Source organism: Pseudomonas sp. CNPSo 3701, from assembly GCF_028674975.1.
GTDB classification, from domain to species: domain Bacteria; phylum Pseudomonadota; class Gammaproteobacteria; order Pseudomonadales; family Pseudomonadaceae; genus Aquipseudomonas; species Aquipseudomonas straminea.
The window spans coordinates 115,344-172,683 of record NZ_JAQZSI010000008.1; the positions used below are offsets into that span (position 1 = coordinate 115,344).

General features: G+C 63.8%; 48 protein-coding genes, 2 tRNA genes and 3 pseudogenes (2 of these 53 only partly in view). 23 read left to right on the forward strand and 30 right to left on the reverse strand.

Features of this window, described 5'->3' with window-relative positions:
• The 7 genes from PVA39_RS20580 to PVA39_RS20610 form a co-directional block, all read left to right on the forward strand.
• On the forward strand, positions 1-509 hold the 3' portion of the coding sequence (locus PVA39_RS20580) for a GntR family transcriptional regulator (protein ID WP_274125625.1). The gene continues 214 nt to the left of window position 1, outside the view; 509 of the gene's 723 nt are visible here — the last part of the coding sequence; its start codon lies beyond the left edge, outside the window; it ends in the stop codon at positions 507-509.
• Between the two features lie 61 nt (positions 510-570).
• Positions 571-1,836, forward strand: coding sequence for an urea ABC transporter substrate-binding protein (gene urtA / locus PVA39_RS20585; RefSeq protein WP_075932413.1), 1,266 nt, complete (start codon positions 571-573; stop codon positions 1,834-1,836).
• 68 nt (positions 1,837-1,904) lie between these two features.
• Positions 1,905-3,476 carry an urea ABC transporter permease subunit UrtB gene (gene urtB / locus PVA39_RS20590; RefSeq protein ID WP_274125626.1) on the forward strand — a complete coding sequence of 524 codons (1,572 nt, stop codon included), beginning with the start codon at positions 1,905-1,907 and terminating at the stop codon, positions 3,474-3,476.
• 175 nt (positions 3,477-3,651) lie between these two features.
• Complete coding sequence (gene urtC / locus PVA39_RS20595; protein ID WP_443200997.1) at positions 3,652-4,677, forward strand: urea ABC transporter permease subunit UrtC; 1,026 nt, start codon at positions 3,652-3,654, stop codon at positions 4,675-4,677.
• Entirely contained in the window at positions 4,674-5,525 is an 852-nt protein-coding gene (gene urtD / locus PVA39_RS20600; RefSeq protein WP_274125630.1) for an urea ABC transporter ATP-binding protein UrtD, read from the forward strand. Before urtC ends, urtD begins: the two co-directional genes overlap by 4 nt.
• A gap of 87 nt (positions 5,526-5,612) precedes the next feature.
• On the forward strand, positions 5,613-6,311 hold the full coding sequence (gene urtE / locus PVA39_RS20605; RefSeq protein ID WP_274125631.1) for an urea ABC transporter ATP-binding subunit UrtE: 699 nt from the start codon (positions 5,613-5,615) through the stop codon (positions 6,309-6,311).
• Positions 6,312-6,740: 429 nt separating this feature from the next.
• Positions 6,741-7,502 (forward strand): SDR family NAD(P)-dependent oxidoreductase, encoded by a 762-nt coding sequence (locus tag PVA39_RS20610; protein WP_013793157.1) that lies wholly within the window; start codon positions 6,741-6,743, stop codon positions 7,500-7,502.
• A 24-nt stretch (positions 7,503-7,526) separates the two neighbouring features.
• Here the strand turns inward: PVA39_RS20610 and PVA39_RS23590 are convergent, their stop codons facing one another.
• Together PVA39_RS23590 and PVA39_RS23595 are read right to left on the reverse strand one after the other, a co-directional pair.
• Entirely contained in the window at positions 7,527-8,366 is an 840-nt protein-coding gene (locus PVA39_RS23590) for a methyl-accepting chemotaxis protein (protein ID WP_443200998.1), read from the reverse strand.
• Between the two features lie 273 nt (positions 8,367-8,639).
• Positions 8,640-9,521, reverse strand: a pseudogene (locus tag PVA39_RS23595) (PDC sensor domain-containing protein); the annotation flags it as partial.
• Between the two features lie 194 nt (positions 9,522-9,715).
• Between PVA39_RS23595 and PVA39_RS20620 the strand changes: the two are divergent.
• On the forward strand, positions 9,716-10,234 hold the full coding sequence (locus tag PVA39_RS20620) for a GNAT family N-acetyltransferase (protein WP_274125633.1): 519 nt from the start codon (positions 9,716-9,718) through the stop codon (positions 10,232-10,234).
• Positions 10,231-10,761, forward strand: coding sequence for a GNAT family N-acetyltransferase (locus PVA39_RS20625; protein WP_274125634.1), 531 nt, complete (start codon positions 10,231-10,233; stop codon positions 10,759-10,761). Before PVA39_RS20620 ends, PVA39_RS20625 begins: the two co-directional genes overlap by 4 nt.
• Here the strand turns inward: PVA39_RS20625 and PVA39_RS20630 are convergent, their stop codons facing one another.
• The 3 genes from PVA39_RS20630 to PVA39_RS20640 all read right to left on the reverse strand — a co-directional run bounded on the left by PVA39_RS20630 (position 10,762) and on the right by PVA39_RS20640 (position 13,053).
• Positions 10,762-11,028 carry a DksA/TraR family C4-type zinc finger protein gene (locus PVA39_RS20630; protein ID WP_274125635.1) on the reverse strand — a complete coding sequence of 89 codons (267 nt, stop codon included), beginning with the start codon at positions 11,026-11,028 and terminating at the stop codon, positions 10,762-10,764.
• A gap of 256 nt (positions 11,029-11,284) precedes the next feature.
• Complete coding sequence (locus PVA39_RS20635) at positions 11,285-12,148, reverse strand: isocitrate lyase/PEP mutase family protein (RefSeq protein WP_093506505.1); 864 nt, start codon at positions 12,146-12,148, stop codon at positions 11,285-11,287.
• Positions 12,149-12,297: 149 nt separating this feature from the next.
• Entirely contained in the window at positions 12,298-13,053 is a 756-nt protein-coding gene (locus PVA39_RS20640) for a substrate-binding periplasmic protein (protein ID WP_274125636.1), read from the reverse strand.
• 273 nt (positions 13,054-13,326) lie between these two features.
• Between PVA39_RS20640 and PVA39_RS20645 the strand changes: the two genes are divergently transcribed.
• From PVA39_RS20645 to PVA39_RS20660, 4 genes are all read left to right on the forward strand, one after another.
• A complete protein-coding gene (locus PVA39_RS20645) occupies positions 13,327-14,049 on the forward strand; it encodes a VC0807 family protein (RefSeq protein WP_274125812.1) in 723 nt (240 codons plus the stop codon).
• A gap of 18 nt (positions 14,050-14,067) precedes the next feature.
• Positions 14,068-14,508: a YqaA family protein gene (locus PVA39_RS20650; protein WP_093506466.1), complete on the forward strand. Its 441-nt coding sequence runs from the start codon at positions 14,068-14,070 to the stop codon at positions 14,506-14,508.
• 210 nt (positions 14,509-14,718) lie between these two features.
• Positions 14,719-15,672, forward strand: a complete 954-nt coding sequence (locus PVA39_RS20655; protein WP_027903231.1) for a lysylphosphatidylglycerol synthase transmembrane domain-containing protein — start codon at positions 14,719-14,721, stop codon at positions 15,670-15,672.
• A 67-nt stretch (positions 15,673-15,739) separates the two neighbouring features.
• A complete protein-coding gene (locus PVA39_RS20660) occupies positions 15,740-17,005 on the forward strand; it encodes an Hsp70 family protein (RefSeq protein WP_274125637.1) in 1,266 nt (421 codons plus the stop codon).
• Positions 17,006-17,113: 108 nt separating this feature from the next.
• Here the strand turns inward: PVA39_RS20660 and PVA39_RS20665 are convergent, their stop codons facing one another.
• Complete coding sequence (locus PVA39_RS20665) at positions 17,114-19,417, reverse strand: YgiQ family radical SAM protein (RefSeq protein WP_274125638.1); 2,304 nt, start codon at positions 19,415-19,417, stop codon at positions 17,114-17,116.
• Between the two features lie 196 nt (positions 19,418-19,613).
• Between PVA39_RS20665 and PVA39_RS20670 the strand changes: the two genes are divergently transcribed.
• Positions 19,614-21,464, forward strand: a complete 1,851-nt coding sequence (locus PVA39_RS20670) for a diguanylate cyclase (RefSeq protein WP_274125639.1) — start codon at positions 19,614-19,616, stop codon at positions 21,462-21,464.
• 4 nt (positions 21,465-21,468) lie between these two features.
• On the opposite strand, the gene dnaB is transcribed toward PVA39_RS20670, so the two are convergent.
• From dnaB to rnr, 7 genes are all read right to left on the reverse strand, one after another.
• A complete protein-coding gene (gene dnaB / locus PVA39_RS20675; protein WP_093506458.1) occupies positions 21,469-22,863 on the reverse strand; it encodes a replicative DNA helicase in 1,395 nt (464 codons plus the stop codon).
• Between the two features lie 121 nt (positions 22,864-22,984).
• Positions 22,985-23,431 carry a 50S ribosomal protein L9 gene (gene rplI, locus PVA39_RS20680; RefSeq protein ID WP_013793171.1) on the reverse strand — a complete coding sequence of 149 codons (447 nt, stop codon included), beginning with the start codon at positions 23,429-23,431 and terminating at the stop codon, positions 22,985-22,987.
• A 21-nt stretch (positions 23,432-23,452) separates the two neighbouring features.
• Positions 23,453-24,346 carry a hypothetical protein gene (locus tag PVA39_RS20685; RefSeq protein ID WP_274125640.1) on the reverse strand — a complete coding sequence of 298 codons (894 nt, stop codon included), beginning with the start codon at positions 24,344-24,346 and terminating at the stop codon, positions 23,453-23,455.
• Between the two features lie 36 nt (positions 24,347-24,382).
• Positions 24,383-24,613: a 30S ribosomal protein S18 gene (gene rpsR / locus PVA39_RS20690; RefSeq protein WP_013793173.1), complete on the reverse strand. Its 231-nt coding sequence runs from the start codon at positions 24,611-24,613 to the stop codon at positions 24,383-24,385.
• A gap of 28 nt (positions 24,614-24,641) precedes the next feature.
• Positions 24,642-25,064 carry a 30S ribosomal protein S6 gene (gene rpsF, locus PVA39_RS20695; RefSeq protein ID WP_013793174.1) on the reverse strand — a complete coding sequence of 141 codons (423 nt, stop codon included), beginning with the start codon at positions 25,062-25,064 and terminating at the stop codon, positions 24,642-24,644.
• Between the two features lie 203 nt (positions 25,065-25,267).
• Positions 25,268-26,017, reverse strand: a complete 750-nt coding sequence (gene rlmB, locus PVA39_RS20700; protein WP_274125641.1) for a 23S rRNA (guanosine(2251)-2'-O)-methyltransferase RlmB — start codon at positions 26,015-26,017, stop codon at positions 25,268-25,270.
• Complete coding sequence (gene rnr, locus PVA39_RS20705) at positions 26,014-28,509, reverse strand: ribonuclease R (RefSeq protein WP_274125642.1); 2,496 nt, start codon at positions 28,507-28,509, stop codon at positions 26,014-26,016. Before rnr ends, rlmB begins: the two co-directional genes overlap by 4 nt.
• 202 nt (positions 28,510-28,711) lie before the next feature.
• Here rnr and PVA39_RS20710 point away from each other — a divergent pair.
• Positions 28,712-28,798, forward strand: a tRNA-Leu gene (locus PVA39_RS20710).
• Between the two features lie 83 nt (positions 28,799-28,881).
• Positions 28,882-28,968, forward strand: a tRNA-Leu gene (locus tag PVA39_RS20715).
• 94 nt (positions 28,969-29,062) lie between these two features.
• Here PVA39_RS20715 and PVA39_RS23600 read toward each other — a convergent pair.
• The 13 genes and pseudogenes from PVA39_RS23600 to PVA39_RS20775 form a co-directional block, all read right to left on the reverse strand.
• Positions 29,063-29,947, reverse strand: coding sequence for a methyl-accepting chemotaxis protein (locus PVA39_RS23600; RefSeq protein ID WP_372239579.1), 885 nt, complete (start codon positions 29,945-29,947; stop codon positions 29,063-29,065).
• Positions 29,921-30,625 (reverse strand): annotated as a pseudogene (locus tag PVA39_RS23605) (HAMP domain-containing protein); the annotation flags it as partial. The pseudogene PVA39_RS23605 and the gene PVA39_RS23600, both read right to left, overlap by 27 nt.
• Before the next feature lie 561 nt (positions 30,626-31,186).
• Entirely contained in the window at positions 31,187-32,479 is a 1,293-nt protein-coding gene (locus tag PVA39_RS20725) for an adenylosuccinate synthase (protein ID WP_274125643.1), read from the reverse strand.
• 79 nt (positions 32,480-32,558) lie between these two features.
• Positions 32,559-33,743: an ATP phosphoribosyltransferase regulatory subunit gene (locus PVA39_RS20730; RefSeq protein ID WP_274125644.1), complete on the reverse strand. Its 1,185-nt coding sequence runs from the start codon at positions 33,741-33,743 to the stop codon at positions 32,559-32,561.
• A 346-nt stretch (positions 33,744-34,089) separates the two neighbouring features.
• Positions 34,090-34,959 (reverse strand): protease modulator HflC, encoded by an 870-nt coding sequence (hflC, locus tag PVA39_RS20735; RefSeq protein WP_013793180.1) that lies wholly within the window; start codon positions 34,957-34,959, stop codon positions 34,090-34,092.
• Positions 34,959-36,149: an FtsH protease activity modulator HflK gene (hflK, locus tag PVA39_RS20740; RefSeq protein WP_274125645.1), complete on the reverse strand. Its 1,191-nt coding sequence runs from the start codon at positions 36,147-36,149 to the stop codon at positions 34,959-34,961. Before hflK ends, hflC begins: the two co-directional genes overlap by 1 nt.
• A gap of 98 nt (positions 36,150-36,247) precedes the next feature.
• Entirely contained in the window at positions 36,248-37,549 is a 1,302-nt protein-coding gene (gene hflX / locus PVA39_RS20745) for a ribosome rescue GTPase HflX (protein ID WP_274125646.1), read from the reverse strand.
• Positions 37,550-37,563: 14 nt separating this feature from the next.
• The gene (gene hfq, locus PVA39_RS20750) at positions 37,564-37,824 is read right to left on the reverse strand and encodes an RNA chaperone Hfq (protein WP_013793183.1); all 261 of its coding nucleotides are present in this window, start codon (positions 37,822-37,824) and stop codon (positions 37,564-37,566) included.
• A 111-nt stretch (positions 37,825-37,935) separates the two neighbouring features.
• A complete protein-coding gene (gene miaA, locus PVA39_RS20755) occupies positions 37,936-38,892 on the reverse strand; it encodes a tRNA (adenosine(37)-N6)-dimethylallyltransferase MiaA (RefSeq protein ID WP_274125647.1) in 957 nt (318 codons plus the stop codon).
• 69 nt (positions 38,893-38,961) lie between these two features.
• On the reverse strand, positions 38,962-40,836 hold the full coding sequence (gene mutL / locus PVA39_RS20760) for a DNA mismatch repair endonuclease MutL (RefSeq protein ID WP_274125648.1): 1,875 nt from the start codon (positions 40,834-40,836) through the stop codon (positions 38,962-38,964).
• Complete coding sequence (locus tag PVA39_RS20765; RefSeq protein ID WP_274125813.1) at positions 40,833-42,263, reverse strand: N-acetylmuramoyl-L-alanine amidase; 1,431 nt, start codon at positions 42,261-42,263, stop codon at positions 40,833-40,835. Before PVA39_RS20765 ends, mutL begins: the two co-directional genes overlap by 4 nt.
• A gap of 8 nt (positions 42,264-42,271) precedes the next feature.
• Positions 42,272-42,739, reverse strand: coding sequence for a tRNA (adenosine(37)-N6)-threonylcarbamoyltransferase complex ATPase subunit type 1 TsaE (gene tsaE / locus PVA39_RS20770; RefSeq protein ID WP_274125649.1), 468 nt, complete (start codon positions 42,737-42,739; stop codon positions 42,272-42,274).
• On the reverse strand, positions 42,727-44,226 hold the full coding sequence (locus PVA39_RS20775) for an NAD(P)H-hydrate dehydratase (protein WP_274125650.1): 1,500 nt from the start codon (positions 44,224-44,226) through the stop codon (positions 42,727-42,729). Before PVA39_RS20775 ends, tsaE begins: the two co-directional genes overlap by 13 nt.
• 58 nt (positions 44,227-44,284) lie before the next feature.
• Here PVA39_RS20775 and queG point away from each other — a divergent pair, with 58 nt between their 5' ends.
• Complete coding sequence (gene queG, locus PVA39_RS20780; RefSeq protein ID WP_274125651.1) at positions 44,285-45,355, forward strand: tRNA epoxyqueuosine(34) reductase QueG; 1,071 nt, start codon at positions 44,285-44,287, stop codon at positions 45,353-45,355.
• Positions 45,356-45,448: 93 nt separating this feature from the next.
• On the opposite strand, the gene orn is transcribed toward queG, so the two are convergent.
• Positions 45,449-45,991 (reverse strand): oligoribonuclease, encoded by a 543-nt coding sequence (gene orn / locus PVA39_RS20785; protein WP_147177308.1) that lies wholly within the window; start codon positions 45,989-45,991, stop codon positions 45,449-45,451.
• Positions 45,992-46,018: 27 nt separating this feature from the next.
• A complete protein-coding gene (locus PVA39_RS20790; RefSeq protein ID WP_274125652.1) occupies positions 46,019-46,810 on the reverse strand; it encodes a class I SAM-dependent methyltransferase in 792 nt (263 codons plus the stop codon).
• 118 nt (positions 46,811-46,928) lie between these two features.
• Here PVA39_RS20790 and rsgA point away from each other — a divergent pair, with 118 nt between their 5' ends.
• Positions 46,929-47,960 (forward strand): small ribosomal subunit biogenesis GTPase RsgA, encoded by a 1,032-nt coding sequence (rsgA, locus tag PVA39_RS20795; RefSeq protein ID WP_274125653.1) that lies wholly within the window; start codon positions 46,929-46,931, stop codon positions 47,958-47,960.
• 31 nt (positions 47,961-47,991) lie between these two features.
• Here rsgA and motB read toward each other — a convergent pair whose 3' ends face one another.
• Together motB and motA are read right to left on the reverse strand one after the other, a co-directional pair.
• The gene (motB, locus tag PVA39_RS20800; RefSeq protein ID WP_274125654.1) at positions 47,992-49,026 is read right to left on the reverse strand and encodes a flagellar motor protein MotB; all 1,035 of its coding nucleotides are present in this window, start codon (positions 49,024-49,026) and stop codon (positions 47,992-47,994) included.
• Between the two features lie 5 nt (positions 49,027-49,031).
• Positions 49,032-49,885: pseudogene (gene motA / locus PVA39_RS20805) on the reverse strand (flagellar motor stator protein MotA).
• A 121-nt stretch (positions 49,886-50,006) separates the two neighbouring features.
• Between motA and PVA39_RS20810 the strand changes: the two are divergent.
• From PVA39_RS20810 to PVA39_RS20830, 5 genes are all read left to right on the forward strand, one after another.
• Positions 50,007-51,527, forward strand: a complete 1,521-nt coding sequence (locus PVA39_RS20810) for an HDOD domain-containing protein (RefSeq protein WP_274125655.1) — start codon at positions 50,007-50,009, stop codon at positions 51,525-51,527.
• A 66-nt stretch (positions 51,528-51,593) separates the two neighbouring features.
• Positions 51,594-52,409 carry a rhodanese-like domain-containing protein gene (locus tag PVA39_RS20815; protein ID WP_274125656.1) on the forward strand — a complete coding sequence of 272 codons (816 nt, stop codon included), beginning with the start codon at positions 51,594-51,596 and terminating at the stop codon, positions 52,407-52,409.
• Between the two features lie 56 nt (positions 52,410-52,465).
• Positions 52,466-53,323 carry an archaetidylserine decarboxylase gene (gene asd / locus PVA39_RS20820; protein ID WP_167363176.1) on the forward strand — a complete coding sequence of 286 codons (858 nt, stop codon included), beginning with the start codon at positions 52,466-52,468 and terminating at the stop codon, positions 53,321-53,323.
• Positions 53,324-53,451: 128 nt separating this feature from the next.
• Positions 53,452-55,248 (forward strand): molecular chaperone, encoded by a 1,797-nt coding sequence (locus tag PVA39_RS20825; protein WP_093506418.1) that lies wholly within the window; start codon positions 53,452-53,454, stop codon positions 55,246-55,248.
• 64 nt (positions 55,249-55,312) lie between these two features.
• A protein-coding gene (locus PVA39_RS20830; protein ID WP_274125657.1) for an EAL domain-containing protein crosses the window boundary here: on the forward strand, positions 55,313-57,340 show its 5' portion. Its footprint extends 36 nt past the window's final position; only the first 2,028 of its 2,064 coding nucleotides appear in the window; its start codon is at positions 55,313-55,315; its stop codon lies beyond the right edge, outside the window.

Here is a 57,340-nt window from a genome sequence, read left to right on the forward strand (position 1 = left end):
ATTTCCGCAGCGGCTGGCAGGTCAAGCCGTTCGACTTCGCCCACTTCGAGGAGCTTTACGACGTGCGCATCGTCCTCGAACAGGCGGCGGTCAAGCGCCTGTGCGACCGCGAGACGGAGGAAACACCCGCCCTGCTGAGCGAGCTGAAACGCATCTGGATGGTGGCGCCCGAACAGCGCCTGGAAGACGGCCGCGACGTGTCACGCCTCGACGAGCGCTTCCACTGCCAACTGGTGGAGGCCACCGGCAACCGCGAGATGGCTCGCCTGCACGGCGAGGTCAGCGAAAAGATCCGCATCATCCGGCGCCTGGATTTCACCCAGACGCCGCGGGTGGAAGCCACCTACGACGAACACGCACGGATTCTCGGCGCGATCCTGTCGCGCCGCTGCGAAGAGGCACAGCTGTTGCTCAAGGCCCACATAGAGGTCAGCAAGGCGGAAGTGCGCAAGATCACCCTGCACATGCTGCACAGCGCTCGCGAGCGCGCCGTGCAGGCGCAGGGTTGACGTGATGTCCCTTGATCCACTGCCAACAACACATAACTCGTTTGTGAATGGAGATCGAACTATGCAACGTCGCAGCCTGATCAAGGCCTTCACCCTTTCCGCGTCCATCGCCGCCATGGGCCTGACCTGGACCGTACAGGCCGCCGAGACCATCAAGGTCGGCATCCTGCACTCGCTGTCCGGCACCATGGCCATTTCGGAAACGTCGCTGAAAGACATGGCGCTGATGACCATCGACGAGATCAACGCCAAGGGCGGCGTGCTCGGCAAGAAGCTCGAGCCGGTAGTGGTCGACCCGGCGTCCAACTGGCCGCTGTTCGCCGAACGTGGACGCCAGTTGCTGACCCAGGACAAGGTCGCGGTGACCTTCGGCTGCTGGACCAGCGTGTCGCGTAAATCGGTGCTTCCGGTCTACGAGGAACTCAACGGCCTGCTGTTCTACCCGGTGCAGTACGAAGGCGAGGAAATGTCGCCGAACGTGTTCTACACCGGCGCCGCGCCGAACCAGCAGGCGATCCCGGCAGTGGAATACCTGCTCAGCGAAGACGGCGGCGGCGCCAAGCGCTTCTTCCTGCTCGGCACCGACTACGTCTACCCGCGCACCACCAACAAGATCCTGCGCGCCTTCCTGCACAGCAAGGGCGTACAGGACAAGGACATCGAAGAGGTCTACACGCCGTTCGGCCATAGCGACTATCAAACCATCGTCGCCAACATCAAGAAGTTCTCCGCCGGCGGCAAGACCGCGGTGGTGTCCACCGTCAACGGCGACTCCAACGTGCCGTTCTACAAGGAACTGGCCAACCAGGGCATCGAAGCCACCGACGTGCCGGTGGTGGCGTTCTCGGTCGGCGAGGAAGAACTGCGCGGCATCGACACCAAGCCGCTGGTCGGCCACCTGGCGGCCTGGAACTACTTCCAGTCCGTGGAGAACCCGGTCAACGAAAAATTCGTCGCCGACTGGAAGGCCTACGCCAAGGCCAAGAAGCTGCCGAACGCCGACACCGTGGTGACCAACGACCCGATGGAAGCCACCTACGTGGGCATCCACATGTGGGCCCAGGCCGTCGAGAAGGCCGGCACCACCGACGTCGACAAGGTGCGCGTGGCCATGGCCGGCCAGGAGTTCGCGGCGCCGAGCGGCTTCACCCTGAAGATGGACGAGAAGAACCATCACCTGCACAAGCCGGTGATGATCGGCGAGGTCCAGGAAGACGGCCAGTTCTCGGTGGTCTGGGAAACCGAAGGGCCGATCCGCGCCCAGCCGTGGAGCCCGTACATCGAGGGTAACGACAAGAAAGGCGACACCCCGGTGAAGTCGAACTGATCCGCACCGTGGCACAGGCGCCGAGTCGTTCTCCGGCGCCTGTGCCACGGGACACCAAGGACACGCCCATGCCTTATGCCTTTGCCCGAATTCTCTTCAGCCTGCTGCTCCTGCTGCCATTGGCCGCACACGCCGGCGAAGCCGACGATTTCGTCGCCGCCAGCGCCACGCAGCAGGCCAAATTGCTGGAAAGCTGGGCTGCTATGCCCGACCCGATGCGCCAGCCGCTGCTCGATGCGCTGCAACAGGGCCGTGTGGCCACTGACGGCGACAAGCGCGCCTTCATCGAAACCGACGCTGGCTACCGCGCCGCCGAAGGCGATGCCGAGCCGCAAGGCACCCCGCGCAAACTGCGCCTGAACAATCGCCTGCGCGGGCTGATCGCCAACGCCCAGGCCAGCCATCAGTTGCTCGCCAGTGAGGCAAGCGTGCGCCTGAGCGCCGCCCAGCAATTGCAGAAGAGCGCCCAGCCGGCGCAACTGCCGCTGCTCGCCCAGGCGCAAGCCAAGGAAGACGACGACGCCGTGCGCGATGCCCTCACCCTCGCCCTGGCCAACCTGCAACTGGTCGACGCCAACCCGGCGGTGCGCCTGGCTGCCGTGCGCCTGCTCGGCGAAACCGGCGAGCCACTGGCCCGTACCCGCCTTGAAAACCTGCTGGAGCCCGGCGTGGAAAGCGACGCTGGCGTGCGCACCGCCGCAGAAACCAGCCTCGCCCAGGTCAAGCGCAAGCTGCTGATCGGCGAACTGCTCGGCCAGGCATTCAGCGGCATGAGCCTGGGCTCGATCCTGCTGCTCGCCGCCCTCGGCCTGGCCATCACCTTCGGCCTGCTCGGGGTGATCAACATGGCCCACGGCGAAATGCTGATGCTCGGCGCCTATTCCACCTACATGGTGCAGATTCTCTTCCAGCGCTTCGCACCCGAGGCCTTGGCGCTGTATCCGCTGGTCGCCCTGCCGGTGGCCTTCGGCGTGACCGCGGTGATCGGCATGGTCCTGGAGCGCACGGTGATTCGTCATCTCTACGGCCGCCCGCTGGAAACCCTGCTGGCCACCTGGGGCATCAGCCTGATCCTGATCCAGCTGGTGCGTGTACTGTTCGGCGCGCAGAACGTCGAAGTGGCCAACCCCTACTGGCTGTCCGGCGGCATTCAGGTGCTGCCCAACCTGGTGCTGCCGTACAACCGCATCGTGATCATCGGCTTCGCCCTGGCGGTGGTGGTGCTGACCTGGCTGCTGCTCAACAAGACTCGCCTGGGCCTCAACGTGCGCGCCGTCACCCAGAACCGCAATATGGCCGCCTGCTGCGGTGTGCCCACCGGCCACGTGGACATGCTGGCCTTCGGCCTTGGCTCGGGCATTGCCGGCCTCGGCGGCGTGGCGCTGAGCCAGATCGGCAACGTCGGCCCCGACCTCGGCCAGAGCTACATCATCGACTCGTTCCTGGTGGTGGTACTCGGCGGCGTAGGCCAACTGGCCGGCAGCGTGATGGCGGCCTTCGGCCTAGGGATCGCCAACAAGATCCTCGAGCCGCAGATCGGCGCCGTACTCGGCAAGATCCTCATCCTCGCGCTGATCATTCTGTTCATCCAGAAACGTCCGCAGGGCCTGTTCGCCTTGAAAGGGAGGGTGATCGATTGAACCGCACGCTTAACCTCGACGCTGTGCGAGCTGGCCATGCCAGCGATTGCATCACCACGGCCTGTCGCGCGCATGGCGCGCTCCCACAGGTCACCATACGGGGGAACAATCGATGAACGCCGCCAACCAAACCCTGCTGGCCCGCGCCAGCCACAGGCTCGGCCCACAGGTGTCGATGGCCATCGGCCTGCTGGTGCTCGCCGTGCTGGTCGCCATGCCCGTTCTGCACCTGCTGCCGGCCGAGCATGCGCTGCACGTTTCCGCCTACAGCCTGACCCTGGTCGGCAAGATCCTCTGCTACTGCATCGTCGCCCTGGCGCTGGATCTGGTCTGGGGCTATGCCGGCCTGTTGTCCCTCGGCCACGGCCTGTTCTTCGCCCTCGGCGGCTATGCCATGGGCATGTACCTGATGCGTGAAGCCGCCGGCGACGGCCTGCCGGCGTTCATGGGCTTTCTCGCCTGGACCGAACTGCCCTGGTACTGGTACGGCACCGACAACTTCCTCTGGGCCCTGTGCCTGGTGGTGCTGGCGCCCGGTTTGCTGGCGCTGGTGTTCGGTTTCTTCGCCTTCCGCTCGCGGATCAAGGGCGTGTACTTCTCGATCATGACCCAGGCGCTGACCTTCGCCGGCATGCTGCTGTTCTTTCGCAACGAGACCGGTTTCGGCGGCAACAACGGCTTCACCAACTTTCGCAGCATCCTCGGCTTCGAGATCACCGCCGCCGGCACCCGCGCCACGCTGTTCGCGCTCACCGTGCTGCTCTTGGTCGGCAGCCTATATCTAGGCTGGCGCCTGGCGCGCAGCAAGTTCGGCCGGGTGCTGACCGCCCTGCGCGACGCCGAGAACCGCCTGATGTTCTGCGGCTACGACCCACGCGGCTACAAGCTGTTCATCTGGGTACTTTCCGCCGTGCTGTGCGGCCTGGCCGGAGCGCTGTACGTGCCCCAGGTGGGCATCATCAACCCCAGCGAAATGGCCCCGACGCAATCCATCGAAGCCGCCGTGTGGGTGGCCCTCGGCGGGCGCGGCACGCTGATCGGCCCGCTGCTCGGCGCCGGCCTGGTCAATGGCATGAAGAGCTGGTTCACCGTGGCCTTTCCCGAGTACTGGCTGTTCGCCCTCGGCGCGCTGTTCATCGTGGTCACCCTGTTCCTGCCCAAGGGCGTCATCGGCCTGCTCAAACGAGGGGACAAGTCATGAGAAGCGCACCGATTCCCGAAATGCTCATCGAACCGATTCCAGATGCAGCGGGCAGCGCCCGTGACGCCATCGGCCTGGGCCAGAGTGCCGGGCGCGGCCTCAACGTGCGCCACGGCACCATTCTCACCCTGGAAGACATCAACGTCGCCTTCGACGGCTTCAAGGCGCTGACCGACCTGACGCTGTACATCGGCGTCGGCGAGCTGCGCTGCATCATCGGCCCCAACGGCGCCGGCAAGACCACCCTGATGGACGTGATCACCGGCAAGACGCGCCCCAACAGCGGCGTCGCCTTCTTCGGTGAAACCTTCGACCTGACGCAGATGAGCGAGGTCGAGATCGCCCAGGCAGGCATCGGCCGCAAGTTCCAGAAACCGACCGTGTTCGAGGCGCTGAGCGTGCTCGAGAACCTCGAACTGGCGCAGAAGACCGACAAGTCGGTGTGGGCCAGCCTGCGCGCCAGGCTCAGCGGTGAGCAGCGCGACCGCATCGATGAGGTGCTGGCCACCATTCGCCTGGACGGCTCGCGCCAGCGCCCGGCCGGCCTGCTGTCCCACGGCCAGAAGCAGTTCCTGGAAATTGGCATGCTGTTGGTGCAGGACCCGCAATTGTTGTTGCTCGACGAGCCGGTGGCGGGCATGACCGACGCGGAAACCGAATTCACCGCCGAGCTGTTCAAGTCCCTGGCACGCAAGCACTCGCTGATGGTGGTCGAGCACGACATGGGCTTCGTCGGCACCATCGCCGACCATGTCACCGTGCTGCACCAGGGCCGCGTGCTGGCCGAAGGCTCACTCGACGCCGTGCAGGCCAACGAGAAGGTGATCGAGGTTTATCTGGGGCGCTGACGCGCCCAGCCACAGGCTTCAGGCCGCAAGCCACAGGCTCAGAGCGCTGTTGCCTGAAGCCTGCAGCCCAAAAACAGGAATTGAATCATGCTCCAGGTCGAAAAACTGCATCAGTACTACGGCGGCAGCCACATCCTGCGGGGCCTGTCGTTTGACGTGAAGGTCGGCGAAGTCACCTGCCTGCTCGGCCGCAACGGCGTGGGCAAGACCACCCTGCTCAAATGCCTGATGGGCCTGCTGCCCGCCAAGGAGGGCAGCGTGCAATGGGAAGGCAAGGCCATCACCGGCTACAAACCGCACCAGCGGGTGCACGCCGGCATCGCCTACGTGCCTCAGGGCCGCGAGATATTCGGACGCCTGACGGTGGAGGAAAACCTGCTGATGGGCCTGTCGCGCTTTCCCGGCAGCCAGGCCAAGGAGGTGCCGGCGTTCATCTACGAGCTGTTCCCGGTGCTGCTGGAAATGAAGCACCGCCGCGGCGGCGACCTGTCCGGCGGCCAGCAGCAACAGCTGGCCATCGGCCGCGCGCTGGCCAGCCAGCCACGCCTGCTGATCCTCGACGAACCCACCGAAGGCATCCAGCCCTCGGTGATCAAGGAAATCGGCGCAGTGATCAAAAAACTCGCCGCCCGCGGCGACATGGCCATCCTGCTGGTCGAGCAGTTCTACGACTTCGCCGCCGAACTGGCCGACCAGTACCTGGTGATGAGCCGCGGCGAGATCGTCCAGCAGGGCCGCGGCGAAACCATGGAAGCGGACGGCGTGCGCGGGTTGGTGGCGATCTGAGCACCTGTTCATAATCTCTCAGCCCAGGTTCGCCGATTTTGGCAGCTAATTAGCGAGAACGGCCGACCGCGAACTCGTGGGAGGGGCTTTAGCCCCGAGCTCTTGGCACCCTAAAAGCTCTAGGCTAAAGCCCCTCCTACAAAAGCGGCGCCGCCCGATGTCCGCTTCTACATTGTAGGCTCCGCTTCAGACGCATAAAAATCGTGAACAGGCTCTGAGCGGTAAAAGGCCGCCACTGTACCTACGCGGTAGCTGCCCAAGCCGGTTATTCTTGCCGTCCGCCCATCCCACTTTCACCTGCCGGCCAACCTGCAGGCGCCAGGGGTGGCGACGATCCGCGTCGACGAGCCCACTCCGGCAGTCGATCAGCACGAATCGCCCAGGCCACTGGCCGGGCGGTGTTCACTGACGACAGACAAGAGGCAGAACATGACCCAGGTAGTTTTCATCACCGGTGCCACTTCCGGCTTTGGCCGCGCCACCGCTCGCCGCTTCGCCGAGGCCGGCTGGGCGCTGGTGCTTTCGGGCCGCCGCCAGGAGCGCCTGGAGGAACTCAAGGCCGAGCTGCAAGGCAAGGTGCCGGTGCATATCGCCACCCTCGACGTGCGCGATGCCACGGCCGTGCAGGCCCTGGTCGACTCTCTCGCCGCGCCATTCGACAAGATCCACGCACTGATCAACAACGCCGGCCTGGCCCTGGCGCCGGAAGCCGCGCAGAAGGTGGCCTTGCAGGATTGGCACACCATGATCGACACCAACATCACCGGTCTGGTCAACGTCACCCACGCGGTACTGCCCAAGCTGCTGGAAACCGGCAAGGGCGCCAGCATCATCAACATCGGTTCGGTCGCCGGCGAATGGCCGTACCCGGGCGGCCACGTGTACGGCGCCAGCAAGGCGTTCGTCAAACAGTTCAGCTTCAACCTGCGCTGCGACCTGGTGTCCACTGGTGTGCGCGTCACCGACATCGCCCCGGGCATGGCGGAAACCGAATTCACCCTGGTGCGTACCAAAGGCAACCAGGCGGCCTCCGATGCGCTGTACAGCACCACCACGCCACTGAGCGCGGAAGATATCGCCGAGCAGATCTTCTACGTCGCCACCCTGCCTGCCCATATCAACATCAACCGCCTGGAAATCATGCCCAGCCGCCAGGCCTGGGGCCCGTTCGCGGTCGACCGCGACAAGTAAGCGATTGACGGGCTCGCCTGCCCGTCATTTGGCCCCCTGACTCATCCGCGCGAGCCGCTGGGACAGCTCCTCGATGGCTCGACCCAGCTCGCGCAAGGTTCCGGAATCCCGGGCGCCTTCTTCGCTGGCGCCGTGAATACGCACGGCCAGCTCGCTGATTTCCTGGGTCACGTGGCTCTGCTCCTGGGCCGCGACGGCGATCTGTTGGGCGCGCTGCACGATATCCTCGAAGCCATTGACCGTGCCCTCCAGGGTGACCGCGACGCCATTGGCCTGCTCGACCGCTTCGTGGGTACGTCGCACGCCAGCCTGCATGGTGGCGACGGTCTGGCCCGACGCATCGCGCAGTTGGCCGATCATCACCTGAATCTCGTTGGCGGACGCCTGGGTACGGCCGGCAAGGGTACGCACCTCATCCGCCACCACGGCGAAACCGCGGCCCTGCTCCCCGGCGCGCGCCGCCTCGATTGCGGCGTTGAGCGCCAGCAGGTTGGTCTGCTGGGAAATCGAGGTGATCACCTCGAGCACGCTGCCGACCCGCTCGATATCGCTACCCAGGCGACCGATTGCCGCCTCGGCCTGACCGATCTCCTCGGCCAGCGCCTGGATCGATGCGCTGTTGCTACGCACGTTCACCTGGCCTGCGCGCGCCGATAGCAACGAACGCTCCGCGGTATCCGAACAATCGGTGGTATTGCCGGCCACTTCCTGGGCACTGGCCGACATCTCGGTGATGGCGGCGGCCAACAAGGCATTGTCTTCACGCTGGGTTTCGGCCCGCTCGGCGATGGCCTGCGACAGGCTTGCCAGCTCGGCAGCCTGGCGCTCAAGCACGCGCGATTGTCCCGATATATCGAGCAGCATGTTGCGCAGCGAGCCGGCATAGCGATTCACCGCCGAGCGCAACGCACCAATTTCGTCACTTCGACCGACGGGCAACTCGCTTCCACCACCCTCACCGAGCTGCTCGATCTGCGCGGTGGTTTCTTCGATCTGCGCCAGCAAACGACGCCCGGCGAACCAAGCCAGGCCGAGCAACACGGCCAGCAAGGGCAGCAGGAAGAGCAGGAGTTCTCCGGTCAGGCGATGACTCAGCCCGGCGACCTGGCCCTCGGGCGTGACGAGCCCGAGCTGCCAACCGGTATCCCCCAGGGGCGCGAAGCTGACATAGGCGCGGCCCTGCAGGCGCACGTCGTAATCAAGCATGCTGGTCGGTGTGCCGGCGCGCGCGGCCTGCAAGGCAGCCTGCAACGGTGCGACCGCAGGATCACGCTCCACCAGCCCGGCCAGGGTCGGCAGCCCACCGGTGGCCTTGGCATCCGGGAAGAACAGCAGGTTACCGGCCCGATCGACCACGAAGGCATAACCGCCGGTGACGTTGCCGCGCTCGCTCAGGAACGTGGCCAGGCCGTCGAGGCGCAGATCCAACGTCGCCACGCCGGCAAACTTCCCGCTCAGTTGATAGGGCACGCTGCAGGTGGTCATTGCCACGCTGGTCACCGGGTCGAGATAACCGTCGGACCACACGCAACGACCGGGTGCAGACGAGCGCGCCGCGCTGTACCAGGATTCCTGCTGATAGGGCGGCGCGGAGGCGGCGTTGTAATCGTCACGGTACTCGAGGCCGCCGCTCGCACTGCGCGCCCAGAAGAAGCTGCGCAGCGCCACGCCGCTCTCGAAAGCACCCGGCTCGGGCCACAGGCCGCCACCGGCGATGGCGGCATTACCCTGGCTGTCGATCACCCCCGGCAGCACGTTGCGCACCAACTCGGCGTCCCGCGGTAAGGCCTCGGCCAAGTGCGCCAGGCCCGCCGTGGTGCCCTGGATTTCGCTGAGTTGCAGGGCCAGCTGGCGCGCCAGCGCAGCGGCAGCCTGCTCGGCAGATGTCACCCCGACCGCCATCAGTTGTGGTTTGCCACGCAGCGCCATGACCGAATAGACCGCCAGGGCAGTCAGGCTTAGCAACAGCAGTACGCCTACGGTCATCCGCTTGACCACAGTCACCGGAAACAATGCCATGTCGTTTCTCCGCTGTTATCAGGGCTTCTCAACCGAACTGCACGACTATTGATACTAGGGCTATCTGCCATTACAGCAAGCGTTTCTCAGCGATAAACCGCTCAAGCTCGGGCAATCCACGATTGCCTCCGACGAGCGCACAGCCCGATACTGACCGCCGCGACTTATACCTCCATCTGCACCCGAGTTTGCCCATGTCCATTGCCATACGTAACGCCGCTGCAGACGACCTGCCCGCCCTGCTCGCCATCTACAACGATGCCGTGCTCAACACCACGGCCATCTGGAACGAGAACCCCGTGGACCTCGCCAACCGCAAGGCCTGGTTCGAGGCGCGCGGCGCCCAGGGCTATCCGATCCTGGTGGCGGTCGATGAGGCGCAACAGGTGCTCGGCTATGCCTCGTTCGGCGACTGGCGGCCCTTCGAAGGCTTTTGCAATACCGTCGAGCATTCCGTGTACGTGCGCCACGACACCCGCGGCCGGGGTCTTGGCCCGCTGCTGATGCAGACGCTGATCGAGCGGGCGCGAGAGGTCGGCAAGCACGTGATGGTCGCCGCCATCGAAAGTGGCAACGTCGCCTCGGTGCGCCTGCACGAGCGGCTGGGTTTCAGCGTCACCGGGCAGATGCCACAGGTCGGCTGCAAGTTCGGCCGCTGGCTGGACCTGACCTTCATGCAGCTGATCCTCACGCCGCAGCGCAGCACGCCATGATCCTGCAGATCCGCCAGCTCGACGAAGCCGGTTTCGACGCCTGGCGGCAAGGGCTGATCGCCTTGTTGATCGATGCGGTGGCCAACGGTGCCTCCGTCGGTTTCCTGGCCGATATCGACACCCGGCAGGCGGACGCCTACTTCGACGATGTGCGCCGTGCGCTTTGCAGCGGCGCGCTGGCGATCTGGATCGCTGAAGAGGATGAAAAAGTGCTGGGTTCGGTGCAGCTCAACCTGTGCCAGAAACCCAATGGGTTGAATCGCGGCGAAGTGCAGAAATTGCTGGTGCTGAGCAACGCGCGTCGCCGTGGTATAGCCCGCTTGCTGATGCAGCAGCTCGAAGCCCATGCCGGGCAGTTGCAGCGCGGCCTGCTGTACCTGGATACCGAGGCCGGCAGCGGCGCGGAAGACCTCTATCGCGCCCTGGGCTACACCCACATCGGCGGCCTGCCCGATTACGCCTGCGGGCCGGACGGCCAGTACCGAGCCAACGCCATCTACTACAAGAGTCTCTTTCGGCCCAGCTGACTACCGCAGCTGGCTGTCCTTGCTGCCGCGACGGTTGAAACCTCCGGCCTTTGCCTGTTCCTGATCAGCCAGGGCCTGGCAGTTCACGCACAGGCGCACGCCGGGAACGGCCTGGCGTCGCGCTTCGGGAATCGGCGCATCGCATTCTTCGCAATGGGTCAGGCTCTCGCCTTTGGGCAGTTGACTGCGCGCGCGCTGCACGGCGTCTTCGATGGTGCTGTCAATCTGCTCCTGCACGGCGCCGTCTTGCGCCCAACCGGTGGCCATAGCGTTCTCCCAATGAGCGGGCTGATGAAATCCCAGGCAATGCCGCGAAAACAGACGAAGCGCCTGGTTCACGTGGTGCAAGGGCCTATAGCTTGGACTCGTGTACGAGCCGTTCAACGCAGCAGTATTTCAACAAGCTGTTGGTGGTGCTAGCTCGAAGATAGGAGCGTGAGGCAGGGCTTGGCAAGGGCGGCCGACGGCGGACGAATCGGCTCGCGTTGCGCGGCCGCTGTCCGGCGTGGCAGGTGAAGCGGGGTTATTCCTTGACGTTCATGAACTCGTCGGCCCAGGCCACGTAGTCCTCTGGCTGGGTGTACTTGTGCGCGAGCTCCGAGGCGCTCAGGTCACTGGCGACGGCGTTGCGCTGCTCGCGCAGGCAGTCGTAAGTGGCCTTGATGGCCGCGAAGTAAGCCGCATGGCCGTTGACCACGATGCGCACGCCCAGCTTGGCGAGACGCTCGTTATCGCGCAGCTTGGGGTTGCCATAGGTCACCAGCATCAGCGGCACGCTGAGGTGCTCGGCGATCTTTTCCAGATGCTCGAAATCCTCGACACCGACCATGCAGATGGCATCGGCACCGGCCTTTTGATAGGCCACGGTACGTTTGACCACTTCATCGACGCTGAGCACGCCGGCGTTGGTACGGGCGATGATCGCCAGGTCCGGGTCTACACGCGCTTCAAGGGCCGCACGCACTTTGCCGACGCCTTCGGCGACGCTGATCAGATCGGTCGACTTGCGGTTGAATTGGGCGGGCAGCAGGGTGTCTTCGATGGTCAGCGCGGAGATGCCAGCGCGTTCCAGCTCGACCACGGTGCGCATCACGTTCAGGGCGTTGCCGTAGCCGTGGTCGGCATCGGCGATCACCGGCAGGCGGGAAACCCGGTGGATGCGGGTGGCCTGCTCGACGAACTCGCTCAGGGTGATCAGCGCGAAATCCGGCGCGGCGAGTACCTGCAGGGAGGCCACCGAGCCACCGAGAATGCCGACTTCGAAACCGAGGTCGCCGGCGATGCGCGCGGACATCGGGTCGAAAACCGAGGCGGTGTGGTAACAGGCGCCCGAAGCCAGCAGGGTGCGGAAGGCGCGCCGCAGTTCATGATGGGAAGCACGTTGCATATTGGTCATAGGCATTGTCCAAACGTCGAATGAATCGGGTGCCCGACGGCCTTGTCCCCTGCCGTCTGAAGCGAATTCTTGTGCTGTGCCGCGAGCGATGGCCGGCTGTTGTCAGCTGCTGCTCGCCTCGCAGCAATTTTCCCGCCAACTCAGCGCAGTGCGGCGGGAAGCTCTACATGGGGGAGCCACTGGCGGAAAATCGCCGAGAATTCCCCATCACGGCGCATTTCCGCCAATTTTGCCTGCCAGTCAGCAACCACTGCCGGATCGGTGTCCAGCGAGAAGGCGATGTAATACGAAGACTCCATGAACACCATCTGCGGCTGCACATCCGCCGGTTCAAGGCCTGCCGGGGCGAGCATGTCGCGTAGCAGGAGGTCTTCCAGCAGGATCAGGTTGCCGCGGCCATGTGCGAATAGCGTGACCATGGTCTGTGGCGTCGGCACGCCATACAGATTCGGCAGCCCCTTGGCCTGCAGCGCCTCGTAGCTGTACCACTGTTTGGGTACCGCCAACGGCCCGCTGGCCGCCACATCATCGAGGCTGTTCACCTGCATGCCCCGCGACTTCAGCGAATAGAAGCGCACCTTGCCATGCAATATAGGCCCCACCCATTGAAAACGCTTTTCACGCTCAGGCGTACGCACCATGGCGAACAGCGCAATATCCGGCTCACGCTGGGCAATGGTGTAGGCGCGGGTCCAGGGCATCATCTCGATCTGCGCGTGGGCGCCGGTTCGCTCGATCAGCTCACGCACCACATCGACGCCAAAACCGCGTAGCTGCCCATCCTGCATGAACGCCGTGGGTGGCCCCGGCTCAGTGAGAATGCGCAGCTCGGCGTGGGCGCGAGTGCACAGCAGCAACGCGACGATCAACACACCGTAGCAACGCAGCGGGCCCATCAGGCCGTACCCCCTGAACGCGAAAACGCAGTCGGCTGCCAGGCGGCGAATTGCACTGTCGATGCACGCCTTGCAGCTAAAGCCGGCAATTTTACCCCAGTAACCGGCCAATTTCAGCAAGCAGGCGAACGCAGGCGCTAGAGGCCGACAGCTTATCCGATTGCGCCCAATACAAATGGCCGAAGGACTTTGTGGCCATTGCAACGACAATCGGGCTGGCGCCAGCGCTTCAGGCAGGCGATCATCGGCGCTCGCCCATCAACGCGCACCGACATGACCGACACCACGCAAACGCCCGCCCCGTCGCACAAACCCCGCCCGTTCATCGACCTGCTGATCAGCATCGTGATCCCCTCGCTGATTCTCATGAAGCTCAGCGGCGAAGCCCGCCTGGGCCCGGATGGCGCACTGGTGCTGGCTCTGGCATTCCCGCTCGGTTGGGGCGCGTTCGAGCTGATCAAGTACCGTAAATTCAACTTCGTCGCCCTGCTCGGCCTGGTCAGCGTGATTCTCACCGGCGGCATCGGCCTGCTGCACCTGGACAACCAGTGGCTGGCGATCAAGGAAGCGGCGATTCCCGGGCTGATCGGCATTGCCGTGCTGGTCTCCACGCGCACTCGCTATCCGCTGATTCGCACGCTGCTGTTCAACAAGACGGTGCTCAACGTCGACAAGATCCATGAGCGTCTGGAACAGGGCGGCCACACGCCGCGCTTCGAAACCCGACTGATGCGCGCCACCTACCTGCTCAGCGGCACTTTCTTCTTCTCCTCGGTAATGAACTACGTGCTGGCCAAGTGGATCGTTACCAGCCCGGCTGGTAGCGAGGCGTTCAACGACGAACTGGGCCGCATGACCCTGCTCAGCTACCCGATGATCGCCATCCCGTCGATGATCATGCTGATGGCCATCTTCTATTACCTGTGGCGCACCATCCATGACCTCACCGGCCTCAAGCTGGAAGAGATCATGGCCAATAGCGAAACTGACAAGTAGCCCTGACAGCTCAGCGCTTTGCCGGATTTCTACGCCTATTTCGGGCTGTTCGCCGCCGCATTCGGCGCAGCGACGCTGCTGCCCCTGCAATCCGAGGCGCTGCTCGTCGGCCTGCTGCTCGGCAGCGCGCAGCCGGCCTGGGCTCTGGTACTGTTCGCCAGCGTAGGCAACGTGCTGGGCTCGCTGGTCAACTGGTGGCTGGGGCTTTATCTGGAGCGTTTCCGCGACCGCCGCTGGTTCCCGGTCAACGAACGGCGCCTGCAACAAGCGCAGCATTGGTACGGCCGTTATGGTCGTTGGTCGCTGCTGCTGAGCTGGCTGCCAGTGATCGGCGATCCGCTGACCCTGGTCGCCGGCATCATGCGTGAGCCGCTATGGCGTTTCACGCTGATCGTCGCCTTCGCGAAAACCCTGCGTTATGCCGTGCTGGCCGCAGCCACACTGGGTTTGAGCCTGTAAAAAGACACACTCGGTAACGGCCTGCAAACCGGTGCCAGTTGAGCAAGCGGCCCGCCTCCGGGATACTGCGCACCCTGTACACCCACATCCCGCCGGGACATACCCCGGGAAAGGGCCTGAACGATGGGTACGACAGCCCATCGAATGCAGAGTCGACTGTCCGCAAAGACGTGAAACAGGGGATCGCCGTTGCAAGGTACCAAGCCCACGATGAAACGCAGTGACCTGATCTGGACGCTGATCGGGTTGTGCGCCGTGGTCGCGTCCTGCTTCCTGCTCTACCGCGAAGTGCGCAATATCTCCCTCGACGAGATCGCCGGCAGCCTCAAGGCCATCCCGCACCTGAACTGGATTCTCGCCGCCATCGCCACCCTCGGCGCCTACTCGGCACTGGCCTGGTACGACCGCATCGCTGTCGCCCACCTGGGCAAGAAGATTTCCTGGCGCTTCATCACCCTGTGCTCCTTCACCACCTACGCCCTGGCCCACAATATCGGCGCTTCGGTGTTCTCTGGCGCCGTGGTGCGCTATCGCGCCTACCGCACCAAGGGCCTGACGCCCCATGAAATCGGCATCCTGATCGTCTTTTGCTCCTTCACCTTCGCCCTCGGCACGCTGCTGGCCAGCGGCTGCGTACTGGTGCTGCAGCCGGATCTGATCCACCGCGTACTGAACGTCACCCCATTGGTTTCGGTGGCCATAGGCGGCCTGCTGTTGCTGCTGGTCGCCCTCTACGTGCTGGGTTCCTGGCTGCAGTTCAAACCCTGGAAGTTCGGCAAACTGCATGTCGAATACCCACGCCTGCGCATCGTCGGTCGCCAATTGCTGGCCGGCCCATTGGAGCTGGCCTGCGCCGCGGCGATCATCTACTTCGCTCTGCCCGAAGCCTACAACCCGGGCTACATGGTGGTGCTCGGCGTATTCCTGGCGTCCTTCTCCCTGGCCCTGCTGTCCCATGCTCCGGGCGGCCTGGGCGTGCTGGAAGTGAGCTTCCTGGCGGCCCTGCCGGAGATTCCGGCGCCGGACGTACTGGCCGCACTCATCGTATTCCGTGGCTTCTACCTGCTGCTGCCGTTCGCCCTCTCGCTGCTCGTGGTGCTCGGCTTCGAGTGGGGCCAATGGCGCGAACGCCGCGGCGAAGTGCAAAATCCTCCACTGCCCTGACGAAGCGGCAGCACTGCCCGATCATTTCGCCTAGAATGCGCGGCCGTTTTTTCAGGAGCCGCGCGACATGCCTCTTTCCACCCCTGCCCGCGCCTGCGGTATCGACTTCGGCACCTCCAACTCCACCGTCGGCTGGTTGCGCCCGGGCGGCGAAACGCTGATCCCGCTGGAAGACGGCAAAATCACCCTGCCCTCCGTGGTGTTCTTCAATCTCGAGGAGCGCAGGCCGGTCTATGGTCGCCTGGCCCTGCACGAGTACCTGGAAGGCTACGAAGGCCGTCTGATGCGCTCGCTCAAGAGCCTGCTGGGTAGCAAGCTGCTAAAAAGCGAAACCGCGGTGATGGGCAGCGCCCTGCCGTTCAAGGACCTGCTGGGCTTCTTTATCGGCGAGCTGAAGAAACGCGCCGAAGCGGTGGCCGAACGCCCCTTCGAAGCCGTGGTGCTGGGCCGCCCGGTGTTCTTCGTGGATGACGATCCGGCCGCCGATCAGGAAGCCGAAAACACCCTGATCGCCGTGGCGCAGAAGCTCGGTTTCAAGGACGTGTCCTTCCAGTACGAACCAATCGCCGCGGCCTTCGACTACGAGTCCAGCATTGAGCGCGAAGAGCTGGTGCTGATCGTCGATATCGGCGGCGGCACTTCGGACTTCTCCCTGGTGCGCCTGGCACCGGAGCGCCGCCAGCTGGCCGAACGCCAGGACGATATCCTGGCCACGGGCGGCGTGCATATCGGCGGTACCGACTTCGACAAGCAACTGTCGCTGGCCGGCGTGATGCCGCTGTTCGGCTATGGCAGCCGGATGAAGAGCGACGCGCTGATGCCCACCAGCTTTCACCTCAACCTGGCGACCTGGCACACCATCAACATGGTCTACTCGGCCGCCTCGCAGCGGGCGTTGCAGAACATGCGCTACGACATCGTCGACCCGACCGGCATCGACCGCCTGTTCAAGCTGATCGAGCAGCGCGCCGGCCACTGGCTGGCGATGCAGATCGAAGACAGCAAGATCGCCCTGACCGAGCACCAGCAGCACCCCATCGACCTGCAACGCATCGAAGACGGCCTGCGCGCCGAGCTGACCCGCGGGCTGTTCGAGGACAGCATCGCGGCGCTGCTCGAACGCATCCGCAGCAGCGTGGCCACGCTGCTCAGCGATGCTGGCGTGGGCCTGGAGCAAGTCGATACGGTGTTCTTCACCGGCGGCTCCAGCGGCGTGCCGGCCCTGCGCCAGAGCGTGGCGGCGCTGCTGCCCAACGCCCGGCATGTAGAAGGCAACACCTTCGGCAGCATCGGCAGCGGCCTGGCCATCGAAGCGAAGAAGCGTTACGGCTGACAGCTGGGAAGGGGCGGCGATAAGTTTGTGGGAGCGCGCCATGCGCGCGACTCGCGGGCATGGGCTAGACGCCTCCGCCCGCTCCCACCGGATAGCTGACTACCTGCCTTAACGCGGCGCTACCGGACGCGGCTTCTTCTTGCCGCCAGCCCCTTTCCCGCCGCCCTTGCGCTGCTCCTGCAGCCGAGCTTCTGCGGCGGCCTTGGCCTGCTCGCGCTTGTCCCAGGGCTTGCTGCCGTCGCTGCCGCGCGGCGGCAGGCCGGTGTGCTGGGTGAGGATACGCCCGCCAGCAGGCTTGGCTGCCTGACCGACCTTCTTGCTACCTGCCGGCGTCGAGTTCTTGCGGCGCGCGCTCTGATACTCGTCGGTCTTGGGCTGGTAGGTCGGAATCAGCTGGTGCTTGCCGTTGCCGATCAGGTCGGCGCGGCCCATACGCTCCAGCGCCTCACGCAGCAGCGGCCAGCCCTTCGGGTCGTGGTAGCGCAGGAAGGCCTTGTGCAGACGGCGCTGCTGCTCGCTCTTGACGATCTCGACGCCATCGCTCTTGTAGGTGACCTTGCGCAGCGGATTCTTGCCCGAGTGGTACATGGCCGTGGCGGTAGCCATCGGCGACGGGTAGAAGGCCTGTACCTGGTCGGCACGGAAACCGTTGCGTTTGAGCCACAGCGCGAGGTTCATCATGTCCTCGTCGGTGGTACCGGGGTGCGCGGCGATGAAGTACGGGATCAGGTACTGTTCCTTGCCTGCTTCCTTCGAGAACTTCTCGAACATGCGCTTGAAGGTGTCGTAGCTGCCGATGCCCGGCTTCATCATCTTGTCCAGCGGGCCGCGCTCGGTGTGCTCCGGGGCGATCTTCAGGTAACCACCAACGTGGTGGGTGACCAGCTCCTTGACGTACTCCGGCGACTCGACGGCCAGGTCATAACGCAGCCCCGAGGCGATCAGGATCTTCTTCACGCCCGGCAGCGCGCGGGCCTTGCGGTACAGCTCGATCAGCGACGAATGGTCGGTATTGAGGTTCTCGCAAATACCGGGGAACACGCACGACGGCTTGCGGCAGTGCTTTTCGATCTCCGGGTCTTTGCAGGCGATGCGGTACATGTTGGCGGTCGGCCCGCCGAGGTCGGAGACCACGCCGGTGAAGCCCGGCACCTTGTCACGCATCTCCTCGATCTCGCGGATGATCGACTCGTGGGAGCGGTTCTGGATGATGCGGCCTTCGTGCTCGGTGATCGAGCAGAAGGTGCAGCCGCCGAAGCAGCCACGCATGATGTTCACCGAGAAACGGATCATGTCGTAGGCCGGAATCTTCTCCTTGCCATACGCCGGATGTGGCACGCGCGCATAGGGCATGCCGAACACGTAGTCCATTTCCTCGGTGGTCATGGGAATGGGTGGCGGGTTGAACCACACGTCCACTTCGCCATGCTTCTGCACCAGCGCGCGGGCGTTGCCCGGGTTGGTTTCCAGGTGCAGCACGCGGTTGGCGTGGGCGTAAAGCACCGGGTCGTTGCGCACCTTCTCGAAGGACGGCAGGCGGATCACCGTCTTTTCACGCTCCAGGCGCGGGTGCGAAAGCAGCTGCACCACCTTGGCTTCGTTGGGATCCTCGACTGGGCCTTTTTCCTGCTCGATCGCGCAGGCTTCGGTGTCCTGGGTGTTCACGTAGGGGTTGATGATCTTGTCGACGCGACCCGGACGGTCGATACGCGTCGAATCCAGCTCGAACCAGCCCGCGGGCGTATCACGGCGGATAAAGGCGGTGCCGCGAATGTCGGTGATGGTATCGATGGACTCGCCACGGGACAGGCGCTGGGCCACTTCGACCACCGCACGCTCGGCGTTGCCATAAAGCAGGATGTCGGCAGTGGCATCCATCAGGATGGAGCGGCGCACCTTGTCCTGCCAGTAGTCGTAGTGAGCGATGCGGCGCAATGAAGCCTCGATGCCGCCGAGCACCACCGGTACATGGCTGTAGGCTTCCTTGCAGCGTTGGCTGTACACCAGGCTGGCGCGATCCGGGCGCTTGCCTGCCAGGCCGCCGGGCGTGTAGGCGTCGTCGGAGCGGATCTTCTTGTCTGCGGTGTAGCGGTTGATCATCGAGTCCATGTTGCCGGCCGCCACACCGAAGAACAGGTTCGGCTCGCCGAGCTTCATGAAGTCGTCTTTGGACTGCCAGTTCGGCTGGGCGATGATGCCCACGCGAAAGCCCTGGGCCTCCAGCAGACGGCCAATGATCGCCATGCCGAACGACGGATGATCGACGTAGGCGTCACCGGTAACGATGATGATGTCGCACGAATCCCAGCCGAGCTGATCCATCTCCTCCCTGCTCATTGGCAGGAACGGCGCCGGGCCGAAACACTCGGCCCAGTATTTGGGATAGTCGAACAGCGGCTTGGCGGCTTGCATGGCGGTAACCGTTTTTGATCAGGAATTTCACGGGGCGCGGAATATAGCACAAATTTTAACCAAACCCGACTGCTGCGCTAGGTTGTACCGGACATCCGATAGCAGGCAGTCCGCTTCGCTCTGGTCATCAAAAACCCCAGCTTTGGGTGTAGGCTTAGGCTTACAAAACAATGCCTGCCTGCCCCAGGAGCACCGCGTGCAGCGCCTAGCCAAATTCCTGACGCAGATTTTGTTGCTGACTTCCTTGAGCCTAGTCGCCTACGCCAACAGCATCACGCTGACGCCGGCCAGCAGCGGGCAAAGCCTTAACGAGCAGGTCGAGCTGCTCGAAGATAAGGGCGCAAAGCTGAGCATCGCGGATATGAGCGCTCCCGCTGTGCAGCAGCGTTTCATGCCGGCCCATGGCAAGGCCAGCGTCGGCCAGAGCCCTAATCCCTGGTGGATCAAGATCACCCTGAGCGCCACAGCGGATGCGCCAAAGCAATGGTGGCTGGAAATCGCCTCGGTGACCCTCCTCGATCTGCAGCTCTATCTGCCCGATGACCAGGGTGACTGGCAAATCCGTCAATCCGGCGAACGGGTGAGTTTCGCCGAAGGCCGCGATTATCCACACCGGCGCATGCTGCTGCGCCTGCCGGAACTGGGCGAACAGCCGCTCACCTTCTACCTGCGAAGCTATGACCCGGCCGGCAACTCCTTCCCGCTGAAAGTGTGGCAACTGGGCGATCTGAAGAGCCAGGTGAGCGGAGAAAACCTGCTACTGGGCCTTATTTACGGTGTGATCATCGCCCTTCTGCTCTACAACCTGTTTATCTTTCTGGCACTGCGTGACAGCGCCTACTTCTGGTATGTAGTGACCACCACCGGCGCTCTGCTGATGATCCTGAGCATGACCGGCCACGGTTTTCAGTACCTGTGGCCAGGCTCGGCGGTGCCCTTCTGGCTGGACCGCATCAGCATTCCAGCGCTCTGGGGCTTTGGTGCCTGTCGTTTCACTCAGAAGTTGCTGCAGACGCGTCGCTACGTACCCTGGGCTCACCACCTGTTAAACGTCAGCTTAGGCCTCTATCTGGTAGCAGTGACGGCTGATGCCTTCGGCTTGCGCGCCGTTGGCGCCTGGATATTCGTACTACTGGCGATCGCCACGATTCCCACCGCCCTTTGGGCTTCGTTAAAGCGCTGGAGGCAAGGCTACTTCCCGGCGTGCCTGTACTTCTGTGGCTATGGCACGATCCTGGCCAGCGTCAACCTGCTATTGCTGCGTGCCATGGGCATCATCCAGCCTGCTCCGTGGAGCAGCTACGTGTTTCCGGTCGCCGTTGCGCTGGAGTCCATCCTGTTCTCGTTCGCTCTCGCCTACCGCATTCAGCTGCTGAAGAACGAGCGAGCCGAAGCATTGCTGCGGGCTGATGAGGAGAAAGGTGCGCGCCTAGCGCAGGTGCAGGCCAGCGCCGATGAGCTGCAAGTGGCCGTCGACCGGCGCACCGCCGAACTGAAAAGCGCCAACCTGCAGCTCTCCCAGCAGGAACTGGAATTGCGACATGCCGCCTTCCACGATGCCCTGACTGACTTGCCCAACCGCCGCTACCTGATCGAGCAGTGCGAGAGCGCCATGCGTGGCGCACGGCAGAGCGATGAAAACCTGGCCTTGCTGCTGATCGATCTGGACCACTTCAAACCGATCAATGACCGCCATGGCCACGATGCCGGCGACCTACTGCTGCAGCACATCGGCCGAAGGCTGCGTGAGCAGGTACGCGGCAGCGATACGGTGGCGCGTCTGGGCGGGGATGAGTTCGCGGTATTGATCGGCGGTGCCGATGCCCAGCATTACGCCGAGGATGTCGCTGAACGCCTGCTCGCCGAACTGGCCCGGCCGGTGGAATATGCCGGCCACACCCTGAACGTCAGCATCAGCATTGGCGCGGCGTTCTATCCCCTGCACGCCGAGCAGTTCGCCGGCCTCTACAAGGCAGCCGACCAGGCGCTCTATCAGGCCAAGGCAGCCGGCCGCTCAGGTTACGCGGTGTTCCAGCCGGCCGACTGAGGCATCACTCGTCGTCGAACTGGTAGCTACCGGGCGCCAAATTCTCGAAGCGCGAGTATTTGCCGAGAAACGCCAGGCGCGCAGTACCCAGGGGGCCGTTACGCTGCTTGCCGATGATGATTTCGGCGACGCCCTTGTACTCGGTTTCCGGGTGGTAGACCTCGTCGCGGTAGACGAAAAGGATGATGTCGGCGTCCTGCTCGATCGCCCCGGATTCACGCAAGTCGGAGTTGATCGGGCGCTTGTTGGGCCGCTGCTCCAGACCCCGGTTGAGCTGCGAGAGGGCAATGACCGGGCAGTTGAATTCCTTGGCCAGCGCCTTGAGCGAGCGCGAGATCTCGGAAATCTCGTTGACCCGGCTATCACCGCTGGAGCCGGGAATCTGCATCAGCTGCAGGTAGTCGACCATGATCAGGCCGATCTCGCCGTGCTCGCGGGCCAGGCGCCGGGTGCGTGCGCGCATCTCGCTGGGCGAGATACCGGCGGTGTCATCGATGAACAATTTGCGGTCATTGAGTAGGTTGACCGCCGAAGTCAGACGCGGCCAGTCGTCATCGTCCAGGCGGCCGGCACGCACTTTGGTCTGGTCGATGCGGCCGAGGGAGGCCAGCATACGAATCACGATGGATTCGGAAGGCATCTCCAGGGAATACACCAGGATCGACTTGTCGCTGCGCATCAGCGCGTTTTCCACCAGGTTCATGGCGAAGGTGGTCTTACCCATCGATGGACGACCGGCGACGATGATCATGTCGGCCGGCTGCAGGCCGCTGGTCAGGTTGTCCAGATCGGTAAAGCCGGTGGACAGGCCGGTGATCGCGTCACCGTTGTTGAACAGCTCATCGATGCGGTCGATGGCCTTTACCAGGATGTCGTTGATGCCGACCGGACCACCGGTCTTCGGCCGCGCCTCGGCGATCTGGAAGATCAGCCGCTCGGCTTCGTCGAGAATCTCCTCGCCGGTACGGCCTTCGGGCGCGTAGGCACTGTCGGCGATCTCGTTGCTGATGCCGATCAGTTTGCGCAGGGTGGCGCGCTCGCGAATGATTCCGGCGTAAGCCTTGATGTTGGCCACCGACGGGGTGTTCTTGGCCAACTCGCCCAGATACGCCAGGCCGCCGACCTGCGACAGCTGCCCTTCCTTGTCGAGCTGCTCGGACAGGGTGACCACGTCGAACGGCTGGTTACGTTCGGCGAGCTTGAAGATGGCGCGAAAGACCAGGCGATGGTCATGGCGATAGAAGTCGCCATCGGACACCTGATCCAGTACGCGCTCCCAGGCGTTGTTGTCGAGCATCAAACCACCGAGCACCGCCTGCTCGGCCTCGATTGAGTGCGGAGGCACTTTCAGGGCAGCGGTCTGCAGGTCGTACTGTTCGGTGATGCTGATGTCGTTCATGGGCGCCTGGAAAGAATGCTTGCGGTGAAAAACAAAGGGCACGGTACCGCTTTCGCAATACCGTGCCCGATGTTAGCGGGAAGGCACCTGAGTGCAAGCCCGCTAAGCAGTTCGCTGAGACTTAGGCAGCGACTACGACAACCTTGACGGTTGCTTCGACATCGCTGTGCAGGTGCACGGCCACGTCGTACTCGCCAACCTGGCGAATGGTGCCGTTCGGCAGACGAACTTCGGCTTTGGCCACTTCAACGCCGGAGGCGGTCAGGGCGTCAGCGATGTCGTGGGTGCCGATGGAACCGAACAGCTTGCCTTCATCGCCAGCGGTGGCGGTGATGGTGACTTCCAGCTCAGCCAGCTGAGCGGCGCGAGCTTCGGCGGAAGCTTTCTTCTCGGCAGCGGCTTTTTCCAGCTCGGCGCGACGTGCTTCGAAAGCAGCGACGTTGGCTTCGGTGGCAGCGGTAGCTTTGCCTTGCGGCAGCAGGAAGTTACGGCCGTAACCGGCTTTAACGTTCACTTTATCGCCCAGGTTGCCCAGGTTGGCGATTTTTTCCAGCAGGATGACTTCCATTTGGGTGTTACCTCTTAACTTTTAACCTTCACCGTTGGCGGGACCAGAACCGGGCTTGTCCGCCAGACGACCACGAAAATCAAACAGACTGTCGACGATGGCTAACACCACCAGCAAGGGATAGATCAGCTGCATGAACAGCAGCAGCGTGATGTACAGCCCGACCAGCCAGAACTTCGACAGTCGGCCCTTGGCCACCATCCCGTGCAACAGAGCGATGGCAGCAAACACCAGCGGAACACTGCACAACGGCGTGAGCATGGCCATCTCGACACCCAGATTGGGCCCGAGCAGCATGCCGACCAGCAGCAACATCGCCAGCATCGGCGGAAATCTCAGCTCACGAAACTCGGAGCCGAAACCTCCAGGGTTGTACAACGCCGCCTGCCAGAAACGCCCAAGCATCAGGCTCAGCAAGCTGACCACCTGCAGCAACGCTGCCAGCAATCCGGTCAGGATGGGTGCAATAAGACTCTGGAGACGCGCCTGATCATCCACCGACATCTGTTGGTGAACCCCATCGAGCATCTGCGGCAACAGCTTGGTCAGCTCCTGCGCCATGGCTTCGATGGGCTCGCGGAACGTCGCCCCCAATACCAGTCCATACACCAGGCCCAGCGCGATGCTGAACAACAGCACCCGCCTCCAGGACGGATTGGCGCGCAATACACACGCCAGCCCCAGCGCGCCCAGCAGCACCAGCAAGGTGCGCGGTTCGCCGAAGTACCACCAGCCAATGGCCGGCAGTAACGCCCAGGCGAGGATGCCGACGGCATCACTCAGGCCGCGCCGCAGAAGCACCAGGCTTCCCGCGGCAGCACTCAACCAGAACAGCAGCGGCAAAGCTGCAGATCCGACCACCACGAGGGTGGCCTGCATACGGCCGCGCATGATGAATTCTGCCAAGGCGCGCATGCGATAAATCCCTTACTACTTGTCGAACGTCAGATCTTAACGGCCGTGGCTGTCGGTGTAGGGCAGCAGGGCCAGGAAGCGGGCGCGCTTGATAGCGGTAGCCAGCTGACGCTGATAACGAGCCTTGGTACCGGTGATACGGCTAGGAACGATTTTGCCGGTTTCCGAGATGTAGGCTTTCAGGGTGTTGAGATCCTTGAAATCGATCTCTTTCACGCCTTCAGCGGTGAAACGGCAGAATTTACGACGACGGAAGAAACGTGCCATGGGATTGGCTCCTCAATAGATCCGGTGATTACTCGTCAGCGTTGTCGCTGTCGTTGTTGTCGCTGTCATCGCCGTCGTTGGACTCGGCGTTTTCAGGACGTTCACGACGCTCACGGCGCTCACTGCGGTTTTCTTCGGCCTTGAGCATCTCGGACTGACCGGTAACGGCTTCGTCGCGACGGATGACCAAGTTACGGATCACGGCATCGTTGTAGCGGAAGTTGTCTTCCAGCTCAGCCAGGGCCTTGCCGCTGCACTCAACGTTCAGCATCACGTAGTGAGCCTTGTGAACGTTATTGATGGCGTAGGCCAGTTGACGACGGCCCCAATCTTCCAGACGGTGGATCTTGCCGCCGTCTTCTTCGATCAGCTTGGTGTAACGCTCGACCATGCCGCCGACTTGCTCGCTCTGGTCCGGGTGAACCAGAAAGATGATTTCGTAATGACGCATGAATGCTCCTTACGGGTTGTAGCCTGCCGCGAAATGCGGTCAGGCAAGGAGTGAATGACACTGTTGACTTGCTGAAACGGAGAGGCGCGCAAACGCCTGCCATGACGGCAAGGGGCGACATTCTAGAGAAGCCCCCTGGCGCACGCAAGGCGATTTGGCGATTTTTTGAACAGCCAATCGCCGGCGTTGCGCCGGCGATTGTTTCAGGCTTTGAGCGCGCGACGCTGACGCAGCGCCTCGAACAGGCAGATGCCGGTGGCGACCGACACGTTGAGACTGCTGACGCTGCCAGCCATGGGCAGCTTGACCAGGTAATCGCAGTGCTCGCGGGTCAGGCGGCGCATGCCTTTGCCTTCAGCGCCCATGATCAGCACTGTCGGGCCAGTCAGGTCCTGCTGGAACAACTCCTGCTCGGCTTCACCAGCCGTACCGACGACCCACAAGCCGCGCTGCTGGAGCTTTTCCAGGCTGCGCGCTAGGTTGGTCACGGCGACCAGCGGGATCACCTCGGCAGCCCCACAGGCGACCTTGCGCACCACCGGCGTGAGCGTGGCCGATTTGTCCTTCGGCACGATCACCGCCAGCGCACCCGCCGCATCGGCGGTGCGCAGGCAGGCGCCGAGGTTGTGCGGATCGGTCACCCCGTCGAGTACCAGCAGCAGCGGTGGGCCTTCACAACGGTCGAGCAACTCCTCGAGCATCGCCTCGCCCCATACCTGACTTGGGCTGACTTCGGCGACCACACCCTGGTGCACGCCTTCGACCCAGGCGTCCATCTCACGGCGCTCGCACTGGCCGACAGCTACACGCGCCTTACCGGCCAATTCGAGCAGCGGCTGCACGCGCGGATCACTGCGACCATCAGCCAGCCAGATCTGCTTCACACGCTTGGGATGATGACGCAGCAGCGCCTCGACGGCATGCACGCCGTAGATCTTTTCCAGCTGACTCATGACTTGGCCTTGCCTTTCGACGGGCCCTTGCGATGGCGACTCGGCTTGCCGCCCTTGTCCGTCGGCTTGCCACCTTTCTTGCCGGAAGTCTTGGACTCGGCGAGCAGCGCCTTCTTCACGTCTCGGCTTTTCTGCACGTCGGTATTACCAGCAGGCGTGTTGCGCGCGCCGCGGCCACCGCGGCTATCGCTGCCAGACTCACGACGCTTGCCGCGCGCCGCCGACGCCTGCTCTGTACCTTCGGCCATCTCGAAATCGATCTTGCGCTCATCCAGATCGACACGCATGACCTTCACTGACACGCTATCGCCAAGGCGGAAGCTGCGGCCACTGCGCTCACCCGCCAGACGGTGATGCACGGGATCGAAGTGGTAGTAATCGCCAGGCAACGCGGTGACGTGCACCAGGCCTTCGACGTAGATGTCTTTGAGCTCGACGAACAGGCCGAAACCGGTCACGGCAGTGATCACGCCCGGGAAGGTTTCACCGACGCGATCCTTCATGAACTCGCACTTGAGCCAGTTGACCACGTCACGAGTGGCTTCATCGGCACGTCGCTCGGACATCGAGCACTGCTCACCGAGCTGCTCGAGCATTGGTTCGTCGTACGGATAGATGCGCGCCTTGGGCATGCTAACGGCACCGGCACGCTCGACGTGCGGGGTGTCCTGCCTGGAGCGGATCACGCTGCGGATCGCGCGATGGATCAGCAGATCCGGGTAGCGGCGAATCGGCGAGGTGAAGTGCGCGTAGGCGTCGTAATTGAGGCCGAAGTGCCCCTGATTGTCAGCGCTGTATACCGCCTGGCTGAGCGAGCGCAGCATCACCGTCTGGATCAGGTGGTAATCCTCGCGACCGCGGATGCTTTCCAGCAGTGCCTGGTAGTCCTTGGGCGACGGACCGTCCTTGGACTTGCCACGGTGCAGGGAAAGCCCCAGCTCGCCGAGAAACGCCTTGAGCTTTTCCAGGCGCTCCGGTGGCGGACCATCGTGCACGCGGTACAGCGCCGGAATGCCGTGCTTCTGCATGAACGCGGCGGTGGCCACGTTGGCGGCCAGCATGCATTCCTCGATCAGCTTGTGGGCATCGTTGCGCTGGGTCGGGCGGATCTCCGCGATCTTGCGGCCCGAGCCGAAGATGATGCGGGTCTCCTGGGTTTCGAAGTCGATGGCGCCGCGCTCGTGGCGAGCGGTGAGCAGCACCTGATAGAGCGAATACAGTTGCTTGAGGTGCGGCAGCACGTCCTTGTACTCGCTGCGCAGGGCCTTGCCTTCGCTGCTCTTGGGCTGCTCGAGCATTGCACTGACCTTGTTGTAGGTCAGGCGCGCATGGGAGTGGATCACCGCCTCATAGAACTTGTAGTCGGTCATCTTGCCGGTCTTGGAGATCGAGATCTCGCAGACCATGGCCAGGCGATCGACCTTGGGGTTCAGCGAGCACAGGCCGTTGGACAGCTCTTCCGGCAGCATCGGAATGACCCGCTCCGGGAAGTATACCGAGTTGCCGCGTACCTGGGCCTCGGCGTCCAGCGCCGAGCCGACCTTCACGTAATGGGAAACGTCGGCGATGGCCACGTAAAGCTTCCAGCCGCCGGAGAACAGGCGCCAGTTGCTGCCGCTCTTCTCGCAGTACACCGCATCGTCGAAATCGCGGGCATCCTCGCCGTCGATGGTGACGAACGGGATATGCCGCATGTCGACGCGGTTTTCCTTGTCCTTCTCCTCGACCTCGGGCTTGAGCTTGCGGGCTTCCTTGAGCACCGCCTCTGGCCAGACATGAGGAATGTCGTAGCTGCGCAGGGCCACGTCGATTTCCATGCCCGGTGCCATGTAGTTACCGACCACTTCGGTCACGTCGCCCTGGGGCTGGAAGCGCGGGGTCGGCCAGTGGGTGATCGTCACTTCGACGAACTGGCCCTGCTTGGCGCCGCCGTTACGGCCGGCAGTGACCAGCACTTCCTGCTGGATCTTCGGATTGTCGGGAATCACGAAGCCGATACCGCTCTCTTCGTAATAACGACCGACAATGGTCTGATGACCACGGGAAATCACTTCGACGATGGCACCTTCGCGGCGACCGCGACGGTCGAGGCCCGAAACCCGCGCCAGTGCGCGGTCGCCATCGAATACCAGACGCATCTGCGCGGGGCTCAGGAACAGGTCATCGCTGCCGTCATCGGGCACCAGAAAGCCGAAACCGTCGCGGTGGCCACTGACTCGACCAAGGATCAGGTCCAGCTTGTCCACCGGCGCGTAGGTGCCGCGGCGGGTGTAGATCAGTTGACCGTCGCGCTCCATGGCGCGCAGTCGGCGGCGCAGGGCTTCTATCTGCTCGTCGGTGGTCAGCCCGAACTCTTCGAGCAGCTCCTCACGACTGGCGGGCGAGCCGCGATCAGCCAGTTGCTGAAGAATCAGCTCGCGGCTGGGAATGGGGTTGTCATACTTTTCCGCTTCTCGGGCGGCCTCGGGATCGAGGGATTGCCAATCGGCCATTAGAAACTGTTCACCTTATCTATAGAGTCGTTTTTTGCCATGTATCTATTGAAGCGCGAAAGCGCCCTCCGGGTCAGCTCTCAGCACAAATAATTTTTCGACGTCAGGGGTTTACAAGGTAAAAGCGCGACCGTATAGTTCGCGCCCACAGCGTCGAGCAGACGTTGTAACACGAAGCAGATGAGCAATCATCAGTTTCAGTGCCCAGGTGGCGGAATTGGTAGACGCGCTGGTTTCAGGTATCAGTGATCGCAAGATCGTGGAAGTTCGAGTCTTCTCCTGGGCACCAAATTTCGTGAAGCAGCTTGATAACCTGCTTTGCAAATAACGGATGTAATGATCCGTACCGGCAACGGTGAACATTACTGCAGTGCCCAGGTGGCGGAATTGGTAGACGCGCTGGTTTCAGGTATCAGTGATCGCAAGATCGTGGAAGTTCGAGTCTTCTCCTGGGCACCAAAATTCAAAAAACCGAGCCAATGGCTCGGTTTTTTATTGCCTGAGCAAAAGTGACCCGCAAGGCCTGGCAATCACCAGGCCCGCGCTGCCCTCCTCACACCTTGAACTGACCCAGGCTGTCCTTGAGCTGCCCCGCCAGGCCATCGAGTACACGACCGCTATTGGCCGTCGCCGCCACCGCCTCGGCCGCACGCTGGGCCTCGGCGTGGATTACCTCGACCCGACCGCGCACCGCATCGGCCCCTTCGGCCTGATGCGCCGCAGCCTGAGTGGCGGCATTGATGGCGCCGTGTACGTCCTCAACCGAGCGCTGTACCGCCTGCTGGATACGCGCGCTTTCACGAAGCGCCGCCAAGCCTTGGTCCGCCTGCTGCCCAGCCTGACCGATTGCCCCGACCGCTTCACGGGCGCCCTGCTGCAGGGCGACGATATGCGACTGGATATCGCCGGTCGATTGCTGGGTCTTGCTGGCCAGCGCACGCACCTCATCGGCCACCACGGCAAAGCCACGGCCGCTCTCGCCGGCCCGCGCCGCCTCGATGGCCGCGTTGAGGGCCAGCAGGTTGGTCTGCTCGGCGATCGAGCGAATCACCGTGAGCACCACTTCGATCTGCTCACTCTGCTTGGCCAGACGCTCGATGACCGCCGAACCGGCGTCGACCCGCTGCACCAGCTCTTCGATGGAGCCGCCGACCCGGTTGGCGATGGCGGTGTTTTCCTGGGTCGACTGGCGAATCGCCTCGACCCGCTGCAAAGCCTCCTGCATGGCCCGACTTTCGGCCTGAGCCTCGTCAGCCATTACTGCCAGCGCCTGCAGGCTGGCTGCCACTTCGTCACGCTGGCGTTCGGCAGCCTGCTCCGCGGCAACGCTGCGAGCGCTCAGCGCGGTAATTTCCTGTCCGGTGCGCACCGCCACGTCACCGGCCTCACGCACGATGGGCTGCAGTTTGGCGACGAAACGGTTAACGGCAGAGGCCATTTCACCCACCTCGTCACGACTGTCGATTTCGATTCGCCGGGTCAGATCGCCCTCGCCAGCGGCCAAGTCGTCGAGCGCCGCGATCAAGGTGCGCAGGCGCACCACCACGCGACGCCCCAGCACGATCGCCAGCGCCAGCAATACGCCGAAGCCAACCACCGCCAGGCCCATGCCGATGCGCCAGCGCAGGTTGGAGGCGGCCGCGTCGACCGCTGCACCGGTATTGGTCGCCATGCCCTGGGCCGCCTGCTGCGCCGAGGCCAGCCGCTCCGAAAGCGCCTTGGCGCTATCCGTGGAGGCGCCGGCCAGACTATCGGCCACCAGCTGACCGCCGCTGGCCAGCAAGGCCTCGAAACGCTTGTCGACCGCCTGCAGCTCGGCCTCGATGGCGGACGTGGAAACTCCCATCAGCACCTTGCCGATTTCCACATCATTGGGGCTGATGCTGGCTTCGACGAAATACACGCCCGGGTCGGTCTTGGCCGCATTGATTACCTTGTCCAGCGCACGCTCACCCGCTCCGGTATCGAGCATGTGCTGAATCTGCTCGTTCTGACGGTTGAGGTAACGGGTCAGATGGTTACCCTCGGCATCGTCGTAGATTACGAACAGCACGTTGGGGTTACGCTGCGCACGGCGGGCGAATTCCGACAGCGCAGGAATATCGGAATCCCACATGGCACGCGGCGCCACGGCAGCGAGCAGCTGCGCCAGATCATTGGCGGAATCGCGCAGACTGCGCTCGAGACTGGCACGAATCTGCACACGCTCATCACTGAGGCGACTCGACAGCCCGGCCGACAGACTCTCACGGGTACGCACCGAAAGCCCGCCCAGGCTAGCCGACACGTCCTTGTTGGCCTGCTCCAACTCGGTCGCCAGACGCTGGGAATCGCTGCCCAGCTGACGCTCAAGATCGGTCACCAGACCATCCACGGTGCTGCGCGTCAGTGCCAGCACCAGCACCACCTGAACGAACAGCGCCACGCCCAGCGCGATGAACACGGGCAGCAACAGGCGACTACGCAGCAGCGAAAAGACAGCGATCACGGGCAAATCCTCCGACCGCCAGAGGAGCGGCAACTTCAGGGTAGGAGCAAGTCAAAGCAAGGCGCGTGCCGAATAGCGGCACATCGCCAGATTGCACCCAGGCCTCGCGCCTCGTCAAACGAAAACGGGCCGCCCAAGGGCGACCCGTTTCGTTTACCGATCTGCGGCCGCCGCAGCAGCCGTTACCACTCAGGCGAAAGGATGGCGCAGCACGATGGTCTCGTTGCGATCCGGGCCGGTGGAGATGATGTCGATCGGCGCACCGACCAGCTCTTCCAGGCGCGAGATGTAGGCACGGGCGTTGGCCGGCAGTTCTTCCAGGGTCTTGGCACCCAGGGTCGACTCGCTCCAGCCCGGCATTTCCTCGTACACCGGCTCCAGGCCAATGTAGCTGTCGGCATCGGTCGGCGCGTCGATGACGGCGCCGTTCTCGTTCTTGTAGCCCACGCAGATACGGATGGTTTCCAGACCGTCGAGCACATCCAGCTTGGTCAGGCACAGGCCCGAAATGCTGTTGACGTCGATGGCGCGACGCAGGATCACCGCGTCGAACCAGCCGCAACGGCGGGCACGGCCGGTGGTGGCGCCGAACTCGTGGCCGCGCTTGGCCAGGAAGGCGCCGACGTCATCGAACAGCTCGGTGGGGAACGGGCCGGAACCGACGCGCGTGGTGTAGGCCTTGGTAATGCCGAGGATGTAGTCGATGTACATCGGACCAACGCCGGAACCGGTGGCGATACCGCCCGCGGTGGTGTTGGAGCTGGTGACGTACGGGTAGGTGCCGTGGTCGATGTCCAGCAGCGAGCCCTGGGCGCCTTCGAACATGATGTCCTTGCCGGCGCGACGCAGGTTGTGCAGCTCGGCAGTGACGTCGAGCATCATCGGCTTGAGCTGCTCGGCGTATTCCATGCACTGATCCAAGGTTTCCTGGAAGTCGATGGCCGGCTCTTTGTAGTAATTCACCAACTGGAAGTTGTGGTAATCCAGCAGCTCGCCGAGCTTGGCGGCGAAACGCTCGCGGTGGAACAGGTCACCGATGCGCAGGCCGCGACGGGCGACCTTGTCTTCGTAGGCCGGGCCGATACCGCGACCGGTGGTACCGATCTTCAGCTCGCCACGGGCCTTCTCGCGCGCCTGGTCCAGGGCCACGTGGTAGGACAGAATCAGCGGACAGGATGGGCTGATGCGCAGGCGTTCACGCACCGGTACGCCCTTCTCTTCCAGCTTATTGATCTCGCGCAGCAGGGCGTCGGGAGCGACCACCACGCCATTGCCGATCAGGCACTGCACGCCTTCACGCAGCACGCCCGACGGAATCAGGTGCAGTACGGTTTTCTCACCGTCGATCACCAGCGTGTGGCCGGCATTGTGACCGCCCTGGTAACGCACGACGGCGGCGGCGTGTTCGGTCAGCAGATCGACGATCTTGCCCTTGCCCTCATCACCCCACTGGGTGCCCAGGACGACGACATTCTTACCCATGATACTTGTCCTCTTCGCGCAAGCTTGAGCCGGTCGCGGCCGGCGAAAATAAATCAGAATAGACGAGCCTGCAGGCCGCTCAGTCCAGCGCCAGCACCTGCCAGCGACCCTCATGCAATACCAGCTGGCGATCGCAGTGCGCCTGCACCGCCTCGCTCAATTCCTGCCCCGGCAGCGCCTGCACCACGCGCTCACCCTCGGCGCGCAAGCGGCGGACCGCCTGCCACAGATAGACGTCATGACTGTCCGGCGCCCAGATGCCTGCCGGCTCTTCGCCCAGCGGCATACGGCCGAGCGTCACCAGCGTCTTCAGGTCGGTGGAGAAGCCGGTAGCCGGACGGGCACGACCGAAGTCGGCACCAATGTCGTCGTAACGACCGCCCTGGGCGATGGCCTGCCCCACGGACGGTACGAACGCGGCGAACACCACGCCAGTGTGGTAGTGATAACCACGCAGCTCACCGAGATCGAAATACAACGGCAGCTCCGGATAGCGCAGCTCCAGCGCATCGGCGATGGCTACCAGCTCGTCGAGAGCGGCATGCACGTCATCCGGCGCATCGACCAGACAGGCCTGTGCAAGATCCAGCACGTCCCGACTTCCGCACAGCTCGGCCAGTGCCCGCAGCATGCGGCGCAGCGAGTCCGGCAGCGCCTCGGTAAGCGCATCGATCTCGTCCATGGCCTTGCGCTGCAGGGCATCGAACAGCTGCTGCTCGGCCTCACCAGAGAGTTCGGCAGCACGCACCAGGCCGCGGTAGATACCGACGTGCCCCAGGTCCATGTGCACGTCCGGCACTTCGGCCAGCTCCAGGGTGTCGACCAGCAGGCTGATCACCTCGACATCGCTGGCCGGACTGGCGTCGCCGTAAAGTTCGGCGCCCAGCTGAATCGGGCTGCGCGAGGTGGTCAGCGCCCGCGGCTGCGCATGCAGTACGCTGCCGGCGTAGCACAGGCGGCTCGGCCCTTCACGGCGCAGGGTATGCGCATCGATGCGCGCGACCTGCGGGGTGATGTCGGCACGAAAACCCATCTGCCGGCCGGACAGCGGATCGGTCACCTTGAAGGTGCGCAGATCCAGATCCTGGCCCGCGCCGGTGAGCAGCGACTCCAGGTACTCGATGTGGGGAGTGACCACGAACTCATAGCCCCAGCGCTGGAACAGATCCAGCACCTGGCGACGCGCGATTTCGATGCGCGCCGCTTCCGGGGGCAATACTTCTTCGATCCCATCTGGCAGCAGCCAGCGGTCTACCGTTGCCATTTCGCCATTTCCCTCTTGATTCGGGCGGCACAAGCCTTCAGTGAAGCGGATGGGAAGCCGAGCACGGCAACAGGCCGGCCGACTCCAGGAACGGGCATCGAGACGATCAGAGATTTGATTGCACGAAGCCCCCACGCCAGCGGCGCGGAAAGGGACAAGGTCAGGGACCTTGAAAGACAGAACGTAACGCTCAGTTCGTGCCGCATGATTCCCACAGGCGTAAAAAAGCCGGGATTTTCCCGGCTGCCGCATCATACCACGTCGAAAGCCTCAAGCCGCAAGCTTCACACGACAAGCGAGCACGGGGCTTCGGCTTGCGGTGTTTGGCTTGCGGCTCGGAGCCTCGTTACGGCTTGGACTTTTCCAGGTAACGGAAGAAGTCGCTGCTCGGATCCAGTACCAGCACGTCACGCTTGTCGGAGAAGCTCTCGCGATAGGCGTTCAGACTGCGATAGAAGGCATAGAACTCCTGATCCTGGCCATAGGCCTTGGAGTAGATGGCCGCGGCCTGGGCATCACCCTCACCACGCAGTTCCTCGGCCTGGCGATAAGCCTCGGCGAGAATCACGCGCTGCTGACGATCGGCGTCGGCACGAATACCTTCTGCCAACTCCTTACCCTTGGCGCGGTGCTCACGCGCCTCGCGCTCACGCTCCGAACTCATGCGATCGAAGACGCTGCGGTTGACTTCCTTGGGCAGGTCGATGGCCTTGACGCGAACGTCCACCACCTCGATACCCAGCTCACGCTGCGCCGCGCGGTTGAGCGAGGCGGTGACGTCAGCCATCAGTGCATCACGCTCGCCGGATACCGACTCGTGCAGGGTGCGCTTACCGAACTGGTCACGCAGCGAGGCTTCGAGACGACGCGACAGACGCTCGTCGGCGATCTGCTTCACACCCGAAGTCGCGGTGTAGTAACGCTCGGCATCCTGCACGCGCCATTTGGCGTAGGCATCGACCATCAACGCTTTCTTCTCGAGGGTCAGGAAGCGCGAATTGACGGTATCCAAAGTCAGCAGACGGGCATCGAACTTGCGCACCTGGTTGACGTACGGAATCTTCATGTGAAGACCCGGCTGCACGTCCGCCTCGACGATACGACCGAACTGCAGCAGTACCGCCCGCTCGGTCTGCGCCACGATGTAGAAGCTGCTCCAGGCCACCAGGGCCAGCACTACGCCCGCGATCAGGGTCACCAGTGATTTATTGCTCATCAGCGGCTCTCCCTTGTGCGCACGTCTGGCTGCCCAACGTTGTTACCCACACGCGAGCCGAGATCGGCAGCGCCGGCACCGACTGCGCCGGACGACGGATTGCTGCTGCCGCCACGGCTGTCGATCATCTTGTCCAGCGGCAGATAGAGCAGATTGTTCTGCCCCTTGTCGCCGGTCACCAGCACCTTGCTGGTGTTGGTCATCATCTGCTGCATGGTGTCCAGATACAGACGCTGACGGGTGATTTCCGGTGCCTTGCGGTACTCGGCGACCAGCGCGGTGAAACGATCCGCCTCACCCTGGGCGCGGGAGATCACTTCGTCGCGGTAACCGCTGGCATCCTCGATCAGACGCTGGGCCTGACCACGGGCTTCCGGGACCACACCATTGGCGTAGGTTTCCGCCAAGTTCTTCTCACGCTGCTCGTCTTCACGGGCACGAATCACGTCATCGAAGGCTTCCTGAACCTCACGCGGCGCTGCGGCGCTCTGCAGGTTCACCTGGGTCACGGTGATACCGGTGCGGTAGGTGTCGAGGAAACGCTGCAGACGCTCGCGAACATCGCCAGCCATCTGCTCACGGCCTTCGGTCAGCACCTGATCCATCTCGGTGGAACCCACCACGTGGCGCACGGCGCTGTCGGTGGCGTGCTGCAGGCTGGTTTCCGGCATGTCGACGTTGAGCACGTAATCCTTGAGGCTGCTGATCTTGTATTGAACGGTCAGCGGCACTTCGATGATGTTCTCGTCTTCGGTCAGCATCTGCCCCTGCTTGCTGTAAGCACGCTCGCGGGTGACGTTTTCCTGAAACTTGCGGTCAATCGGTGGGAAATAGATGTTCAGACCCGGGCCGACCGTCTCGTAGTACTTGCCGAAGCGCAGCACCACGGCCTGCTCCTGCTCGTCGACCACGTAGATGGCGTTATACAGCCAGAAGGCGCCGACCACGGCCAGCGCAACGAACAGCAGGCCGAAACCGCCGCCCTTGCCGCTATCGGAGCCGCTACCATCACTGCCGCGTTTCTTGCGACCACCGAACAACCCATTGAGGTTGTCCTGCAGCTTGCGGAAGGCTTCGTCAAGATCCGGTGGTCCCTTGCGATCGCCGCCACCGCCGCCTTTACCGCCACGGCCGCCGCCACCCCAGGGATCCTGATTATTCGAGTTGCCACCCGGCTCATTCCAAGCCATAGCGCTCTCCATACTGATAAAGCAAAGACGCGCCCAACGGCGCGCCCACCAATGCTACAGAATGCCTGCTTCCAGCGGCAAAATCACCGCTGCGGGCTTTATTGCAAAGTGTGTTGCTCAATGAACTCCAGCGGCTGCAGGCCCTCGCGACTGACCAGACGATTGAGCTCGACCCGCGGGATGCGCACCTGTAAGAGGCTGCTGCCGTCTTCGGCATAGGACTCCTGCAGCACCGCGCCCAGCTCAAAGAACTGCGCCCGCAGGCGCGCCAGGCGCTGCGGCAGCTGCAGGGTGGCGACGAACAGATCGTCACCGAGCAGCTCGGCCACCGCCTGCTTGAGCAGCGGCAAACCGCGACCATCACGCGCCGACAACCACACCCGCTCGGGGCGCCCGTCGGCATTGCGCTGGATCTGCGGCTCAACACCCTCGAGCAGGTCGAGCTTGTTGTAGACCTCAAGTACCGGCAGATCCTGGGCGCCGATTTCGCCCAGCACCTCGAGCACCTGCTCGATCTGCGCATCGCGCTCCGGCTCGTGCGAATCGATCACGTGCAGCAGCAGATCGGAGTTGCTCGACTCCTCAAGCGTTGCGCGAAACGCCTCGACCAGCTTGTGCGGCAGGTGACGAATAAAGCCCACGGTATCGGCCAGCACCACGGGGCCCAGGTCGTCGAGCTGGAGACGACGCAGGGTCGGGTCAAGGGTGGCGAACAGTTGATCAGCCGCGTAGACCTCGGATTCGGTCAGGGCGTTGAACAATGTGGACTTGCCGGCGTTGGTGTAGCCGACTAGCGACACGGAAGGAATATCGGCCCGCTTGCGGCCGCGGCGCGCCTGCTCCCGCTGACTGCGCACCTTCTCCAGCTTCTGCTTGATCTGGCGGATACGCACGCGCAGCAGGCGGCGGTCGGTTTCCAGCTGGGTTTCACCCGGGCCGCGCAGACCGATCCCGCCTTTCTGTCGTTCGAGGTGAGTCCAGCCGCGCACCAAGCGCGTGCTCATGTGATCGAGCTGAGCCAGCTCGACCTGCAACTTGCCTTCGTGGGTACGTGCGCGCTGGGCGAAGATATCGAGAATCAGCCCGGTGCGATCAAGCACGCGACACTCGAACATGCGCTCGAGGTTACGTTCCTGACTGGGCGTGAGGACATGATTGAAAATGACCAGGTCGGCCTCGTGGGCCTTGACCTGGTCACGCAGCTCTTCCACCTTGCCGCTACCGATAAGGAACTTCGCGGTGGGCCGGCTATTGGGCACACTGAAGAACGCTACGGTATCGGCACCGGCAGACAGCGCCAATTCCTGAAACTCCTGGGGATCCTCGCTCGCCTCGGTGTTCTGACTATCCAGATGAACCAGGATGGCCCGTTCACCCCCTTCATGGCGCTCGAAGAACAATGCGACCCCCTGGCTTAGACGTTACCTGGCTCGGACTCGGCCTGATCGGACTCCGACGCGCTTGGCAGACGAACCGGACGGCTCGGTACCACGGTGGAGATCGCGTGCTTGTAGACCATCTGGCTGACGGTGTTCTTCAGCAGAATGACGAACTGGTCAAAGGATTCAATCTGGCCTTGCAGCTTGATGCCGTTGACCAGGTAGATGGAAACCGGAACGCGCTCCTTCCGCAGGGTATTGAGGTAAGGGTCTTGTAGCGAATGCCCTTTTGACATGTGCCGCACTCCTAAATGAATCGATAAATGAATAGTGTTTGAACGGGTTGCTTGGCCTACAAACGGCTTTGGCACGTCTTCCCCCAAGGATAGACGGCCCGCGGCAAGGTCTCAGCTCAATATGGAGACCGTTGCCATGTATTTCAAGGCACGTGGCAGATTGTCGCAATCGAGACTGTCCAGCCAGTGCACATTTTGCCAACTGCGTAACCAGGTGAATTGCCGTTTGGCCAGCTGGCGGGTGGCGATGATGCCGCGCTCGCGCATCTGCGCTGCACTGAGTCGCCCTTCCAGATGATCCCACACTTGCCGGTATCCCACCGCTCTAATAGAGGGCATTTCACCGTGCAAGTCACCTCGCCGATGCAGGCGTTCGACCTCGGCGACGAAGCCCTGTTCCAGCATCAGATCAAATCGTTTGGCGATTCGTTCGTGGAGAATCTGCCGCTGCGCAGGCGCTATCGCCAACTGCGCGACAGTATAGGGCAAGCCGCCGCCCTCAGTCGCTGCTTCGCTCTGCTGCTCACGCAGTTGCGTCATGGTCATGCCGCTGACCCGGAACACCTCCAGGGCGCGGACCAGACGCTGCGGATCGTTCGGATGAATGCGCGCCGCCGATTGCGGATCCACTGCCTGCAGCTCGGCATGCAGCGCCGCCAGGCCGTCGCGCTCGGCCTGCGCTTCGAGCTCGGCACGTACCTCGGCATCGGCGCCCGGCATGTCGGCCAGGCCCTCGAGCAGCGCCTTGTAGTAGAGCATGGTGCCGCCAACCAGTAGCGGAATACGCCCGCGCTCGGTGATGTCAGCCATAGAGGCCAGGGCATCACGTCGGAAATCGGCCGCCGAATAGGCTTCGGACGGATCACGAATATCCACCAGATGATGGGGAAAGGCCTCGAGAGTGGCGCGATCCGGCTTGGCGGTGCCGATGTCCATGCCGCGATAAACCAACGCCGAGTCCACACTGATCAGCTCGCAAGGCAACACGCGCGCCAGGGCCAGGGCCAGATCGGTCTTTCCGGACGCGGTCGGGCCCATCAGAAAGATGGCGGGAGGCAAAGAGGACATCAACACGACTCGAATGAACGGCGGCCCATTTTCCGGGCCTGAGCCGCCGACCGCAAGCGCGGCGCTGGACTACTGACCGCGCAGGAACAACTTATCCAACTGGTCGAGACTCATCTGCGTCCAGGTCGGCCGGCCATGGTTGCACTGGCCGCTACGCTCGGTCTGTTCCATGTCACGGAGCAGGCCGTTCATCTCCGGCAGGGTCAGGCGGCGATTGGCGCGCACCGCGCCATGACAGGCCATGGTCGCCAGCAGCTCGTTGAGATGCGCCTGAATGCGGTCACTGGTGCCGTACTCGAGCAGGTCGGACAAGACGTCGCCCACCAGGCGCGTCGCCTCGGCCTGCTTGAGCAGCGCGGGAATCTGCCGAATCGCCAGGGTTTCCGGCCCCAGGCGCTGCAACTCGAAGCCGAGTTTCTGGAACCACTGGCCATGCTCTTCGGCGCAGTCCGCTTCACGCTGGCTGACGGCGATGGACTCGGGCACCAGCAGCGGCTGGCCGCGCAGGCCTTCACTGGCCATTGCCACCTTGAGACGCTCGTAAGTGATGCGCTCATGGGCCGCGTGCATGTCCACGACCACCAGGCCGTGGGCATTTTCGGCCAGGATATAGACGCCTTTGAGCTGAGCGATGGCGTAACCCAGCGGCGGGATATCACCCTGAACCTCCGGCAAGGCAGCCGGCGCGCTGCTGGTGGCCAGCGGCGCGTAGAACTCGCGATAGACGCCCTGCGCCTCGGCGGCCGGCAGCGTGGCTTCGCTGCGCTGGCCCTGATAACCGGCGCCGGGGGAACGCCAGACCGAATCGGTCGGGCGCTCGAGCACGCTGGCGGAAAGCCCCATCTCACCTTGCGGGCCGAACTCACCGGCAGCCAGGCCGCTAGGTCGCAGGACCGTTTCGGCGGCTGCCGGGGTGGCCAAATGATCCTCCGGACGCACCTCGCCGAGCGCGCGGTGCAAGGTACCGAACAGGAAGTCATGCACCATGCGCCCTTCACGGAAGCGCACTTCGTGCTTGGTGGGGTGCACGTTGACGTCGACGGCGGTCGGGTCGATTTCCAGAAATAGCACGAAGGTCGGATGGCGGCCGTTGAACAGCACGTCGCGGTACGCCTGGCGCACCGCGTGGGCGACCAATTTGTCACGCACCATGCGGCCGTTCACGTAGAAATACTGCAGATCCGCCTGGCTACGCGAGAAGGTCGGCAACCCGACCCAGCCCCACAGGTGCAGGCCATTGCGTTCGATATCGATGGGCAGCGCCTGCTCCAGAAAGCCTGCGCTACACACCGAGGCGACACGCCGGGCACGGCTCACGTCGTCATTGGCTTCATGCAGCGACAACACGCTCTTGCCGTTATGACGCAGATGGAAGGCCACATCGAAACGCGCCAGCGCCAGTCGCTTGATGACTTCCTGCAGGTGATCGAACTCGGTCTTCTCGGCCTTGAGGAATTTGCGCCGCGCCGGGGTATTGAAGAACAGGTCGCGCACTTCCACCGAGGTTCCTACCGGATGGGCCGCCGGCTGCACGTGCGGTTGCATCTCGCGGCCTTCGGTCTCCACCTGCCAGGCCTGTTCGGCGTCAGCGGTACGGGAAGTGAGCGTCAGCCTGGCGACCGAGCTGATGGACGCCAGGGCTTCACCACGAAAGCCCATGCTCAAGACCTGTTCGAGGTCTTCAAGCTCGCGAATCTTGCTGGTGGCATGGCGCGCAAGCGCCAGCGGCAGGTCATCGGCGGCGATGCCGCGACCATCGTCGCGCACGCGCAGCAGTTTGACACCGCCCTGTTCGACATCCACTTCGATGCGTTTGGCCCCGGAATCCAGGCTGTTTTCCAGCAGTTCCTTGGCCACCGACGCCGGGCGTTCGACCACCTCGCCGGCGGCGATCTGGTTCGCCAGCCGCGGGCTGAGCAGCTGGATGCGCGCCACGTCACTCATGGCTGGACAGCCAGGGCGGTCGCGGGAATCTGCAGCGTCTGGCCGACTTTGATCACATCGGACTTCAGCGAGTTGGCACTGCGCAGGCTCGCCAGGCTGACCTGATAGCGCTGGGCGATCAGCGCCAGGCTTTCCCCGGAGGAGACCCGGTGCTCACGCGGCCCCTGGGCAACTTTGCCATTGTCGCGCAGCCAGGCGATGTAGGTGCCGGGCGGTGGGTTCTGTTCGAAGAACTGCTTCACACCGGTGACGATGGACCGCGCCAGGCTCTGCTGGTGACCAGCCGAGTGCAGCTTGCGCGCCTCGCTGGGGTTGGAGATGAAGCCGGTTTCGACCAAGATCGACGGAATGTCCGGCGACTTCAATACCATGAAGCCGGCCTGCTCGACGCGGCGCTTGTGCAACGGCGTGACCTGGCCCATCTGGCCGAGCACCTTCTGCCCGACATTTAGGCTGGAGGACAGCGACGCGGTCATCGACAGATCGAGCAGCACGCCGGCAAGCATGCGGTCCTTGTCCTCGAGACTGACGTTGCCGGCACCGCCGATCAGGTCGGACTGGTTCTCGGCGTCCGCCAGCCAGCGCGCGGTTTCCGAAGTGGCGCCGCGGTCGGACAGCGCATAAACCGAAGCGCCGAAAGCGGCCGCACGGGGCGCCGCATCGGCGTGAATGGACACGAACAGATCGGCGCCCTTCTTGCGGGCGATCTCGGTACGCTTGCGCAACGGAATGAAATAGTCGCCGGTACGCACCAACTCGCCGCGGAAACCCTTCTGAGCATTGACCTGGCGCTGCAGCTCCTTGGCGATGGCCAGGGTCACGTTCTTCTCGAACTGGCCCTTGGTCGGGCCCAGTGCACCAGGGTCTTCACCACCGTGGCCGGCATCGATGGCGATCACGATATCGCGTTTGCCACCCGGCACGGGGGCCACCTTGGGCGGTGCCTGGGTCGGCGTGACGGGAACCGGGGGCTCACTGGCGGTGGTGGTGGACGGCAGACTCGGCGCGGCATCCGACGGCTGATCGAACAGGTCGACGACCAGGCGATTGCCATACTGCTGATTGGGCGCCAGGGTGAAACTCTTCGGGGTGACCTGGGCCGAGACGTCGATGACCACGCGCAAGTCGTCCGGTGTACGCTGCGCCGAGCGCACCGCGGTTATGGGCGTGTTGCTCAGGGCCAGCTTGTCCAGCGGGGTGGCCAGCTTGGCGCCGCTGATATCGATCACGATACGATCCGGCGCGGTCAGGGTGAACACGCTGTGCTGCACCGGGCCGGACAGGTCGAAGACCAGGCGCGTATTGTCCGGTGCGCGCCACAGGCGAACACTGCGCACATCCGACGCGGCCCACACGTCGGCAGCCATGACCGCCAACATCAGCCCGACCGCGATCATTCGCGCGCCTATGCGCATACCCGCCCCCACTCTCTTGCTCATGCTCCAGGTGCCAGAACGGCACACCAGCTTTCACCCTTCGCACCATGACTGCGAAGCAGCAGCGACCGGCCACCCGATCGCGGGCTAATGGTAATGTCCAGGTCGGCCTTTGGCAAAACGCCGGCACCCCGCTGGGGCCACTCGATCAGGCACAGGGCGTCGCCTTCGAAGTAATCGCGAATGCCGAGAAACTCCAGTTCCTCGGGATCGACCAGACGATAGAGGTCAAAATGAAAGGCGCGGACCTCGCCGATCTCGTAAGGCTCGACGAGAGTGAAGGTCGGGCTTTTCACCGCACCGCGGTGGCCGAGGCCCTGCAGGATGCCGCGCGACAGCGTGGTCTTGCCGGCGCCCAGATCGCCTTCCAGGTAAATCACGCCGCGCCCCTGAGTGACCGCAGCGATACGCGCGCCGAGCGCCAGCATGGCGTCTTCATCGGCGGCGAACAGTTCTAATTCCGACAAGCGGCTCGCTCCTGTAACAAATGGCGGATAGCGTCGCACAGATCGCTGGCCGCCAGACCATTTCCTTTATGGGCAAGTGACTCACCAGCACAGGCATGCCCCCACACGCCCAGGGCCGCTGCCTGCCACGTACTGCAGCCCTGGGCAATCAGCGCGCCGATCAGACCGGCCAGCACATCGCCCAGCCCGGCGCCAGCCATCACCGGATCACCACGATCACACACCAGCAGGCGACCAGCCGGATCGGCAACCAGCGTGCCGGCCCCCTTGAGCACACAAACTACGTCGTAACGCCGGGCCAGTGCCCTGGCCGCAGCCGGGCGATCGGCCTGCAGCTCAGCCGTGGAGATACCCAACAGGCGCGCCGCCTCGCCGGGGTGCGGAGTGATCACGCTGCCGGGGGCGATGCGCACATTATCTGCGGCCAGCAGGTTGAGCGCGTCGGCATCCCATACCTGAACGCCACTAGCGGCAGCGGCTGCCGACAGCAGACTGCGGCCCCAGGCGCCCTGCCCGAGCCCAGGCCCGACCACCCACACGGTGATCTTGCCTGCCAACACGTTTAATTGATTGGCCGAAGCGACCGCCAGACTCATCACCTCGGGCAGCCGCGTTTGCGCGGCGCCGATATGCTCCGCGCGAGTCGCCAGGGACACCATGCCGGCACCGCCGCGCAGCGCGCTCTGCGCCGACAGCAGCGCCGCACCGCCGGTGCCCTGATCACCGCCAACCACCAGCAGGTGGCCCAGCTGGCCTTTATGGGTGGTCGGCTGACGAGGGGCAACCCTTGGCAACATCTCGCCAGCCAGGCGATGCGCTACGGATGGCTGACCGGCCACGATCTCGGCGTCAGCCTGCAGATCATCGAATACCAGGCGGCCGACATGATCGAGCACCTGGCCGACGAACAGGCCGATCTTCAAGCCAATCAGGGTGACGGTCAGTTGCGCCGTGACCGCCTGCCCAAGCACCTGGCCGCTGTCCGCACAGATGCCGGATGGAATATCCACCGCCAGCACGGGCTGCCCACTGTGGTTGATCCAGTCGATGGCCGCCGCGTAAGGCTCACGCACCTCGCCTGCCAAACCGGTGCCGAGCAGCGCATCGACCAGCACGCCTCGCGGCTCGGCTTCTGCGTGCCACGGCAGTACCTCGACACCGGCAGCGCGTGCCTCGTCACGGGCCAAGGCGGCATCGCCCTGTAACCGTTGTGGCTCGCTGACGGCCAGTACCCGCACCTGCCAGTCGGCGCGTTTGGCGAGCGCCGCAACCAGGTAACCGTCGCCGGCATTGTTGCCGTGCCCGGCCAGCACGGTCATCGCGCCAACTTCCGGCCATTCGCGGCGCAGCGCGCGCCAGATGGCGTGGGCCGCGCGCTGCATCAGCTCGAAACCTGGCGTGCCGGCAGCGATCAACGCCGCATCCAGCGCCCGCACCTGAGCGGCGCTGTAGAGCGCGAGGGGAAGATCGTCTGATGAATGCCGCATGCCTGAGCTCCGATGTCTGGCAGAATTATACGCCGCCTACTGCAGATTCCCGCCCAGCATGACCGACGCCACCCTCGACCTCGCCAGCCTCGCCCAGTCCATCAAGGACTGGGGCCGTGAACTGGGCTTTCAGCAGGTGGGCATCAGCGGCCTGGAGCTGGGTGAGCACGAGGCCCACCTGCAGCGCTGGCTGGATGCCGGCTACCAAGGCGAGATGGACTATATGGCCGCGCACGGCCGCAAACGTTCACATCCCGACGAGCTGGTGCCCGGCACCCTGCGCGTGGTGTCGCTGCGCATGGACTACCTGCCCGGCGACACGCAGATGGCCCAGCGCCTGCAGGAGCCGGAAAAAGCCTACGTGTCGCGCTATGCCCTGGGCCGCGACTACCACAAGCTGATCCGCAAACGTCTGCAACAGCTGGCCGAGCGTATCCAGCAGGCCATCGGCCCCTTTGGCTACCGCGCCTTCGTCGACAGCGCGCCGGTGCTGGAGAAAGCCATCGCCGAACAGTCCGGCCTGGGCTGGATCGGCAAGAACACCTTGGTGCTCAACCGCAAGGCGGGCAGTTACTTCTTTCTCGGCGAACTGTTCGTCGACATCCCATTGCCAGAGGATGCCCCCCACGGCAGCGAACATTGTGGCCGCTGCAGCGCCTGCCTGGACATCTGCCCGACCGCCGCCTTCGTCGGCCCCTATGTGCTCGATGCGCGGCGCTGCATTTCCTACCTGACCATCGAACTAAAAGGCCCGATTCCCGAGGAGCTGCGCGCGCCCATTGGCAACCGGGTGTTCGGCTGCGACGACTGCCAGATGGTCTGCCCCTGGAACCGCTTCGCCAAACCTACCGAACAGAGTGATTTCCAGCCGCGGCACAGCCTGGACAATGCCGAACTGGCCGAGCTGTTTCGCTGGAGCGAGGAGGAATTTCTCAGCCGTACCGAAGGCTCACCGCTGCGCCGTGCCGGTTACGAGCGCTGGCTGCGCAACCTGGCCGTCGGCCTGGGCAACGCGCCGTCGAGCATCCCGGTGCTGGAGGCACTGGAGGCCCGTCGCGAGTATCCGTCGGAGCTGGTGCGCGAGCATGTGCAGTGGGCGCTGGAGCAGCACGCCCGCCGCCAGGGCTGATTCAACCCCGTAGCCTGGGCCGGAGCGCAGCGATACTCAGGAATCTCCCCCGGGTTACGCCTATGGCTAACCCGGGCTACGGGACTGCAGCCCTCAGACCTTGAGCAGGTGCTGGCGGTAGTACTTGAGCTCGGCGATGGACTCGCGGATGTCGTCCAGCGCTTGGTGCGTACCGGTTTTCACGAAGCCTTCCTTGACCCCGGGCGCCCAGCGCTCGGCAAGAATCTTCAGGGTCGACACATCCAGATAGCGGTAGTGGAAGTAGGCTTCCAGCGCCGGCATGTACTTGTAGAGAAAGCGACGATCCTGGCCAATGCTGTTGCCGCAGATCGGCGACTTGCCTTTCGGCACCCACTTTTCCAGGAAGGCGATGGTCTGCGCCTCGGCCTCGGCCTGGCTGACCTTGCTGTCGCGCACGCGCTGGGTCAGCCCGCTCTCGCCGTGGGTGCGCGTGTTCCACTCGTCCATCGCCGCGAGGCGCTCGTCGCTCTGGTGCACGGCGATCACCGGGCCTTCGGCCAGCACGTTGAGTTCGGTATCGGTGACGATGGTCGCCATCTCGATGATGACGTCCGTTTCGGGATCGAGACCGGTCATTTCCAGGTCGATCCAGATCAGATTCTGTGGGTTCTGCATGCTGCGCTCCTCTTTGGGTTCGTCATTCTAGCCAATCTCCCAGAGCAGCAGGCGTGAATCGCGCCAGTCCTTGAGTTCGACCACGCGCTGCGGCGCCACGCCGGGAATCTCGAAGGTGTTGCTGATCAGCCAGGCACCTTTCGGCAACTCGGCGTGGGCCTTGTCCCAAAGCGCAGGCATCGGCGCAGGTGAGAGAAAGCAGTAGGCGACGTCGATGGTGCTCAACTCGGTGCGCCACAGGTTCTGATAACGAATCCGGCAGTTGCGCCGGCCGAGGCAGCGCAACCAGGCAATTGCAAAGGACAGCGGCGCAGTTTCCACGCCGGTGAACTGTGCCTGGGGAAAACGCCGCGCCAGCCACAGCAAGGTGCCGGCCGGGCCGCAGCCCAGATCGACGAAGCTGAAACGCTGGCCGCGGGCTTCGAGCAGGCGAGCCAGTTCATGCCGGGTACCGGCGCCAGTCAGGTAAAGCGGCACGCGCTCGCCGAAGCTGTTCCAGTTGAGCAGCAGCAATAACAGAAAGCCGAGCAGAAACAGCCAGGACGGCAGGGGCGCGCCACTGGCCAGCAACAACCCCGGCACGAACAGCAGATTCAGCCACCACCACCAGCGCGACAGGCCCAGCCAGCGCGCCAAGCAGGCGCACAGCAGGCCATGCAGCAAACCGGCGGCCAAGGGGCTCGCGCGCCAGTCGAACAGCCGGGCCGCAGCAATGATCGCCACGCCCATGACCAGGGTGACCACCAACTGGATCAACAGGGCCAGGAGGGCCGGATAGCGTTCACCCAGGCGATGCAGCGCGCGGTAGGAAGCAGCCATGCCGTTGAGGCTCGTAGAAAGACGGTTGGCCAGTCTAGCGCCGGCCTCGACAAATTGTCGCCCCATCAGGCGTGCTAGAATCCGAGCCATTTCAAGCGCAGCATAACTCGGAAGCCCCATGGCCAAACGCCAACTCAACCGCCGGCAAAACTGGCGCATCGAAAAGATCCAGGGCGAGCGCGCCGCACGCGCCGCCAAGCGCGAATCCCGCGTGGTGGAAACCCTGGAAGGCGGCGATCTGGGCCCGGAGCAGACCGGCCTAGTGATCGCCCACTTCGGCGTGCAGGTGGAAGTCGAAGCCACCGACGGCGAGCTGACCGGCCAGGTGTTCCGCTGCCACTTGCGCGCCAACCTGCCGACGCTGGTCACTGGCGACCGTGTGGTGTGGCGCCCGGGCAACCAAGGCATCGGCGTGATCGTCGCCCAGCTGCCGCGCGACACCGAGCTGTGCCGACCGGACACCCGTGGCCAGTTGAAGCCGGTCGCGTCCAACGTCGACCTGATCGTCATCGTTTTTGCGCCGCTGCCCGAGCCCCACGCCAACCTGATCGACCGCTATCTGGTGGCCGCCGAACATGCCGGCATTCGCCCGCTGCTGCTGCTCAACAAGGCGGACCTGATCGATGCACAAAACGAAACCGCGCTGAACGCACTGCTCGGCGTCTATCGCCAGCTGGGTTATCCGCTGCTGGAAGTCTCGGCGCTGGAAGGTGATGGCATGGAGCAGCTCAAGAAGCAGCTCGACGGCAACATCAGCGTCTTCGTGGGCCAGTCGGGCGTCGGCAAGTCGTCGCTGGTCAACAGCCTGCTGCCGGGCGTCGACACACGCGTCGGCGCGCTGTCGGAGCTGACCGGCAAGGGCACCCACACCACCACCACCGCCCGGTTGTTCCATTTCCCCGGCGGAGGTCAGTTGATCGACTCACCAGGCATCCGCGAGTTCGGCCTCGGCCATGTCAGCCGTGACGATGTGGAGGCGGGCTTTATCGAGTTCGCCGACCTGCTCGGGCATTGCCGTTTCCGCGACTGCAAGCATGACCGCGAGCCCGGCTGCGCCCTGCTCAAGGCGCTGGAAGATGGGCGGATTCAGCCGCAGCGGATGAACAGCTACCGGCACATTCTGGCCAGTTTGCCGGAACCCGAGTATTGATCCACTCCGTACACGTTGGTGTGCGAGCCGATCACTCCTTGGGCTGATCCATCTTCAACGTGCCATCCTCGAAGATGTTCAGCTTCTCGCGCACCTGATCACTGGAAAGCGGCTCGGCTGCAGGCGCCGCGCTTGAGCCCGCACCCGCACCACCGAAAGGCGAACCCGACGCGGGATCCGGCGCGAGCGCGCCACCGCCCTGCTCGCCTTCGATGTTGCGCTGTGCCTTCTTGGTCAGCACCACGATATCGATGCGCCGGTTCACCGGGTTGAACGGATCGTTGCGGTCGAACAGCGCCGATGAGGCATAGCCGACCACCCGCGCCACCTGGGCATCGTCGTAGCCCGCCGCGATCAACACGCGCCGCGCCGCATTGGCGCGGTTGGCCGACAGCTCCCAGTTGCCGAAACCACCGGCGCCGGCAAACGGCTTGGCGTCGGTATGGCCGCTGATGCTGATCTTGTTGGGCACCGTCTTTATGGTGTCGGTCAGGGCGAACAGGATGTCCTCGAAGTAAGGCTGCAACTGCGCGCTGCCGAGGGCGAACATCGGCCGATTCTCGGCATCGACGATCTGGATGCGCAGGCCGTCCTGGGTGATCTCGAACAGAATCTGATCCTTGAAACGCTGCAGCTGCGGGTCCTGCTCGACCTTGGTCTGCAGCTCCTGCAGCAGCAGCTCCAGGCGCTCGCGCTCGACTTCCTCGGCCTTGGCTTCGGCCTGCTCGGCGTCCAGCTCGGCGGGATCCTTGGGATCGGCTTTCGCTTCGTCCCCCGGCGCCTCCTGGGGTTGTTCGTTGAGGGTGCGGTCCGGCGACGGGGTCGGCGAGCCGCCGAGGTCGATCACATAGGGGCTGGCGCTCTCGGAGAAACCGATGGGGTCCTTGAAGTAACCGGAGATCAATTTCTTCTGCTCGGGTGTGGCCGAGGACATCAGCCACATCACCATGAAGAAGGCCATCATCGCCGTGGCGAAGTCGGCAAAGGCGATCTTCCAGGCGCCACCATGGTGGCCGCCGGCAACCTTCTTGACCCGCTTGACGATGATCGGCTGGTTGTTTTCCATGGTGCTTAGTTCCCGCGCATGGCCTGCTCAAGCTCACTGAAGCTCGGGCGGTGCGCCGGGTACAGGGTCTTGCGCGAGAACTCGACGGCCAGCGACGGCGGCATGCCGGACGCCGAGGCGACTAGGCCGGCCTTGATGGCCTCGTAGACGTTCAGCTCTTCCTTGGCGTCGTGCTCAAGCGCCGCGGAGAGCGGGCCGAAGAAGCCGTAAGAGGCAAGAATACCGAGGAAGGTACCGACCAGCGCGGTACCGACCTTCTCACCGATCTGCGCGTTGTCCGCCTCGGCGAGAATCGACATGGTGATCACGATACCCAGTACCGCGGCGACGATACCCATCGCCGGCATACCGTCGGCGATCTTCGCCACCGCGTGGGCCGGGTGCTCGAGTTCTTCCTTGAGGCCGACCAGTTCCATGTCGAACAGGCCTTCGAGTTCGTGGGGCGCCATGTTGCCCGAGGACATGATGCGCAGGTAATCGCAGATGAACGCGACCATGCGCTCATCGCCCAGCACCGCCGGGTACTTGCTGAAGATCGGGCTCGCCGCCGGGTCTTCGAGGTCGGCTTCGATAGCCATCATCCCCTCGCGGCGCGCCTTGTTGAGAATTTCATAGAGCAGGCGCAGCACTTCCAGGTAGTAATCGTGGGTGAAGCGCGACTTGAACATCTTCAACGACTTCTTGAAGACAGTCATGAGAACATGCTGCCCGGGTTGGCCTGCAGGAAGGCGCCCAGCGCCGCACCGCCGATGATCAGCACTTCGAAAGGGTGCACCAGGGCCATGAGATGACCGCCCGACGCGACGAAGCCGCCGAACACGCAAGCGAATACAACGATGATGCCGATGATTTTGGCCATAGAAAAAACTTGATCAGGTGAATAAGAAAGGGCGACCGCGCGAATCCCCTTCTATTTATCGGAAGAGATGCGCCAGACTATAGTCAGTTAAGTCTAAAAAAAGCCATTTTGGCACACCCCCATGGTCGCAAGCACGCCGTTACCGCGCACCCTCGATGCCTGGCTCAAGCAGCTGGACGGTCAGCTGCTGCCCATCGCGGCCGATCATCACCTGCAGGTACGCCGTGCATTGGCCGACAGCCGCCGCTCGCTGCGTGAGATCGCCGACCTGATGCAGGACAGCCCGGCGCTGGTGCTCAGCGTGCTGCGCGAGGCCAACAGCAAGGGCAGCGCTCTGGGTGAGGCAGCGGAAAGCCTGGAGACGGCCCTGACCCGCCTGGGCTTGAAGCGCGCCGAAGAGCTTCTGGCCCGCTTGCCCGCCCAGCCGCTTGCAGATATTCCAGCTCCACTACGACAGATCCAGCTAATCAGCCAGCACGCCGCTTTCCAGGCCAATGGCCTGTTCGCCGCGCGCCTGGCGCGTCTGTGGCAGGAAATTCACTGGGGCAGCCTGCTATTCCTATCGCCAGTCTGGGTCTTGCTGGCCGCTCACCCCCACCTGTTCGAGGCCTGGGAACGGCGTGTACTGATAGACGGCGAGCAGCCCGTAAAGGTCGAGCGCGACATGCTCGGCATACCGTTGTTCGCGCTGTGCCTGGCGCTGGCTGAGCGCTGGCGCCTGCCGGCGTGGATCTCTCGGGGCTATCGCTTGCTGATTGATGATCGCCGCCTACTGGGCAGAGCCCTGCACATTGCCCGACGTAACGATGAGCCGCTGCGCCAGCAGCAGGCACTGGACGCCGACCCAACGCTGCAGCGCTGGCTCACCCAGCCGGCCAACAGCATTCTGCTAGCCAATGTGATCGCGGTATCGGCACACAACGCCTGGAACGGCCCCCACACCCGACGCTGGCACGGACTCAATTGCCTCTACCTGCAGCTGCCACTGACCGAGCTGCAGCAGCAGATCCACCAGAACGCCGCGCACAGCGCCCGGCAACTGGATACCGTCGGTCTCTGGCACCCCGCCGAGGCGCTGCTGTGGCCCTGGGATGCACGCCACTTCCAGCCAAAACCAGTGCCGGCGCCTACCCCGTCACCTCAAGCCATCGATTGGCGGCAGCTGTGCAGCCAACTGCTGGCCCAGCCTTCAGCCTTCAGCAACGTCCAGCAGCTCACCACCTGCGCTCGCCAGGCGCTGCAGGCCACTGGGTTGTCGCGGGTGGTGATGTTGCTGGCCGACCGCAACCACAGCCGTCTGCAGGTGCAGCAGCATGCCGGGGTGACGGCCAGCGCTAGCGGCCTGACCCTCGATCCGGCGCAGAGCCAGGTGCTGCGTCGGCTGCTGGAAAAGCCCGCACAACTGCGCCTGACGCCAGCCAACATGGCGCAGTTCTCTGCCCTGCTGCCGGGCGACCTGAAAGCCTTGCTGCCCAGCGAACACCTGCTGATCCGCTCGCTGGCCAGCAACGAGCGGGTGGTGATGCTGCTGTTTGCCGACCAGGGCGGCCAGCCTATCAGTGACACCAGCGTGCAGGCCTTCACCAAGACCGCGCAGTGCATCGAGCGCGCGCTGGACACCTTCAGCAAACGTAAGCGCTGAGCGCCGCCGCTTCGCGGTGTTCTTCTGCGCTACAATCGCCCGCTTAACTCAGCCAACGAGGCCTGTATGACAGCCTTCGACAATTTGCCGCTGGTCATCGAGCCAGTAGACCTCGCCGCACACCTGGATGCCCCCGAGCTGATTCTGGTCGACCTGAGCAACCAGCAACGCTACCTAACCGGGCATATCCCGGGCGCCCGCTTCGTCGAAGGCAAGCGCACCCAGGCCAGCCCTCCATCGGCTCCCGGCCTGCTACCGGAAAAGGCGCAGCTCGAGCAGCTGTTCAGCGAACTCGGCCATCACCCGCAGGCCACCTATGTGGTGTATGACGACGAGGGCGGCGGCTGGGCCGGACGGTTCATCTGGCTGCTGGATGTGATCGGCCACTCGCGCTACCACTTCCTCAATGGAGGTCTGACCGCCTGGGAAGCCGAAGGCCGGCCGTTGAGCCAGGATGCTCCGGCGCTAAGAGAGGCGATGGTTTCGCTGACCCTCAGCGACGTGCCGACGGCGAGCGCTGAATACCTGAAATCCCGCCTGGGCGCCGACGACCTGGCCATCTGGGATGCACGTTCTGCCGAGGAGTACCGTGGCGAAAAGGTGCAGGCCGCTCGCGGCGGGCATATTCCCGGCGCCATCCACTTCGAGTGGACGGCGGGCATGGATCCAGCCCGTGCCCTGCGCATCCGCCAGGACATCGCCGAACAGCTCGAGCAGCGGGGGCTGAGCGCCGACAAGGAAATCATCACCCACTGCCAGAGCCATCGCCGCTCCGGCTTCACCTACCTGGTCGCCAAGGCGCTGGGCTACCCGCGGGTCAAGGCTTATGCCGGCTCCTGGGGCGAGTGGGGCAACCTGACCGATACACCAGTCGAACGTTGAAGCCGATCTGACTGTCCACTTACCGTGCCCGGCCTGCACAGCCGAGCAGCCAAGGAATAAAGATGAAAGAACGCCTGTTTATCCTCAGCCAGCACCTGATACCGCACCACCTGCTGTCGCGCCTGATCGGCTGCGCCGCGCAGTGCCGCGCTGCCTGGTTCAAGAACCGTCTGATCGGCTGGTTCGCCAAGCAGTACCAGGTCGACATGAGCGAAGCGCAGGTCGAAGACCTCAACGCCTACGAACACTTCAACGCCTTCTTCACCCGCGCACTGAAGGAAGGCGCCCGGCCGCTGGATAATACCCCCGGCGCGGTGCTGTGCCCGGCCGACGGGGCGATCAGCCAGCTGGGCCGCATCGAGCATGGCCGGGTATTCCAGGCCAAGGGCCACAGCTACAGCGTGACCGAACTGCTGGGTGGTGACAGCGAGCGCGCCGCGCCCTTCATGGGCGGCGACTTCGCCACCGTGTACCTGTCGCCCAAGGACTACCACCGCGTGCACATGCCGCTGGCCGGCACCCTGCGCGAGATGATCTACGTGCCGGGCCGGCTGTTCTCGGTGAACCAGACCACCGCGGAAAACGTGCCCGAGCTGTTCGCCCGCAACGAGCGTGTGGTGTGCCTGTTCGATACCGAGCGCGGGCCGATGGCCGTGGTGCTGGTCGGCGCAATGATCGTCGCCTCCATCGAAACCGTATGGGCCGGACTGATCACCCCACCCAAGCGTGAGCTGAAAACCGTGCGCTACGATGAGGCAGCCCGCGGGCCGGTCAACCTGGAGAAAGGCGCTGAGCTGGGCCGCTTCAAACTGGGCTCCACGGCCATCGTGCTGTTTGGCCCCGAGCAGGTCAAATGGGCTGACGAGCTGGGCGCCAACAGCCCGGTACGCATGGGCCAACTGCTCGGTCAATGACCGGATGGCACGCCATGCAGGCCTGGCCCGCGGCGCCGCAAAGGCTGCGACGATGGCAAGATGCTGCTAGAGTCGCTAAACCTGACCAATCAGTCGATCGAATGCTGGCGCTGGAGTAACGAAGCTAGATGGATAAACAGAGCCCCCACCTTTTGCTCCGCGTCCCGACGCCGACCAAGCAGGGCCTGACTTTCTGCGACGCCACGCCACGCGACCTGAAACGCTGGATCGCCGGCCTGCCCAAGGCCAACATCGGCGAAACGGCCCGCCAGTTGTACCAGGCACTGATCGAGCTCAACCAACTGCTGACGCCTTCTGACAACCGCCTGCAACTGCTCGAGCTGCTGCGCCCGGAAGTGTATTTCGTCTGCCAGCATCTGGAACGCCACTTCCTCAACCAGGCCATCGTACTCGACGAGCGCCCGCGCAAGGTCGCCAACCTCTGCCAGGCGCTGCAAAACCACCTGGCCATCGGTTACAAGCTGATCATTTCGCGCCTGGCTGCGCAGCCCAACCGTGAGCGCAACGCGCTGCTCGGTACGGCGCTGCAGCGGGCGGTGCATAGCCTCAACGGCCCGCTGATTCGCACCAGCCAACTGTACTGCCCGGTGCCTGAGGGCCTGTGGCTGGAGCTGCATCAGATCTACCTGATAGCCCGTCGCCACGAGCTGCACAAGGTGGTGATCCGTGACCCACTGGCACGCCACACCCAGGGGCTGAGCGTCGAGCAGGGCTATATAGTCGCCTTGCTGATCGGCTGCTCGCGTTGCAACCAGATGCGCCAGAGCGCCATTGCCCGCCTCGCCGAAGCACTGGAGGCCTGGAGCCCGCTGGTCAATTTGCAGGCTGGCAGCCAGCCGAGCAGCATCTTCGCCGTGGCGCCACAGCTGGATGGCCCGCCGCGCTACACCTCGCTGTTCCAGCCAAGCGAATTGCAGGGCGCGCTGGGGATCGACCCGACGCCACTGGTCGATGCGATCAAGGATCATCTGGAACTGCTGCCCGAGGATCGCGCACGCTCTCGCCTGACGGTACCCGATGGTTTCACCATCGACATGCTGCAACATGCAGCCGCGGCCTGGGGCGACATCTCCGAGCGAACCTTCCAACGCACCCAGGGTACCGGCAGCATGACCCTCTGCATCGGCATGAGTGCACTGAACTATTACCTGGCCAATGGCCGCGTGTTCAGCGAGATCCTCAAGCAGCAGGTCGACACCGCCGCCTCGTTCAAGCCGCGTAGCGGAGAGCCCGATGTGTGGGCCAACGCCCCGGATGCACGGCGTAACGAATGGGAAAACGGCCTTTCCTTCGAGGAAATCGAATATCCCAAACCTGCCCAGGAGCTGGAAACCCAGGCCGATGGCGGCGAAAGCTTCCCAACCTTCCTGTTGGCTATCGTCAACCATAGCCCTGGCGGCTATTGCCTGTCGTGGCCCAAGGAAGTGCCGACCCAACTGCAGGCTGGCGAGATCCTTGGTATCCGCGATAACCCGCAGCAGGGCTGGAGCGTTGCCGTGGTGCGCTGGATACGCCAGGTGCGCGGCGGCGGCACGCAGATGGGCATCGAGCTGATCGCGCCCCACGCACAGTCCTGTGGTCTGCAGCTGGTACGCAAGGCCGAGCAGAACAGCCAATACCTGCGCGCGCTGCTGCTTCCGGAAATCGCCGCCATCTCCCGCCCGGCTACGCTGATCACTCCACGCCTGCCGTTCCAGGAAGGCAGCAAGGTGCTGATCAATATCAACGGCAAGGAACGCCGTGCAGTGCTCAGCCAGAAACAGCTCAGCACAGGCAGTTTCAGCCAGTTCGAGTACCACGATCTGGAGCAAAAAGCGGCGGATCACGCGACCTCTGTCACAGCCTCCAGCACCCAGCGCCCAGCCGGGGAGGAAGACTTTGACTCACTCTGGAAGTCGCTGTAGATTGCCGGGAACCCCTTAATTCCCGCTCTTTTTCTGCTGTCTTATCGCAGATTCGACTTCGCTAATGGCCATCGAAAAGAAAACCATCCGCCTGCTGATTCTCGAAGACTCGCAGAACGAGGCCGAGCGTCTCGTCAGCCTGTTCCGCAATGCCGGTAACGCCACTCGCGTCCATCGCCTGACCTCCAGCGAAGACCTGCTCGATGCCCTCAAGCAAAACTGGGATTTGCTGATCTGCTCGCCGAGCAGTGACAACCTCGACCCGCACGAAGCGCTGTCCAGCATTCGTCATCAGGGCAAGGACATTCCGGTCATTCTGCTGCTGGCCGACAATGAGCCGGACAGCGTCACCGAAGCGCTGATGCTCGGCGCCCAGGACGCCCTGCCGCAAGGCGAGGACGAGCGCCTGGTGCTGGTGGCCCGCCGCGAACTGGTAAACCTCGAGGAACGCCGCGCCCGCCGCGCCGCAGAAGTGGCCCTGCGCGAGGCCGAGAAACGCTGTCAGCTACTGCTCGACAGCTCGGTCGACGCCATCGCCTACGTTCACGACGGCATGCACATCTACGCCAACCGCGCCTATCTGGAACTGTTCGGCTTCGATGACGCCGAGGAGCTCGAAGGCCTGCCGATGATCGACCTGATCGGTGCCAGCGACCAAGGCGCGTTCAAGGATTTCCTGAAGAACCATCAGCAGACGGACGGCCAGGAACTGGCCTGCGCTGGCGTGCGCACCAACGACAGCAGCTTCCCGGCGCGCATCAGCCTGTCGCCAGCGGCCTACGATGGCGAGCCGTGCATCCAGGTAGTGATCCGCGCCGAGACCGCTAACGCTGAGCTGGAAGAGAAGCTACGCGAAATCAGCAGCCTGGACCTGGTCACTGGCCTATACAACCGCAGCCACTTCCTCGAGCTGATGGATCAGGCCGCGCACCGCGCCGTCCACGACGAACAGCCGGCCAGCCTGGCGTACATTCGCGTAGACCGCTATGCAACCCTGCTCGCCGAAATGGGCTTGGGCGCCATCGACCTGCTGCTCACCGACCTGGCCACCCTGCTGCGCACCCATTTCCCCAAGGATGCCCAGCTGGCGCGCTTTGGTGACGATGTGTTCGCCGTGCTGCAGACCGGCCTGTCGCCGCAGCAACAGCGTCCGCAGCTCGAGGTACTGCTTAAGAAAGCCGAAACCCACCTGTTCGATATCAACGGACGTACCGCGCAGACCACGCTGTCCATCGGCGTCGCCGGCCTCAACGACACCACGCCCAAGGCGGGTGAGGTCATCGACCGTGCCCAGCGCTGCGCAGACCAGCTGAATGAGCCAGGCACCCTCAAGCTGTTCGACCCGGCCGAGGAACTGGCGGCTGCCGCCAGCCGCGGCAGCGTGGTGGCCATGGTCCAGCAGGCGCTGGAGCAAAACAGCTTCCGCCTGCTGTTCCAGCCGGTAATCAGCTTGCGTGGCGACGAGCACGAGCACTACGAGGTACTGCTGCGCCTGCTCAGTCCGTCAGGGCAGGAAGTGCCGCCCCATGAATTCCTGGCCGTAGCCAGGGAGTCGGGTATGGGCGAGAAGATCGACCGGTGGGTGATTCTCAGCTCGATCAAGCTGCTCGCCGATCACCGTTCCAAGGGCCACGCCACGCGCCTGTTCGTGCACCTGTCCAGCGCCAGCCTGCAGGACCCGACCCTGCTGCCGTGGCTCAGCGTGGCGCTGAAGGCCGCCCGCCTGCCTTCCGATGCGCTGGTGTTCCAGTTCAGCGAACCGGATGCGGTCACCTACCTCAAGCAGGCCAAGGCCCTGGCCCAAGGGCTCAAGGACCTGCATTGTCATATCGCGCTCAGCCAGTTCGGCTGCGCCCTGAACCCGTTCAACACCCTGCGCCACCTGCCAGTGGACTTCGTCAAGGTGGACGGTTCCTTCACCAAGGAGCTGACCGACCCGGCCAATCAGGAAGCGCTGAAAACCATGCTGGCCAACCTGCACAGCCAGGCCAAGCTGACCATCGTGCCATTCGTGGAGTCGGCCAGTGTGCTGGCTACGCTGTGGCAGGCGGGCACCAACTACATTCAGGGTTACTACCTGCAGGGCCCGAGT

Excerpts from the sequence above, each read along its gene's own strand:
- urtD (WP_274125630.1), top strand. The coding sequence starts at position 4,674 with ATGAGAAGCGCACCGATTCCCGAAATGCTCATCGAACCGATTCCAGAT.
- PVA39_RS20685 (WP_274125640.1), bottom strand. The coding sequence starts at position 24,346 with ATGCGCGCCTTGGCAGAATTCATCATGCGCGGCCGTATGCAGGCCACC.
- rnr (WP_274125642.1), bottom strand. The coding sequence starts at position 28,509 with ATGGCCGATTGGCAATCCCTCGATCCCGAGGCCGCCCGAGAAGCGGAA.
- PVA39_RS20665 (WP_274125638.1), bottom strand. The coding sequence starts at position 19,417 with ATGCAAGCCGCCAAGCCGCTGTTCGACTATCCCAAATACTGGGCCGAG.
- PVA39_RS20725 (WP_274125643.1), bottom strand. The coding sequence starts at position 32,479 with ATGGGTAAGAATGTCGTCGTCCTGGGCACCCAGTGGGGTGATGAGGGC.
- urtA (WP_075932413.1), top strand. The coding sequence starts at position 571 with ATGCAACGTCGCAGCCTGATCAAGGCCTTCACCCTTTCCGCGTCCATC.
- urtE (WP_274125631.1), top strand. The coding sequence starts at position 5,613 with ATGCTCCAGGTCGAAAAACTGCATCAGTACTACGGCGGCAGCCACATC.
- PVA39_RS20825 (WP_093506418.1), top strand. The coding sequence starts at position 53,452 with ATGGATAAACAGAGCCCCCACCTTTTGCTCCGCGTCCCGACGCCGACC.
- hfq (WP_013793183.1), bottom strand. The coding sequence starts at position 37,824 with ATGTCAAAAGGGCATTCGCTACAAGACCCTTACCTCAATACCCTGCGG.
- PVA39_RS20635 (WP_093506505.1), bottom strand. The coding sequence starts at position 12,148 with ATGCAACGTGCTTCCCATCATGAACTGCGGCGCGCCTTCCGCACCCTG.
- PVA39_RS20610 (WP_013793157.1), top strand. The coding sequence starts at position 6,741 with ATGACCCAGGTAGTTTTCATCACCGGTGCCACTTCCGGCTTTGGCCGC.
- PVA39_RS20730 (WP_274125644.1), bottom strand. The coding sequence starts at position 33,743 with ATGGCAACGGTAGACCGCTGGCTGCTGCCAGATGGGATCGAAGAAGTA.
- PVA39_RS20810 (WP_274125655.1), top strand. The coding sequence starts at position 50,007 with ATGGTCGCAAGCACGCCGTTACCGCGCACCCTCGATGCCTGGCTCAAG.
- miaA (WP_274125647.1), bottom strand. The coding sequence starts at position 38,892 with ATGTCCTCTTTGCCTCCCGCCATCTTTCTGATGGGCCCGACCGCGTCC.
- PVA39_RS20775 (WP_274125650.1), bottom strand. The coding sequence starts at position 44,226 with ATGCGGCATTCATCAGACGATCTTCCCCTCGCGCTCTACAGCGCCGCT.
- hflC (WP_013793180.1), bottom strand. The coding sequence starts at position 34,959 with ATGAGCAATAAATCACTGGTGACCCTGATCGCGGGCGTAGTGCTGGCC.
- motB (WP_274125654.1), bottom strand. The coding sequence starts at position 49,026 with ATGGAAAACAACCAGCCGATCATCGTCAAGCGGGTCAAGAAGGTTGCC.
- PVA39_RS20620 (WP_274125633.1), top strand. The coding sequence starts at position 9,716 with ATGTCCATTGCCATACGTAACGCCGCTGCAGACGACCTGCCCGCCCTG.
- PVA39_RS20630 (WP_274125635.1), bottom strand. The coding sequence starts at position 11,028 with ATGGCCACCGGTTGGGCGCAAGACGGCGCCGTGCAGGAGCAGATTGAC.
- rsgA (WP_274125653.1), top strand. The coding sequence starts at position 46,929 with ATGGCCAAACGCCAACTCAACCGCCGGCAAAACTGGCGCATCGAAAAG.
- PVA39_RS20640 (WP_274125636.1), bottom strand. The coding sequence starts at position 13,053 with ATGGGCCCGCTGCGTTGCTACGGTGTGTTGATCGTCGCGTTGCTGCTG.
- PVA39_RS23600 (WP_372239579.1), bottom strand. The coding sequence starts at position 29,947 with ATGGCCTCTGCCGTTAACCGTTTCGTCGCCAAACTGCAGCCCATCGTG.
- urtB (WP_274125626.1), top strand. The coding sequence starts at position 1,905 with ATGCCTTATGCCTTTGCCCGAATTCTCTTCAGCCTGCTGCTCCTGCTG.
- mutL (WP_274125648.1), bottom strand. The coding sequence starts at position 40,836 with ATGAGTGACGTGGCGCGCATCCAGCTGCTCAGCCCGCGGCTGGCGAAC.
- PVA39_RS20655 (WP_027903231.1), top strand. The coding sequence starts at position 14,719 with ATGAAACGCAGTGACCTGATCTGGACGCTGATCGGGTTGTGCGCCGTG.
- rpsR (WP_013793173.1), bottom strand. The coding sequence starts at position 24,613 with ATGGCACGTTTCTTCCGTCGTCGTAAATTCTGCCGTTTCACCGCTGAA.
- PVA39_RS20790 (WP_274125652.1), bottom strand. The coding sequence starts at position 46,810 with ATGGCTGCTTCCTACCGCGCGCTGCATCGCCTGGGTGAACGCTATCCG.
- PVA39_RS20815 (WP_274125656.1), top strand. The coding sequence starts at position 51,594 with ATGACAGCCTTCGACAATTTGCCGCTGGTCATCGAGCCAGTAGACCTC.
- queG (WP_274125651.1), top strand. The coding sequence starts at position 44,285 with ATGACCGACGCCACCCTCGACCTCGCCAGCCTCGCCCAGTCCATCAAG.
- PVA39_RS20645 (WP_274125812.1), top strand. The coding sequence starts at position 13,327 with ATGACCGACACCACGCAAACGCCCGCCCCGTCGCACAAACCCCGCCCG.
- PVA39_RS20625 (WP_274125634.1), top strand. The coding sequence starts at position 10,231 with ATGATCCTGCAGATCCGCCAGCTCGACGAAGCCGGTTTCGACGCCTGG.
- urtC (WP_443200997.1), top strand. The coding sequence starts at position 3,652 with ATGGCCATCGGCCTGCTGGTGCTCGCCGTGCTGGTCGCCATGCCCGTT.
- rplI (WP_013793171.1), bottom strand. The coding sequence starts at position 23,431 with ATGGAAGTCATCCTGCTGGAAAAAATCGCCAACCTGGGCAACCTGGGC.
- rpsF (WP_013793174.1), bottom strand. The coding sequence starts at position 25,064 with ATGCGTCATTACGAAATCATCTTTCTGGTTCACCCGGACCAGAGCGAG.
- hflK (WP_274125645.1), bottom strand. The coding sequence starts at position 36,149 with ATGGCTTGGAATGAGCCGGGTGGCAACTCGAATAATCAGGATCCCTGG.
- rlmB (WP_274125641.1), bottom strand. The coding sequence starts at position 26,017 with ATGAGTCAGCTGGAAAAGATCTACGGCGTGCATGCCGTCGAGGCGCTG.
- orn (WP_147177308.1), bottom strand. The coding sequence starts at position 45,991 with ATGCAGAACCCACAGAATCTGATCTGGATCGACCTGGAAATGACCGGT.
- PVA39_RS23590 (WP_443200998.1), bottom strand. The coding sequence starts at position 8,366 with ATGCTGCTCGATATATCGGGACAATCGCGCGTGCTTGAGCGCCAGGCT.
- PVA39_RS20660 (WP_274125637.1), top strand. The coding sequence starts at position 15,740 with ATGCCTCTTTCCACCCCTGCCCGCGCCTGCGGTATCGACTTCGGCACC.
- dnaB (WP_093506458.1), bottom strand. The coding sequence starts at position 22,863 with ATGAACGACATCAGCATCACCGAACAGTACGACCTGCAGACCGCTGCC.